This is a genomic window from Massilia sp. BHUDP2 (assembly GCF_046236355.1).
Classification (GTDB): Bacteria; Pseudomonadota; Gammaproteobacteria; order Burkholderiales; family Burkholderiaceae_D; genus Telluria; species Telluria varians.
The window spans coordinates 112007-169677 of record NZ_JBJUVW010000004.1 but is presented as its reverse complement, the minus strand read 5'-3'; the positions used below and the strand labels follow the sequence as shown (position 1 = coordinate 169677).

General features: G+C 65.8%; 38 protein-coding genes (2 of these 38 running past the window's edge). 20 read left to right on the top strand and 18 right to left on the bottom strand.

From position 1 onward, the window contains the following. Positions 1-307, bottom strand: partial view of an electron transport complex subunit RsxB gene (gene rsxB, locus ACK6C6_RS22310; RefSeq protein ID WP_409269351.1) — the start only. The gene continues 386 nt to the left of window position 1, outside the view; only the first 307 of its 693 coding nucleotides appear in the window; it begins with the start codon at positions 305-307; its stop codon lies beyond the left edge, outside the window. 164 nt (positions 308-471) lie between these two features. Between rsxB and ACK6C6_RS22305 the strand changes: the two genes are divergently transcribed. Next, positions 472-804, top strand: coding sequence for an RcnB family protein (locus ACK6C6_RS22305; protein WP_285375283.1), 333 nt, complete (start codon positions 472-474; stop codon positions 802-804). Between the two features lie 57 nt (positions 805-861). On the opposite strand, the gene ACK6C6_RS22300 is transcribed toward ACK6C6_RS22305, so the two are convergent. From ACK6C6_RS22300 to ACK6C6_RS22280, 5 genes are all read right to left on the bottom strand, one after another. Continuing rightward, complete coding sequence (locus ACK6C6_RS22300) at positions 862-2097, bottom strand: polyhydroxyalkanoate depolymerase (RefSeq protein WP_409269349.1); 1236 nt, start codon at positions 2095-2097, stop codon at positions 862-864. Positions 2098-2386: 289 nt separating this feature from the next. Next, entirely contained in the window at positions 2387-3484 is a 1098-nt protein-coding gene (locus tag ACK6C6_RS22295) for an NAD(P)/FAD-dependent oxidoreductase (RefSeq protein WP_036211948.1), read from the bottom strand. Between the two features lie 121 nt (positions 3485-3605). Next, complete coding sequence (fdxA, locus tag ACK6C6_RS22290) at positions 3606-3929, bottom strand: ferredoxin FdxA (protein WP_027865906.1); 324 nt, start codon at positions 3927-3929, stop codon at positions 3606-3608. Positions 3930-4112: 183 nt separating this feature from the next. Further along, the gene (locus ACK6C6_RS22285; RefSeq protein ID WP_409269347.1) at positions 4113-4388 is read right to left on the bottom strand and encodes a protealysin inhibitor emfourin; all 276 of its coding nucleotides are present in this window, start codon (positions 4386-4388) and stop codon (positions 4113-4115) included. Beyond that, positions 4385-5884: a hypothetical protein gene (locus ACK6C6_RS22280; RefSeq protein ID WP_409269346.1), complete on the bottom strand. Its 1500-nt coding sequence runs from the start codon at positions 5882-5884 to the stop codon at positions 4385-4387. Before ACK6C6_RS22280 ends, ACK6C6_RS22285 begins: the two co-directional genes overlap by 4 nt. A gap of 183 nt (positions 5885-6067) precedes the next feature. Between ACK6C6_RS22280 and ACK6C6_RS22275 the strand changes: the two genes are divergently transcribed. After that, positions 6068-6349 carry a polyhydroxyalkanoic acid system family protein gene (locus ACK6C6_RS22275; RefSeq protein ID WP_027865904.1) on the top strand — a complete coding sequence of 94 codons (282 nt, stop codon included), beginning with the start codon at positions 6068-6070 and terminating at the stop codon, positions 6347-6349. 47 nt (positions 6350-6396) lie between these two features. Here ACK6C6_RS22275 and ACK6C6_RS22270 read toward each other — a convergent pair whose 3' ends face one another. Both ACK6C6_RS22270 and ACK6C6_RS22265 read right to left on the bottom strand, forming a co-directional pair. After that, positions 6397-6651, bottom strand: a complete 255-nt coding sequence (locus ACK6C6_RS22270; protein ID WP_036211942.1) for an acyl-CoA-binding protein — start codon at positions 6649-6651, stop codon at positions 6397-6399. 141 nt (positions 6652-6792) lie between these two features. Beyond that, positions 6793-7149 (bottom strand): FKBP-type peptidyl-prolyl cis-trans isomerase, encoded by a 357-nt coding sequence (locus ACK6C6_RS22265; protein ID WP_027865902.1) that lies wholly within the window; start codon positions 7147-7149, stop codon positions 6793-6795. A 181-nt stretch (positions 7150-7330) separates the two neighbouring features. Here ACK6C6_RS22265 and ACK6C6_RS22260 point away from each other — a divergent pair, with 181 nt between their 5' ends. From ACK6C6_RS22260 to ACK6C6_RS22240, 5 genes are all read left to right on the top strand, one after another. Next, positions 7331-8140 (top strand): EI24 domain-containing protein, encoded by an 810-nt coding sequence (locus ACK6C6_RS22260; RefSeq protein ID WP_409269343.1) that lies wholly within the window; start codon positions 7331-7333, stop codon positions 8138-8140. Positions 8141-8156: 16 nt separating this feature from the next. Next, on the top strand, positions 8157-8942 hold the full coding sequence (locus ACK6C6_RS22255) for a competence/damage-inducible protein A (RefSeq protein WP_409269342.1): 786 nt from the start codon (positions 8157-8159) through the stop codon (positions 8940-8942). A 338-nt stretch (positions 8943-9280) separates the two neighbouring features. Continuing rightward, positions 9281-12472 carry a transglycosylase domain-containing protein gene (locus ACK6C6_RS22250; RefSeq protein ID WP_409269700.1) on the top strand — a complete coding sequence of 1064 codons (3192 nt, stop codon included), beginning with the start codon at positions 9281-9283 and terminating at the stop codon, positions 12470-12472. A gap of 53 nt (positions 12473-12525) precedes the next feature. Next, positions 12526-13887 (top strand): TAXI family TRAP transporter solute-binding subunit, encoded by a 1362-nt coding sequence (locus ACK6C6_RS22245; RefSeq protein ID WP_409269340.1) that lies wholly within the window; start codon positions 12526-12528, stop codon positions 13885-13887. A gap of 69 nt (positions 13888-13956) precedes the next feature. Then, a complete protein-coding gene (locus tag ACK6C6_RS22240; RefSeq protein WP_409269338.1) occupies positions 13957-15912 on the top strand; it encodes a CocE/NonD family hydrolase in 1956 nt (651 codons plus the stop codon). A 140-nt stretch (positions 15913-16052) separates the two neighbouring features. Here the strand turns inward: ACK6C6_RS22240 and ACK6C6_RS22235 are convergent, their stop codons facing one another. Next, entirely contained in the window at positions 16053-16511 is a 459-nt protein-coding gene (locus ACK6C6_RS22235) for a rhodanese-like domain-containing protein (protein WP_036211930.1), read from the bottom strand. A 286-nt stretch (positions 16512-16797) separates the two neighbouring features. Between ACK6C6_RS22235 and glnA the strand changes: the two genes are divergently transcribed. From glnA to corA, 5 genes are all read left to right on the top strand, one after another. Then, positions 16798-18213: a type I glutamate--ammonia ligase gene (gene glnA, locus ACK6C6_RS22230; protein WP_209588008.1), complete on the top strand. Its 1416-nt coding sequence runs from the start codon at positions 16798-16800 to the stop codon at positions 18211-18213. A gap of 158 nt (positions 18214-18371) precedes the next feature. Next, positions 18372-18890, top strand: coding sequence for a DUF4124 domain-containing protein (locus ACK6C6_RS22225; protein ID WP_409269337.1), 519 nt, complete (start codon positions 18372-18374; stop codon positions 18888-18890). Continuing rightward, entirely contained in the window at positions 18887-19960 is a 1074-nt protein-coding gene (gene glnL, locus ACK6C6_RS22220) for a nitrogen regulation protein NR(II) (protein WP_409269336.1), read from the top strand. Before ACK6C6_RS22225 ends, glnL begins: the two co-directional genes overlap by 4 nt. 61 nt (positions 19961-20021) lie before the next feature. Then, positions 20022-21503, top strand: coding sequence for a nitrogen regulation protein NR(I) (gene ntrC, locus ACK6C6_RS22215; protein WP_409269335.1), 1482 nt, complete (start codon positions 20022-20024; stop codon positions 21501-21503). 53 nt (positions 21504-21556) lie between these two features. Next, positions 21557-22525 carry a magnesium/cobalt transporter CorA gene (corA, locus tag ACK6C6_RS22210; protein ID WP_209588011.1) on the top strand — a complete coding sequence of 323 codons (969 nt, stop codon included), beginning with the start codon at positions 21557-21559 and terminating at the stop codon, positions 22523-22525. Here the strand turns inward: corA and ACK6C6_RS22205 are convergent. Next, the gene (locus ACK6C6_RS22205) at positions 22522-23325 is read right to left on the bottom strand and encodes an EamA family transporter (RefSeq protein WP_209588294.1); all 804 of its coding nucleotides are present in this window, start codon (positions 23323-23325) and stop codon (positions 22522-22524) included. The two genes, corA and ACK6C6_RS22205, sit on opposite strands and share 4 nt — an antisense overlap. A 65-nt stretch (positions 23326-23390) precedes the next feature. Then, complete coding sequence (locus ACK6C6_RS22200; protein WP_409269334.1) at positions 23391-25007, bottom strand: NAD(P)/FAD-dependent oxidoreductase; 1617 nt, start codon at positions 25005-25007, stop codon at positions 23391-23393. Positions 25008-25427: 420 nt separating this feature from the next. On the opposite strand from ACK6C6_RS22200, the gene ACK6C6_RS22195 reads away from it, so the two are divergent. From ACK6C6_RS22195 to ACK6C6_RS22185, 3 genes are all read left to right on the top strand, one after another. Then, positions 25428-28373, top strand: coding sequence for a carboxypeptidase regulatory-like domain-containing protein (locus tag ACK6C6_RS22195; protein WP_409269333.1), 2946 nt, complete (start codon positions 25428-25430; stop codon positions 28371-28373). Between the two features lie 745 nt (positions 28374-29118). Continuing rightward, complete coding sequence (locus ACK6C6_RS22190) at positions 29119-32103, top strand: carboxypeptidase regulatory-like domain-containing protein (RefSeq protein ID WP_209588014.1); 2985 nt, start codon at positions 29119-29121, stop codon at positions 32101-32103. 152 nt (positions 32104-32255) lie between these two features. After that, positions 32256-33224, top strand: coding sequence for an IS1595 family transposase (locus ACK6C6_RS22185; protein WP_409269698.1), 969 nt, complete (start codon positions 32256-32258; stop codon positions 33222-33224). A gap of 55 nt (positions 33225-33279) precedes the next feature. Here the strand turns inward: ACK6C6_RS22185 and ACK6C6_RS22180 are convergent, their stop codons facing one another. Then, on the bottom strand, positions 33280-34005 hold the full coding sequence (locus tag ACK6C6_RS22180; protein ID WP_409269332.1) for a 16S rRNA (uracil(1498)-N(3))-methyltransferase: 726 nt from the start codon (positions 34003-34005) through the stop codon (positions 33280-33282). Positions 34006-34125: 120 nt separating this feature from the next. On the opposite strand from ACK6C6_RS22180, the gene tkt reads away from it, so the two are divergent. Together tkt and gap are read left to right on the top strand one after the other, a co-directional pair. Continuing rightward, positions 34126-36123, top strand: coding sequence for a transketolase (tkt, locus tag ACK6C6_RS22175; protein WP_409269330.1), 1998 nt, complete (start codon positions 34126-34128; stop codon positions 36121-36123). Positions 36124-36215: 92 nt separating this feature from the next. Continuing rightward, on the top strand, positions 36216-37226 hold the full coding sequence (gene gap / locus ACK6C6_RS22170; protein ID WP_027866900.1) for a type I glyceraldehyde-3-phosphate dehydrogenase: 1011 nt from the start codon (positions 36216-36218) through the stop codon (positions 37224-37226). A 148-nt stretch (positions 37227-37374) separates the two neighbouring features. On the opposite strand, the gene map is transcribed toward gap, so the two are convergent. The 4 genes from map to glnE all read right to left on the bottom strand — a co-directional run bounded on the left by map (position 37375) and on the right by glnE (position 47428). Then, positions 37375-38139, bottom strand: a complete 765-nt coding sequence (gene map, locus ACK6C6_RS22165; protein ID WP_209588017.1) for a type I methionyl aminopeptidase — start codon at positions 38137-38139, stop codon at positions 37375-37377. Between the two features lie 121 nt (positions 38140-38260). Next, positions 38261-41182 carry a TonB-dependent receptor domain-containing protein gene (locus tag ACK6C6_RS22160; RefSeq protein ID WP_409269329.1) on the bottom strand — a complete coding sequence of 974 codons (2922 nt, stop codon included), beginning with the start codon at positions 41180-41182 and terminating at the stop codon, positions 38261-38263. Positions 41183-41504: 322 nt separating this feature from the next. Then, positions 41505-44405: a TonB-dependent receptor domain-containing protein gene (locus ACK6C6_RS22155; protein WP_409269328.1), complete on the bottom strand. Its 2901-nt coding sequence runs from the start codon at positions 44403-44405 to the stop codon at positions 41505-41507. Between the two features lie 308 nt (positions 44406-44713). Continuing rightward, positions 44714-47428, bottom strand: a complete 2715-nt coding sequence (gene glnE / locus ACK6C6_RS22150; RefSeq protein WP_409269326.1) for a bifunctional [glutamate--ammonia ligase]-adenylyl-L-tyrosine phosphorylase/[glutamate--ammonia-ligase] adenylyltransferase — start codon at positions 47426-47428, stop codon at positions 44714-44716. A gap of 172 nt (positions 47429-47600) precedes the next feature. On the opposite strand from glnE, the gene ACK6C6_RS22145 reads away from it, so the two are divergent. The 3 genes from ACK6C6_RS22145 (at position 47601) to tldD (ending at position 54186) form a co-directional block, all read left to right on the top strand. Then, positions 47601-51812 carry a YhdP family protein gene (locus ACK6C6_RS22145; protein ID WP_409269325.1) on the top strand — a complete coding sequence of 1404 codons (4212 nt, stop codon included), beginning with the start codon at positions 47601-47603 and terminating at the stop codon, positions 51810-51812. 7 nt (positions 51813-51819) lie between these two features. Beyond that, positions 51820-52617 carry a carbon-nitrogen hydrolase family protein gene (locus tag ACK6C6_RS22140; RefSeq protein ID WP_409269324.1) on the top strand — a complete coding sequence of 266 codons (798 nt, stop codon included), beginning with the start codon at positions 51820-51822 and terminating at the stop codon, positions 52615-52617. Between the two features lie 108 nt (positions 52618-52725). Continuing rightward, the gene (gene tldD / locus ACK6C6_RS22135) at positions 52726-54186 is read left to right on the top strand and encodes a metalloprotease TldD (RefSeq protein WP_409269322.1); all 1461 of its coding nucleotides are present in this window, start codon (positions 52726-52728) and stop codon (positions 54184-54186) included. A 74-nt stretch (positions 54187-54260) separates the two neighbouring features. On the opposite strand, the gene ACK6C6_RS22130 is transcribed toward tldD, so the two are convergent. Together ACK6C6_RS22130 and ACK6C6_RS22125 are read right to left on the bottom strand one after the other, a co-directional pair. Next, positions 54261-56942 (bottom strand): TonB-dependent receptor, encoded by a 2682-nt coding sequence (locus ACK6C6_RS22130; protein ID WP_409269320.1) that lies wholly within the window; start codon positions 56940-56942, stop codon positions 54261-54263. Between the two features lie 105 nt (positions 56943-57047). Then, on the bottom strand, positions 57048-57671 hold the 3' portion of the coding sequence (locus ACK6C6_RS22125; RefSeq protein ID WP_409269696.1) for a TonB-dependent receptor domain-containing protein. The gene runs 1011 nt beyond the window's last position; only the last 624 of its 1635 coding nucleotides appear in the window; its start codon lies beyond the right edge, outside the window; it ends in the stop codon at positions 57048-57050.

The window sequence follows — 57671 nt, the reverse complement described above, 5'->3', positions numbered from 1 at the left end:
CACCCATGATGGCGTCGACCGGGCAGGCCTGGATGCACAGGGTGCAGCCGATGCAGAGCGATTCGTCGATGAAGGCAACCGGGCGCGGGCGCTCGATACCGTTGGCGGGGTTGATCGGGATGACCGGCCGGCCCGTGACGCTGGAGAGGCGCCGGACGCCCTCGATGCCGCCGGGCGGGCACTGGTTGATCTCGGCTTCGCCGCGCGCGATCGCTTCCGCATACGGACGGCATGCGGGATAGCCGCACTTGGTGCATTGCGTCTGCGGCAAAGCGTCTTCGATCAGGTCGGCGAGGGTTTTGGTCACGGCGCGAAGGTGAGGCGTTCAAAGCCGACATTATCCGCCAAAATCGGAGGGGGTGCGAAGTTGCGTGGGATGCCACTGGCATCCCACGCTCTCCGTGCTGGAGCGAACAGACTGCCGGGTTCGTGCATGATGTACTGGAGCCTCGACGCTGAAGAGGAGCTCACATGAACAAACTCATCGTACCGGCGCTCGTCGCCGCGGTGCTGGCCGGTGGCGCCGCGGCCCAGGCGCACCAGCGCGGCGAACAGGAAGCCCGCGCGCAAGCGAAGCAGGCCGCCAGGCCGGGGCCGTACCGCAGCGTGGAGGCCAGCGGCCAGCTCAAGCGCGGCGAGCAGCTGCCGCCACGCTACCGGACGCATCATTTCGTGGTGGAGAACTGGAAGGCGCACCGCCTCACCGAACCGCCGCCGGGGCACCAGTGGGTGCAGGCGGGGAATGATTATGCGCTGGTGGCGATCGCCACCGGGGTGGTGCAGGAGGTGCTGGTGGGACGCTGAAACGCGCCGCCAGCCCCAAGGAAAAAGCCGGAGCGAGCTCCGGCTTTTTCACGTCGATCAGGCGTGCGCCCGAATGAACTCCCCGATCTTCGGGCAGATGATCTCGCGCCAGCGGCGGCCCGAGAAGATGCCGTAGTGGCCGCACTTGGGCGCCACGAACTCCTGGTGCATCTCCTTCGGGATGCCGGTGCACAGGTCGTGCGCCGCGCGGGTCTGGCCCAGGCCTGAGATGTCGTCCAGCTCGCCTTCGACGGTGAACAGGGCCACCGTCTTGATGTCCTGCGGGCGCACCAGCTGGCCGCCGACTTCCCAGGTGCCCTTCGGCAGGCGGTGTTCCTGGAACACGGTCTTGATGGTCTCAAGGTAGTACTCGGCCGGCATGTCGAGCACGGCGTTGTATTCGTCGTAGAACTGGCGGTGCGCCTCGGCCGAGTCGTCGTCGCCGCGCACCAGGTGCTGGTAGAACTCGCGGTGGCTCTGGGCGTGGCGGCCCGGGTTCATCGCGATGAAGCCGGCGTGCTGCAGGAAGCCCGGATAGACCTTGCGGCCGAAGCCCGGGTAGTTGCCCGGCACCGAGTAGATCACGGTGTTCTCGAACCAGGAGAAGGGCTTCTCCACCGCCAGGTCGTTGACCGCGGTCGGCGACTTGCGCGGGTCGATCGGGCCGCCCATCATGGTCATGGTCTTGGGCAGCTTCGGGTCCTTGTTGGTGGCCATCAGCGAGATCGCGGCCAGCACCGGCACGGTCGGCTGGCACACCGAGATCACGTGCACGTCCGGGCCGAGGTGGCGGATGAAGTCCTGGACGTAGTAGATGTAGTCGTCGAGGTGGAAGGGGCCGCTCGACAAGGGCACCATGCGCGCGTCGATCCAGTCGGTGATGTAGACGTCATGCTCGACCAGCAGGGCGCGCACGGTGTCGCGCAGCAGGGTGGCGTGGTGACCCGACAGGGGCGCGACGACCAGCACGGTGGGCTGCTCCAGCGCGGCGAATTCCTTGTCGCTCAGGTCTTTCTTGAAATGGATGAGCTTGCAGAACGGCTTCTCGACCACGGTGCGCTCGATGATGCCGACGTCGGCACCCTTGATGGGTACGGTCTTGATGCCGAATGCCGGCTTTTCGTAATCCTTCCCGAGGCGGTACATCAGCTCGTAGCCGGCAGCGATACGCTGCGAGAACGGGGTGTGCGCGAAGGGGGAAACGGGGTTCGAGAACAGTTTGGAGGACGCATCTGCCCACTGCATCAGCGGGGTCAGGAAGGAGCGTTGCATCTCGTGCAGTTGGTAAAGCATAAATAATTCCTTCGGATGGACTAGGCGTCGCAATCGTTTGCGCATGCTCTCAGTCAATTATAGGGGATAGTGATTTACTTGTGGAAACAGTCGTTTTCACATCCCTTGTGCATAGTCCAGTTGTAGCATATTTGCGCAATACTACTCGGTGAAGCGCCCCACATAAGCAGGTAGGCCCTGTCCGACAAGGTCCTTCCGTTGTTTGACCCTAACTGAACGCAGCCTCGAGCGGCAATAAAAAATGCCGCCGGGCTTGCGCCGGGCGGCTTTTTTTGAGGCTGGCTTACGCTCAGTCGAAGACCGGGGTTTCCACGCCGAGGATCTTGTGCAGCTTCGGCGAGGTCGTCGTGTACTGCATGTGGATCTTCTTGTCCGGGAAGATGTAGGGCGCGGCGCCGAAGGCGGCCAGCGCGGCTTCGTGGAAGCCCGACAGGATCAGCTTCTTCTTGCCCGGATAGGTGTTGATGTCGCCCACGGCGAAGATGCCCGGCACGTTGGTCTCGAACTTCTCGGTGTCCATGACCTTGAGCTGTTTGCGCTCGATGTCCAGGCCCCATTCGGCGATCGGGCCCAGCTTCGGCGACAGGCCGAAGAACACCAGCAGCATGTCCAGCGGGACGCGGCGGGTGACGCCGTCGGCGCCGGTGACCTTCACTTCGCTCAGCTTGCCGTCCGTTTCATCGAAGCCGGTGACCTGGCCGATGATCAGCTGCATCTCGTACTCGTCGCACAGGGCCTTCATCTTGGCCACCGATGCGGGAGCGGCGCGGAAGTCTTCGCGACGGTGCAGCAGCACGACCGACTCGGCCTTGCCAACGAAGTTCAGAGCCCAGTCCAGCGCCGAGTCGCCGCCGCCGCAGATGACCAGGTTCTTGCCTTCGAACAGAGCCGGATCCTTGACGCGGTAGAACAGCTGGCTGTTCTCGAACTTCTCGATGCCGTCGACCTTCATGGTGCGCGCCTGGAACGAGCCCACGCCGGCAGCGATGAAGATGGTCTTGGTGATGAAGCGGGTGCCGGTCGAGGTCTCGACGTTGAAGCGGCTGTCTTCGCGGCGCTGGACGGTGGTGACTTCCTGGCCCAGATGGAAGGTCGGCTCGAACGGCTCGATCTGCTTGAGCAGATTGTCGGTCAGTTCCTGGCCGGTGCACACCGGCACGGCCGGGATGTCGTAGATCGGCTTGTCCGGGTACAGTTCCACGCACTGGCCGCCGACGGCCGGCAGCGAATCGATGACGTGGGCCTTGATTTCGAGGAGGCCGAGTTCGAAGACCTGGAACAGGCCGACCGGACCGGCGCCGATGATCACGGCATCGGCTTCGATCGCGCCGGCGAACGAGCTGTTGGGAGCGATGGCGCCCGCTTCGTGGGAGGCACTGATAGTCATGCTGGAACTTTCTGTGAATTTAGCTGAAATGCGTGGGTGTGGACAGGACGTGGCCGCTAGTGTGCCATGATTGACGAACCGGTGCAGACGGCGGCCCCGGGCGGGGCCGCGTCGGTCATGGTCAGCGGGCCAGCTGGTCCAGCTTGTCCTTGACGTCTTTCCACTCTTCCGCGTCTGGCAGGGCCGGCTTGGTCTTGGTGATCGACGGCCAGAAACGCGCCAGGTCCGCGTTCAGCTTGATGAATTGCTGCTGATCCGACGGCACGTCTTCTTCCGCGTAGATCGCGTTCACCGGGCACTCGGCCACGCAGACGGCGCAGTCGATGCATTCGTCAGGATCGATGGCGAGGAAATTCGGGCCTTCCCGGAAACAATCTACCGGGCATACATCGACGCAGTCGGTATAGCGACAACGGATGCACGATTCGGTGACAACGTGGGTCATAACAGTCCTATTAGTTGGTCTAGTGTCGCGGCGCCGGGCGCTGAATCGGCCGGCGGGACTTGCAAAGCACTGTATTTTAGGGCAATTCGGGTTTTCCTACAAATCAGGCTTATACACAATATATATAAGCAAATGTAGCCGGTGATGGCGCACCCGAGGACGCCACCACCGGCCGCTCACGCGTCAGGCGCTGGTCCGCAGGCGGTCGAGCAGGGCCTGCCAGTCGCCGCCGCTGCCGTCCTCGCGCAGGAACACGGTGTGGCAGCGCGGGCCGTCCTCGACCGTGATCTCCCAGCGCGGCAGGTCGGCCCCGAGCGGGCAGCTCGGCGACGCCGAGAAGAAGTCGAGCCGCTGCAGGAGGTCTTCGAACTCGCCGCCGACCGGATGAAAGGCGGTGTCGAGGTCGTAGGCTTCGGCCAGCCCGGTGAAGCCGCCGCAGGCGCGGGCACTGATCTTCATGCCGACACCGGCACCACCGCCGCGTTCGGAACGACGCATTCGCCGAGCCGGCCGTTGGAGGCGCACCAGCGCGCCAGCGCCTGGGCTTCGCTGTCGAGCACCCGGTCCACCCGGTAGTACTCGGGCAGGTTCATGGTGCCGCAGCAGGAACGGCGGTCCTGGCGCGCCCCCGGCTTGTCGCAGACCTTGGGCGCCAGTGGCGTGCACATCGGCTGGACCATGGCGGCTTCGTCGGGCTGCTCGACCACGTCGCGGCGCGCGAACTGGTTGCGGATGAAGCCCGCGTAGGCGGCCGGCTTGCCGTCTTCGTCCACCAGGCGCAGCATCCCGTTGACCACGTCGACATAGGTGGCGGCGCTGTCGGGCGCGGCGATCAGGGCGCGCAGCAGCAGACCGCGCAGGTAGGCCGCGACCCGGTGCAGCACGGCGGCGCAGTCGTCGTGCGTGGGATTGCGCTCGTAGGCGAACATGTCGGCCAGCACGTCGTACATGGCGCCGGTGAAGACCTGCGAGATCGCGTGCACCTGGGTGCCGGCCTGCCCCAGCGTCAGGTTGTTGTCGGCATTGCGCAGGCCGGTGCTGCCGCCCAGCGCCATCCCGAACTGTTCGGCGATGTCGGACAGATAGGTCTTGTCGTGCAGGTGGGCCTTGGTCTGGGCCACCACCGCCTCGCACTGGTCGAGCTGGGACAGGGCCAGGAAGATCGCGGTGAGGTCGCCGAAGGCTTCGTGCAGTCCGCCGGTCTGGGGCGGGGCGTCGGCCTGCAGCCATTGCGGCTTGAGGCCGTCGAGCACCGCGTGCGCGGTCTCGTGGGCCACGATGTCGAAGGAGCGGCAGGTGTACACGCGCGCAGACTCATCCGGCTGCGCGCCGCCTTCGCCGGGAGGAATGAAGTCGCCGAACTTCAGGCAGCCCTGGGTGCGGCTGTAGAAGGCATTCATCACGTTCGGCAGGCCGTAGGGATAGACCGTCAGCGGACGCGTGTCCATGCTGGTGTTCCACTGCCAGGGCAGGGGCATGTCGAGGCCGGCGGCGAGCATCGAGCGCTGGTACATGGTCAGGGTCTGGCGCACCACGGCAAAGGTGTGCACGGCGTCGAACTGCGGGGTGTCGGGCTGGGTGACGAAGTCGCCGAAGGCATTCGGTTCGACCGGGTCGATGCCGGGCGCGCCTGGAGCGATGCGGGCGTCGCGCGGGCCGGCCAGCACCGGGCCGGGTAGGTAGGCGCGGCGGGTGCCGATCTCGCCCACCGAGGGGTCCTGCTTCCACATCAGCACGCGCGCGCCGAAGGCGTGCGGCAGCGGCGGCACCTCGAGCTCTTCTTCCTCGCGGGAGGACTCCATCTTCTGGTCGCCGGATGGCTCGGCGGGCTGCTCGAGCAGCTTGGCGAGGCGGTGCTGTTGCTGGTAGGGGGCGCTGGGCGTGGGGATGAAGCGGACCGGCGGCTGGTCACGGGGCGTGTCCAGTTCGTCCGGCAAGAGGGCACCTGGTTCCATGACGGCTCCTTGCGAAATGTCGGGCGGCATATCCATGGTCGCGCGCCGGGCGGCGCGGATATTGACAAGAGTCAATTGATTTGGATCGGGGCCCGAAACGCTCGCCAGACTGGCCGACTCGGCCGTCTGCTGGCATCATGGCGGACTTTTCTTGCAACGAATTCAGTAGAAGGATGAACCAGCATGTCGGAAATTAGCATCGTCCAGGAACATAACCTGAGCCCGCAAGAGGCGCGCGAGGCCGCCCAGCAGGTGGCGCAGCGGATCGCCACCGAGTATGGCCTGGCGTGCAAGTGGGATGGCGACGTGCTGCGCTTCGAGCGCAGTGGCGTGGAAGGCGCGCTCAGCCTGGAAGGCCAGCGGGCGGCGATGCGGATCCGCCTGGGATTCTTCATGGGCGCATTCGCCCCGGCCATCGAGGCCAAGGTGACGGAAAAGATGCGCAAGGTGTTCGTGCCTGCCTGACCCATGGGGCAGGCAGCGGCCGCCGTCCGGGCGGCCGTGGGAGCTGGTCAGCCCTTCAGTTCTTCGATCAGGTCGATGTACTGCTGCATCGCGTCGTCCTGCGAGGTGCCCTTCAGGGCGGCCCAGGCGTCGTACTTGGCGCGATTGACGAAATCGGTCATGCCCGGGCGCTCGCCGCTGACGTCGCCGTTCGCGCCCTGCTTGTACAGCGCGTAAATCTTCAGCAAGGTCATGTTGTCCGGGCGTTCCGGCAGATTCTTGGATTCGGCCTGGGCCTGGGCGAACTGTTCCTGCAAGCTCATGAGTACTCCTGTATTGGTTGCGTTGGCAATGTGCTAAATGCGAGGGCATCTTAGCGCAGGAGGAGGGTGCACGCCGGGAATCCGGGCGCATTTTAGAGGGGATGCTCAGGCGGCGCCCGGGGAGGGCGCCGCCCGATGGTCTTACACAGCCAGCAGTTCGACGTCGAAGATCAGCGTCGCATTCGGCGGAATCACCCCGCCGGCGCCGCGCGCGCCGTAGCCCAGGCTGGCCGGGATGGTCAGGCGGCGCTGGCCGCCGACCTTCATGCCCTGCACGCCTTCGTCCCAGCCGCGGATCACGTGGCCGGCGCCCAGCGCGAACTGGAACGGGTCGTTGCGGTCCTTGCTCGAATCGAACTTGGCGCCCTGGCTGCCGTCGTCGTTGCGCAGCCAGCCGGTGTAGTGGACGGTGACGTACTGGCCGGCTTTCGCCTCGTCGCCGCTGCCGACGACGGTGTCTTCGTATTGCAGGCCGGAATCAGTGGTATTGGTGGACATGGTTTTCCCTGTTGTTCAAGTTGAACGGCGATTGTAGTGCATCGCCCCTGGCCGCGCCAAACGCCAGCCCACCGGTCTCCTGCGCGCATTTGCGTAGAATGGCGATATTGAACTCAGAACAAGGAGCCACGATGCCGCTTCGCTGCCCGCCCGTTGTCCATCCGACCTGCAAGGCCCGGCCATGAAGGGCGTCGGCACCGCCTACCGGCGCGCGCTGCGCGCCCAGTTCTCGCGTCGCATGCTGATGCTGTCCGGCGCCCCGCTGGTGCTGTCGCTGCTGTTGTGGGGCGCGCTGCTGTGGACCGGCCTGCAGCCGCTGCTGGACTGGCTGCAGGGGACCTTTGCGGACTACGGCTGGTTCCAGACCAGCGGCAACATGCTGGCCATGCTCGGCCTGGGCATGCTCAAGGTGATGGTGGTGCCGCTGCTGGCGATCGCGCTGCTGCTGCCCCTCATGATCGGATCGGCGCTGCTGTTCATGGGCGTGATCGCGATGCCGGCGATCGAGCGCCACGTCGGCAAGCACCAGTACCCCAAGCTGGAACGCAAGGAGGGCGGTTCCTTCGTCGGCAGCATCGCCATCAACGTCGGCAGCACCGCGGTGTTCGCGGTGCTGTGGCTGTTCACGCTGCCGCTGTATGCGGTGCCGCCGCTGGCCTGGCTGGTGCAGGCCTGCCTGTGGGCCTGGGTGACCTCGCGCGTGATGAGCTACGACGCGCTGGCCGCGCATGCCAGCCCCGAGGAACGGCAGGAACTGATGCGGCGCCACCGCGGCGCGCTGTGGGGCATCGGCTTCGCCTCCGGCCTGGCCGGCGCCTTGCCCGGCATCGCCTGGATGGGCGGGGCGCTGCTCTCGATCGTGCTGTTTCCCTTCCTGGCCATGCTGTCGCTATGGCTGTACATCATGATCTTCCTGTTCGCCGGGCTGTGGTTCCAGTATTTCTGCCTGGGGGCCTTGGAGGAACTGCGCGCCGGTACGGCCCAGGCTTGAACGAAAGGAGAGGCACATGGCATTCGGCCTGATCGTCATCGGTGACGAGATCCTGTCCGGCAGGCGCCAGGACAAGCATTTTTCGAAAGTGGTGGAGCTGCTCGGGGCGCGCGGCCTGCAGCTGGCCTGGGCGGAGTTCGTGGGCGACGACCCGGACCGCCTGACCGACCTGCTGCGGCGCAGTTTTGCCGGCGGGGACATCGTGTTTTCCTGCGGCGGCATCGGCGCCACGCCCGACGATCACACGCGCCAGTGCGCGGCCGCGGCGCTCGGCCTGCCCCTGGTGCTGCATCCCGAAGGGCGCCTGAACATCGAGGAGCGCATCCGCGAGACCGCGCGCGAGGCGGGCCTGGAAGCGGACCTGGGGGCCCCGGAAAACCTGCAGCGCCTGAAGATGGCCGAGTTCCCGCAGGGCGCAGACCTGATTCCGAATCCCTACAACCGCATCGCCGGGTTCAGCGTGCGTGAGCACCACTTCGTCCCGGGCTTCCCGGTCATGGCCTGGCCCATGATCGAATGGGTGCTCGACACCCATTATTCGCATTTATTTCACGCCAGTGTCCACCTGGAACGCTCGCTGATCGTTTATGAACAGGCGGAGGCCTCGCTGACCCCGCTGATGGAAGCGCTGGAGCGCGATTATCCCGGCCTGCGGGTGTTCAGCCTGCCGAGCGTGGGCGACGCGCACACCCGGCGCCACATCGAGCTGGGCGTGAAGGGCGCGCCTGCGCAAGTGGAGCCCGCCTTCCTTGCCATGCAGGCCGAACTGCAGAGCCGCGGGGCCGAATTCCAGTGTTTGTAGAACTGCATGCCGTCCTGATAACTCAGCCGTTGTTTTTTTGCGAAAATACATCGCGCGCATCAAAATTGTTAAACGGCGTCTCGCGCGGGTCGTGTTGATGTGGTGGAATGATACCTGTGGAGGTGCAATCCTGAGTGAGTTTGCACCGCGCATTTTTGCAGACTGACGAGGACCCAATCACTCGAACACAACAGGGCAAGGATGGCGGGCAGGTTGCAGGGATTGAGCACGAATTGATTCGAACCAGTTGAGCCATCATGGAAAGTATTCGCCGCATCGAGCGGCCCAGTAATGTCATACGCGCGCTAGGCGAGTGGTTGCGGCGAACTGCCCAGGCCATGTCCGGCGGCGCCCCCGTGCTTGCGTCCGCGGGCGGCAACGATGTTCCCCTGTACGAAGCCTATCCGCACCTGGCGGCGGGCAGCGGCGCGCCCGGCAGTGCGCCCTTGCCTCCGCCCGAAGGCCCCGAAGGCGCTCCCGAAGGATCGCCCGAGCCGGCGCCGCGCAAGCGCCGCTGGAAGCCCTGGTTCTACCTTGCCCTCCTGATCCTGCTGGTGCTGCTGGGCGGCTGGGGCGCGCTCGAAATACGCACTTCGCGCCTGCAGGCGAAGATCTTCGCCGAGATGGCCGACGACCTGAGCTTCCGCATGGAAAAGGGGGCCAGCCCCGCGATCCGCTTCCCGGCCGCCAGCCCCTACGACACCCGCCTGGGCTATGCCGGCATGCCGGCCTACCTGGAAAAGCTGCAGTCGCGCGGCTACCACATCGACGCCCAGGCCCGCATGTCGCCCAAGATGGTGGAATTCGCCGACCGCGGCCTGTACGCCACCTACCACGAGAAGACCAAGGTCGGCCTCGAGATCCTCGACTGCCGCGCGCAGCCGCTGTTCGCCTCGCGCTTCCCCGAGCGCTTCTACCACAAGTTCGAGGACGCGCCTTCGCTGCTGGTGCAAAGCCTGCTGTTCATCGAGAACCGCGAGCTGCTCGACCCGGCCTACCCGCACCGCAACCCGGCGGTCGAATGGGACCGCTTCTCGAAAGCGGTGTTCGACAAGACCCTGAGCAGCGTCGGCCTGGGCGGCGGCGGGCGCGTCGCCGGCGGCTCCACGCTCGCGACCCAGATCGAGAAGTACCGCCACTCGCCGGAAGGACGCACCGGTTCGCTGCAGGACAAGATGATCCAGATGGCCTCGGCCACGCTGCGCGCCTACCAGGACGGCGAAGACACCACCAAGGCGCGCCGCCAGATCGTGCTCGACTACCTGAACACGGTGCCGCTGTCGGCCAAGCCGGGCTACGGCGAAGTCAACGGCATCGGCGACGGCATGTGGGTCTGGTACGGACGCGACTTCGACAAGACCAGCGCCATGCTGCGCGGCCCGATGAACAGCCAGGATGCCGTCACCGCCTACAAGGAAGCGCTGTCGCTGATGATCGCGCAGCGCCGTCCGGCCTACTACCTGGGCGCCGGCGAGCATGACCTCGAAACCCTCACCAACAGCCACCTGCGCGTGCTGGCGCAGGCCGGCGTGATCTCGCCGCAGCTGCGCGACGCCGCGCTGAAAGTGGCGCTGCATCCGGCCCAGGGCTCGGGCGTGGCCCCGCCGGGCGCCGACGCCTTCGTCTCGCGCAAGGCCGCCAACGCGGTGCGCAACCATCTCGGCTACCTGGTGGGCGATTCGCGCCTGTACAACCTCGACCGCCTCGACCTGTCGGTGGTCTCCACCCTCGATGCGGGGGTGCAGCAGGCCGTCACCGACGTGCTGCGCAAGCTGTCCGACGCCGAACACGCGAAAGAAGCCGGCCTGACCGGCAAGGGCATGCTCGGCAACGGCGACCCGGCCCAGGTGGTGTACAGCTTCACCCTGATGGAACGCGGCGAGCACGTGAACTACCTGCGGGTCCAGACCGACAACTACGACCAGCCGCTCGACATCAACGAAGGCGCCAAGCTCGACCTCGGCTCCACCGCCAAGCTGCGCACCCTGGTGACCTACCTCGACATCGTCGACCAGCTGCACAAGCGTTTCGAGCCGATGGACGAGATCGGCCTGATGGGCGTGGAAGTCGATGCCAAGGACCGCATGTCGCAATGGGCGCTGGAATACTTCCGCACGCTGCCGCGCGGCGCCGACCGCGGCCTCAAGCCGATGCTGGCGGCGGCGATGGAGCGCAAGTACTCGGCCAATCCGGGCGAAGCCTTCTTCACCGGCGGCGGCCTGCACACCTTCGGCAACTTCAGCAAGCTGGACAACAGCAAGATCATGACGGTCACCGAAGCGCTGCGCAGTTCGACCAACCTGGTCTTCGTGCGCATGATGCGCGACGTGGTGCGCTACTACATGTTCCAGCTGCCGGGCTCCTCGGCCCAGCTGCTGGCCGATGCCGACGACCCGCGCCGCCAGATGTACCTGGCGCGCTTCGCGGACAACGAGGGCAAGGTGTTCCTGGCCAAGTTCTGGAACAAGTACAAGGGCAAGACCCCGCAAGAGGTCGAAGCGCTGCTGTTCTCGGGCGTGCGTCCGCTGGCCTCGAAACTGGCCGCGGCCCACCGCACCGTGTTCCCGGGCGCCACGATGGCGCAGTTCGGTAACTTCATCGATAAATCGCTGCCGGATTCGCACGACATGGATCCGGACCGCATTCCGAAGATGTACGAGATGTACGACCCGAAGAACATGACGCTGGCCGACCGCGGCTACGTGGCTTCGGTGCATCCGCTCGAGCTGTGGCTGGCGGGCTACCTGATCACCCACCCGAAGGCCGGCTGGACCGAAGTGACCAACGCCAGCGTCAAGGAACGCCAGGAAGTCTATTCCTGGCTGTTCAAGACCCACCGCAAGCATGCCCAGGACAAGCGCATCGCCGGCCTGATCGAGGTCGAGGCCTTCCTGAAGATCCATGCGCAGTGGAAGAAGATGGGCTACCCGTTCGATTCGCTGGTGCCGTCCTACGCGACCACGCTGGGCGCCTCGGCCGACCGTCCGGCCGCGCTGGCCGAACTGATGGGCATCATCGTCAACGGCGGCGTGCGCAAGCCGGTCGAGCGCATCGACTCGCTGCACTTCGCCAAGGACACCCCGTACGAGACCCTGGTCAAGCGCACCAAGGGCGGCGGCAAGGAACAGGTCCTGGCGCCGGAAGTGGCGCGCGTGGTCGCGGATGCGATCCAGGGCGTGGTCACCGACGGCACCGCCAAGCGCGTCAAGACCTCCTTCGTCCAGTCCGACGGCAGCGTGATCGCCGTGGGTGGCAAGACCGGCACCGGCGACCAGCGCTTCGAGACCTATGCCAGGGGCGGGCGCGTGATCGAGTCGCGCTTCGTGAACCGCTCGGCGACCTTTGTCTTCAACATCGGCGAGCGCTACTTCGGCAGCATGACCGCCTACGTGCACGGCCCGCAGTCCGGCAACTACGACTTCACCAGCGCGCTGCCGGTGCAGCTGCTGTCGAACCTGGCGCCGAGCCTGATGCCGATGATCGAGCCGCCCGCGGGCAGCATCGCCGCGCAGCGCCAGTGCGTCCGTTGAACGGGCAGCCTGGCACATCCGGTGAGGTAAAGCGTGGCGCGCTCAAACGCGCCATGACGCGCGTGCGGCAGTTCAGCATCGTGTCCCTGCGCGACCTGCTGGTCGCCAGCGGGCCGACCCTGCTGGCGGTGATCGCGGTCGCCGTGCTGGCCTATATCTGGGTCGACCCGGCGCCGCCGCGCCAATTCTCAATGGCCACCGGCCAGTTCAACAGCGCCTACCAGGAATTCGGCCGCCAGTACGCCGCCCGGCTGGCGCGCGACGAGATCAAGCTGAGCCTCCAGCCTTCGCTGGGCTCCTACGAGAACCTGCAGCGCCTCATCGAGGGCAAGGTGGACGTGGCCTTCGTGCAGAGCGGCTCGACCGAGAACGGACAGGCCGAGCCTCAGGTGGACACGACAGGCCTGGTGTCGCTGGGCAGCCTGTTCACCGAACCGGTGTGGCTGTTCCTGCGCGAAGGCGCCAAGGTCACCCACCTGACCGACCTGAAGGGAAAACGCATCAACCTGGGGCCGGAAGGCACCGGCGTGCCGCGCCTGTTCCGCCAGGTGCTGGACGCGAACGGGATCGCACCGGGCGAGCTGCAGATCGGCGCGCTGGAGAACACGCCGGCCACGGTGGAGCTGCTGGCCGGGAAGATCGACGGCCTGGTGTTCAGCTCCGCACCGGAAGCGCCCTTGATCCAGATGCTGCTGCAGACCCCGGGCATCCGGCTGTTCAACTTCAGCCAGGCCGATGCCTACACGCGCCGCCTGCCTTTCCTCACGCACGTGGTGCTGCCGCGCGGGATCGTCGACCTCGGGCGCGACATCCCGGCCCAGGACTACCACATGATCGCCCCCACCGCCACCCTGGTGGCGAGGGAGGACCTGCACCCGGCCCTGGTGGGGCTGCTGGTGAAGTCGGCCGGCGAGATCCACGGCAAGGCGGGCTGGTTCCAGCAGCAGGGCCAGTTCCCCTCGCCGAAGTACACCGAGATTCCGGTGGCGCGCGAAGCGGAGCGCTACTACCGCGATGGCCCGCCTTTCCTGCAGCGCTACCTGCGCTTCTGGCTCGCCAACCTGTTCGAACGCCTGTGGGTGGTCGCGGTGGCGCTGGCGGCGCTCCTGATTCCGCTGTCGAAGATCGTCCCGCCGATCTATGTGTGGCGCGTGCGTTCGCGCGTGTACCGCTGGTACGGCGAGCTGCGCAAGGTGGAACAGGAGCTGGAAGCGATCGCGCCTGACGACCGGGAGGCCGCGCGCGAAGGCTTGCTGCTGCGCCTCGACGACATCGAGGAGCGCGTCAACCACATCTCGATCCCGCTCGCCTACGCGGAAGAGCTGTACCGCCTGCGCAGCCACATCAACTTCGTACGCGAGCGGGTGCGCGGCACCATCGACCAGCACGGCATCGCAGTCCCCCAGAAGACCTAGCGGAAATAGCAATTTTTCTCTTGGAAACGGATTACACTGGCGGCCTTTGTCCCGATTTCGAAAGAAGCCATGATCCGTCGTCCCTTGTCCGCCCTCGCATTGGGCGTGATGCTGGCCTGCAGCGCAGGCGCGCAGGCCACCAGCCAGGCCGTAGCACATGCCGATGCGCCGGCACAAAAGCGCAACCCGCGCGAGGCCTACACCAAGTACGAATACCGCATCCCGATGCGCGACGGCGTCAAGCTGTTCACCACCGTGTACGTGCCGAAGGACAGCTCGAAACCCTATCCCTTTCTGATGCAGCGCACGCCCTACAGCGCGGGCGTCTACGCGCAGGGCGAGCAGCGCTACGGCGTGGACTGGTTCCCCGAGGCGCTCAGCCCCTCGCGCGAGCTGGAGGACTCCGGCTACATCTTCGTGACCCAGGACGTGCGCGGCCGCTACATGTCGGAAGGCAGCTGGCAGGAGATGACGCCGCATGCCAAGGCCAAGCGATTGAAAGGGGAGGGGCAGGAAAGCGAGGACATGCACGACACCGTCGAATGGCTGCTCAAGCACGTCCCCAACAACAACGGACGGGTCGGCATCTGGGGCATCAGCTACCCGGGCTTCTACACGGCGGCCAGCATCATCGACTCGCACCCGGCCATCAAGGCCGCTTCGCCGCAGGCGCCGATCGCCGACCTGTACATGGGCGACGACTCCTACCACGGCGGCGCCTTCATGCTGTCGGCGAACTTCGATTTCTACTCGTCCTTCCTGCCGCAGCAGAATCCGACCACGGGCAACAAGGAGCGTTCGCGCTTCGCCTACGGCGAGGCCGATGCCTACGACTTCTTCCTGAAGCGCCTGACGATGGAGAACATCCTCGCCAGCATGAGCGCCGAGCAGCGCGAGCTGCTCGAGCCGACCATCGTGCACGACACCTACGACGAATTCTGGCGTTCGCGCGCCATCACCCCGCACATGAAGAACGTCAAGGCGGCGGTGCTGACGGTGGGCGGCTGGTTCGATGCGGAGGATCCGGCCGGGCCGTTCGCGATCTACAAGGCGGTCGGCAAATACAATCCCGGCACGCCGAACGCACTGGTGATGGGACCCTGGGTGCACGGCGGCTGGGCGCGCAGCGACGGCGCGCGCCTCGGCCACGTGAATTTCGACGCCAAGACCAGCGAATACTTCCGCCGCGAGATCCAGTTCCCCTTCTTCGAGCAGCACCTGAAGGGCGTGAAGCCGGCGCGCGCCTTGCCCGCCGTGACGGCCTTCGAGACCGGCACCAACGTCTGGCGCAGCTACGCCGCCTGGCCGCCGGCGCCCGCCAGGGCGCGCACCCTGTACTTCGGCCCGAACGGCACGCTGGGCTGGCAGCAGCCGGCCGCTTCAAGCGCCGGCTACGACGAATACGTGGCCGACCCGAAGAAGCCGGTTCCCTTCATCGGCTACCCGGCCACCGGCGTGCCGCGCGAGTACATGGTGTCGGACCAGCGCTTCGCCGCCACCCGTCCCGACGTGCTGGTGTACCAGAGCGAGGTGCTGGAAGAAGACGTGACGGTGGTCGGTTCTGTGGTGCCGAAGCTGTTCGTGTCGACCACCGGCACGGACGCCGACTGGGTGGTCAAGCTGATCGACGTCTACCCGAGCGAATACCCGACCCCGGCCGTCGAGCGCAAGGGCAACGACGTCGCGCCGCCGAGCCTGAACCTGGGCGGCTACCAGCAGCTGGTGCGCGGCAATCCGCTGCGCGGCAAGTTCCGCAACAGCTTCGAGAAGCCCGAGCCTTTCACCCCGGGCAAGCAGGAAGCGCTCAGCTTCGACATCGGCGAGGTGAACCACACCTTCCGGCGCGGCCACCGCATCATGGTGCAGGTGCAGAGCTCGTGGTTCCCGCTGGTCGACCTGAACCCGCAGACCTTCACCCACATCCCGAAGGCCAAGCCGGAAGATTTCAAGAAGGCGACCCAGCGCGTGTACCGCGCACCGGGGGCAGCGTCGGGCCTGCAGCTGATGGTGATGCCGGCGCAGTGATTTACGTAGGGGTGATCTGGTCCAGTGGACCAGATCACGCTTCGCCGTCCGCGCGTTCAGCTCGCGATAGAACAGCCGCACAGTCTATTCATACTTGGTTTGAACGCGTGGACGGCATAGCCGTCCACCCTACAAAAGCGTCAAGCGCCAACCCAGGGCAAGCCGGCCTTGCACCAGCCGCCAATCGTCTTGCGGTGCCCCTCCGCATCGCGGTCGCCCTCGAAACCTTCCAGGATGTCGTAGGACTCGGCAAACCCGTGTTCGGTCGCCACGCGCGCGCTGTGGCGCGAGCGCACGCCCGAGCGGCACAGGAACAGCAGCACCTCGTCCTTGCGCGCGACCTGCTCGAGTTGCGCACCGAAGGCGGGATTCGGCGCCCCGCCCGGATAGGTGGCCCATTCCACCGCGACATGCTGGGTGTCCGGAATCGCCACCCGGCCGACCCAGTCGCGCTCGGCGTTGGTGCGTACGTCGACCAGCTTCACGCGCGGATCGCTGCGCAGGAGCGCGAAGGCTTCTTCGGGAGTGACCGCGCCGGCGTAGGGCTGGCCGCCGGCGCGCTGGCGGGCTTGGGCAAGGATGGTCTCGGTAGTCGTCATGATGTGATCCGTTTTGAACAAGAAAAGTCGATGCACCAACTTGGTTCGGTGTATCCTGCGCTGCGATGGTGCATCGGCGCCACTCTCGCACCAAGATGGTGCGGAGGTGCACTGCCAGGCGATGCCCCGGCCGGACGATTTTAGGCCGGATACGAGCGATTTCCAACGAAGCATTGTGCATTTGTTCATGACGGCAGCTTGGCACGGTTCATGCTTTGATGTATGGCAAGTTGCCCCGCTGCGAGGTTTTCCAGCGCGGCACCCCCTTTTCAATCAGGAGATACGAATGGCAAAGACGGCTGCAGACGTAATTCAACTCATCAAAGACAACGAAGTGAAGTTCGTTGACCTGCGCTTTGCAGATACCCGCGGCAAGGAGCACCACGTGACCGTGCCGGTCTCGCACTTCGACGAAGACAAGTTCGAGTCGGGCCACGCCTTCGACGGTTCGTCGATCGCCGGCTGGAAGGGCATCGAAGCGTCCGACATGCTGCTGCTGCCGGACCCGGCCACCGCCAACATCGACCCGTTCATGGAAGAGACCACCCTGTTCCTGCAGTGCGACGTGATCGAACCGTCGGACGGCAAGGGCTACGACCGTGACCCGCGCTCGATCGCCAAGCGCGCCGAAGCCTACCTGAAGTCGTCGGGTATCGGCGATACCGCCTTCTTCGGCCCGGAACCCGAATTCTTCATCTTCGATTCGATCAAATGGCGCGTCGACATGTCGGGCTGCTTCGTCAAGATCGACTCGGACGAAGCATCCTGGTCGACCGACAAGGACATCGAAGGCGGCAACAGCGGCCACCGCCCGACCGTCAAGGGCGGCTACTTCCCGGTCCCGCCGGTCGACAGCTTCCAGGACATGCGCTCGGAAATGTGCCTGATCCTGGAATCGATGGGCATCCCGGTCGAAGTGCACCACCACGAAGTGGCCGGCGCCGGCCAGAACGAAATCGGCACCAAGTTCTCGACCCTGGTCGAGCGCGCCGACTGGACCCAGAACATGAAGTACGTGATCTGGAACGTCGCCCACAGCTACGGCAAGACCGCGACCTTCATGCCGAAGCCGATCAACGGCGACAACGGCTCGGGCATGCACGTGCACCAGTCGATCTGGAAAGACGGCAAGAACCTGTTCGCCGGCGACGGCTATGCCGGCCTGTCGGAAACCGCGCTGTTCTACATCGGCGGCATCATCAAGCACGCGCGCGCCCTGAACGCGATCACCAACCCGGGCACCAACTCGTACAAGCGCCTGGTGCCCGGCTACGAAGCGCCGGTCAAGCTGGCCTACTCGGCCCGCAACCGCTCGGCCTCGATCCGCATCCCGCACGTGGCGAACCCGAAGGGCCGCCGCATCGAGACCCGTTTCCCGGATCCGCTGGCCAACGTCTACCTGTGCTTTGCCGCGCTGCTGATGGCCGGCCTGGACGGCATCCAGAACAAGATCCACCCGGGCGAAGCCGCGACCAAGGACCTGTACCACCTGCCGCCGGAAGAAGACAAGCTGATCCCGACCGTGTGCTCCTCTCTGGAAGAAGCGCTGGAAGCCCTGGACAAGGACCGGGAGTTCCTGACCCGCGGCGGCGTGTTCTCGGACGCCATGATCGATGCCTACATCGAGCTGAAGATGAACGAAGTGCAGCGCATGCGCATGACCCCGCACCCGGTCGAATTCGACATGTACTACTCGGCGTAATCGATTGGTCAACAGAACCGTTGTGCTCATGCATCACCGGGCGTAAGGGTCTGTAACAAAGGCGGGGAAAGCGAGGGCTTTCCCCGCCTTTTTTCATCCTTCCTGTACACTCGCCGGGTCTACAATGCGTGCACGTTTATTGTGCAGACTGATTTCTGATGGGAAAGACAATTAGCCTCTTCCGCCTCATGGCGATGGTGCTCGCCGCCATGGTGCTCCACAACGGGGCGCACGCGCAGGGCACCGTCTACAAGTGCGTGGACGACCAGGGACGCGTCGAATTCACCGATACCAGTCGCAAGGGCTGCAAGGCCCTCGACCTGCCGGGCTATGCGCCGCCGCCGGCGCCGCGTGCCTCCGCCCCGATCCCGGCCGTGCGCCCGATGAGCCCGGGGCCGGCCGCCGCCGTCAGTCCGGCCAGCTTCCCGCGCGTCGACACGGCCCAGCAACGGGCGCGCGACGACGACCGCCGCGAGATCCTCAACGACGAGCTGCGCATCGAGCAAAAAAAGCTGGCCGACCTGCGTCGCGACTTCAACAACGGCGAGCCGGAACGCCAGGGCAACGAGCGCAACTACGCCAAGTACCAGGAGCGGGTGGCCTCGATGCGCGCCGAGATCGGCCGTACCGAGCGCAACATCGAAGCGCTGCAGCGCGAGATCAGCAATATCCGATGAGCGATCCGGCATCCGCGTCGCGTTTCGCCGGCCTCGACCTGCTGGCATCGAGCGTCCTGCTGCTGGGACCCGTGGGCGAGGTGCGTTACGCCAACCCGGCCGCCGAGAACCTGCTCGAACTCTCGTTGAAATCCCTGCAGCGCGCGCCGCTGCCCGAACTCTTCACCAACGGCCAGGAGCTGGCCGCGCTGTGCGCGCAGGCGCTGGCGCACCAGTACGCCGACCTGCGCCAGGACCTGGTCTTGCAGCGGAACGGGCGCGAGCCCCTGCACGTCAACAGCATCGTCAGCGCACTGGGCGAAGACGAACTCCTGATCGAGCTGCGCGAGAACGTCCAGCAGCTCAAGCTAGACCGCGAGGAGCGCATCCTCGACCAGAGCCAGGCCAACAAGGAGCTGATCCGCAACCTGGCGCACGAGATCAAGAACCCGCTGGGCGGCATCCGCGGCGCGGCCCAGCTGCTCGAGCTCGAGCTGCCGCCGCAGCACCCGGCCGACCTGACCGAGTATACCCAGGTGATCATCAAGGAAGCTGACCGCCTCCAGACCCTGGTCGACCGCCTGCTGGCGCCGCACCGCAAGCCGCACATCGTCGGCGACGTCAACATCCACGAGGTGTGCGAGCGCGTGCGCAGCCTGATCCTGGCCGAGTTCCCCACCGGCCTGAGCATCCGGCGCGACTACGACGCCTCGATCCCCGAGTTCAGGGGCGACATGGAGCAGCTGATCCAGGTGGTGCTGAACATCGCCCACAACGCCGCCCAGGCATTGAGGGGGCGCATCGCGGCGGGCGACGCCGAGATCGTGCTGCGCACCCGGGTGGCGCGCCAGGTCACCCTGGCCAAGGTCCGTTATGGGCTGGCATTAGATTTGCATATCATCGACAATGGACCGGGCATCGCGCCCGAGATCCGCGACCGCATCTTCTACCCGCTCGTCTCCGGGCGCGAAGGCGGCAGCGGCCTCGGGCTGACGCTGGCGCAGACCTTCGTGCAGCAGCACCTGGGTGTGATCGAGTGCGAAAGCCGGCCTGGACTGACGGATTTCCGGATCCTGCTGCCCCTGCCATAAGCGGGGCAATGGCATCCCCCGTGAGTCCCCGAATTATCCATATTGCGGGAACCACGAACACATGAAACCAATCTGGATTGTCGACGACGACGCATCGATCCGCTGGGTGCTGGAAAAAGCCCTGGCGCGCGAAAGCCTGGAGACCCGCAGCTTCGCCAACGCGCAGGATGCGCTGGCCGCTTTCGAGACCGATACGCCGCAGGTGCTGGTGTCGGACATCCGCATGCCGGGCGAATCCGGCATCGAACTGCTCGGCGCCGTCAAGGCGCGCCACCCCGGCCTGCCGGTCATCATCATCACCGCCTTCTCCGACCTCGATTCGGCGGTCGCCTCGTTCCAGGGCGGCGCCTTCGATTATCTGGCCAAGCCCTTCGACATCGACAAGGCGGTGGCCCTGATCCGGCGCGCGCTGGAAGAGAGCCTGCGCGAAGCCAGCGTGGAAGCGGCGCCCGCCGAGACCCCCGAGATCCTCGGCCACGCGCCGGCCATGCAGGAAGTGTTCCGCGCCATCGGCCGCCTGTCGCAATCCAACGTGACGGTCCTGATCACGGGGGAGAGCGGCACCGGCAAGGAGCTGGTGGCGCGCGCCCTGCACAAGCACAGTCCGCGCGCCTCGCAGCCCTTCATCGCGCTGAACACCGCCGCGATCCCCAAGGACCTGCTGGAATCGGAACTGTTCGGCCACGAGCGCGGCGCCTTCACCGGGGCCCAGGCGATGCGGCGCGGCCGCTTCGAGCAGGCCGAGAACGGCACCCTGTTCCTGGACGAGATCGGCGACATGCCCTTCGATCTGCAGACGCGGCTCCTGCGGGTGCTGTCCGACGGTCACTTCTACCGCGTCGGCGGCCACCAGCCGGTCAAGGCCAATGTGCGCGTGATCGCCGCCACCCACCAGAACCTTGAACAGCGCGTGCGCGACGGCCTGTTCCGCGAAGACTTGTATCACCGCCTCAACGTGATCCGCCTGCGCCTGCCTTCGCTGCGCGAGCGCAGCGAGGACATTCCGATCCTGGCGCGCCACTTCCTGGTGCAGAGTGCACGACAATTGGGCGTCGAGCCGAAGCGCCTGTCCGAACAGGCGATGCGCTTCCTGGCCGGACTGGAGTTGCCCGGCAACGTGCGCCAGCTGGAAAACCTGTGCAACTGGATCACCGTGATGGCCCCGGGCCAGACCGTCGAGGTCAAGGACCTGCCGCGCGACCTGACGCAAGTGGCGCCGCTCGTGTCGCCCCTGCAGGAGTCGGGGCCGGCCGGGGCCGCGCAGGCGCCGGCGCCGGCCGCGGCGCCAGTCGCACCGGGCGCGCCGATGTCGCCCGAAGGCTGGATCGCGCTGCTCGAACAGCAGGCCGCCGGCATGCTCAGCGCCGGCCAGACCGACGTGATGGACACGCTCGGGCGCCAGTTCGAGTCGGCCCTGATCAAGACCGCCCTCAAGCACACGCACGGGCGCAAGAACGACGCCGCGATGCGGCTCGGGATCGGGCGCAATACCATCACGCGCAAGATCGTCGAGCTTGGGATAGATGGCGCACGTGACGAATGATTGCAATGGTGTAAGCTGGCGAATCATGTGCCGATTTGCCGCTTACACCATTCATGCTGATTAACTGTGTCGCCTACCAGGAAGGCAAGAAACTGTCCGATATCCCGGTCGTGGATATCAGTGAACACCTGAAAGAGCCCGGCACCTTCGTCTGGGTCGCCTTGCGCGACCCGGATGCCGCGGAAATCGCCACCATGCAGGAAGAGTTCAACCTGCACGAACTGGCAGTGGAAGACGCCGCCCGTGGCCACCAGCGCCCCAAGATGGAAGAGTACGGCGACAGCCTCTTCATGACCGTGCACATCGTGGAGCTCGACGGCGACGAGATCGGCACCGGCGAGCTGGCCATCTTCGCGGGACCGAACTATGTCCTGTCGGTGCGGCGCGACGCCAACCGCGGCTTCCTGGGCGTGCGCGCCCGTGCCGAGCGCGAGCCGCACCAGCTGAAGAAGGGCGCCGGCTTCGTGCTGTATGCGCTGGTCGACGCGGTCGTGGACCGCTACTTCCCGGTGGTCGACATGCTCGAATCCGAACTCGAATCGATCGAGGACCACATCTTTGGCCAGCAGGGCGGGCAGCGCGGCAACGTCGAGCGCCTGTATGCGCTCAAGCGCAAGTCGCAGATACTGCGCCATGCCGTGGTGCCCTTGATGGATGCAATCGGACGCCTGCACGGCGGCCGGGTGCCGGGGCTGGTGGTCGAGACCCAGGACTACCTGCGCGACGTCCACGACCACCTGCTGCGCATCCTTGGACGGCTGGACGCGGTGCGCGACACCATCAATACAGCGATCCAGGTGACGCTGTCGATGGTGGCGATCGAAGAGAACGACATCAGCAAGAAGCTGGCCTCGTACGCGGCGATCTTCGCCGTGTTCACGGCCTTTGCCGGCATCTGGGGCATGAACTTCGAATTCATGCCGGAGCTGAAGTGGAAGTACGGCTACCCGGCGGCGCTGTGCGTGATGGCCGGAGTGTGCTTCTATCTGTACCGGCGCTTCAAGAAAGCCGGCTGGCTTTAAACCTTTTTGCCCGCCGTGGCCGCCGCGCCGCCGCAAGCCAGGATCACCAGCAGGATCGCCAGCCACTGCATGCCCGTGAGGCGCTCGCCCAGCACCACCCAGCCGGCCAGCGCCGCGAAGGCCGGCCCGGCGCTGACCAGGATGCCGAATACGCGCTGCGGCAGGCGCGCCAGCGCCGCCATCTCGAGGGAATAGGGCAGGGCGCTCGACAGCACCGCCACCGCCAGGCCGCCGGCCAGCACGGTGGGCAGCAGCAGGCTCCCTCCCGCATGGGCGGCGCCCACCGGCACCGTGAACAGCGCCGCCGCCAGCATGCCCCAGGCTACCGCCTGTCCTCCATTGAGATGGGAAACGCGCTTGCCGAACACGATGTACATCGCCCAGCAGAAGGCCGCGCCCAGCGCATACGCCACCCCGGCGGGATCGAGCGGGGCGACGCCTTCGTGCACCGGCGCCAGCAGCCACAGGCCGAACGCGGCCAGCAGCACCCAGGCAAAATCGCGCGCGCGGCGCGAGGACAGCACGACCACGCCCAGCGGGCCGACCACTTCGATGGCCACCGCGATGCCGATCGGGATGCGCGCGAAGGCGCCGTAGATCAAGAGGTTCATACAGCCCAGCATCAGGCCGTACACGAGCAGGTTGAGCGCGTCGCGGCGCGCGGGCAGGCTGCGCCAGGGACGCACGATGGCCAGCATGATGACGGCGGCCAGGCCGACGCGCACCGCGGTCACGCCCTGGCTGCCGACCAGCGGGAACAGGTGCTTGGCCCAGGCGGCGCCGGCGTTCACCGATACCATCGAGGCCAGGATCGCCAGGCCGGGCCCGAGCGTCCCGCTGCCCGCTTGCGCGCCGGCGCTTCCGCTCACGCGGCCATCGCCAGCGCCACGGCTTCCGCCACGCGGATGCCGTCCACCGCCGCCGACATGATGCCCCCGGCGTAGCCTGCGCCTTCGCCGGCCGGGAACAGGCCGCGCGTGTTCAGGCTTTGCAGGTCATCGTCGTTGCGCTTGATGCGGATCGGCGACGAGGTGCGGGTCTCGACGCCGGTCAGCACCGCGTCTTCCTTGTAGTAGCCCTTGATCTGCTTGTCGAAGGCGACGAAGGCTTCGCGCAAGGCGACAATCGCGTACTCCGGCAGCGAAGGCGCCAGGTCGGTCAGGTGCACCGCCGGCCTGAACGAGGGGACCACCGAACCGAATTCCTTCGACGGCCTGCCTTTCACGAAGTCGCCCATCAACTGGCCCGGCGCGTCGTAGTTGCTGCCGCCCAGCACGTAGGCGCGCGATTCCAGCTCGCGCTGGAAGGCGATGCCGGCCAGCGGGTGGCCCGGGTAGTCCTCGGGCGTGATGCCGACCACGATGGCGCTGTTGGCGTTGCGCTCGTTGCGCGAATACTGGCTCATGCCGTTGGTGACCACGCGGCCTTCTTCGCTCGATGCCGCCACCACCGTGCCGCCCGGGCACATGCAGAAGCTGTAGACGGAACGGCCGTTGGAGGCGTGGTGCACGATCTTGTAGTCGGCCGCGCCCAGCAGCTTGTTGCCGGCGTTCGGGCCGAAGCGGCAGACGTCGATCAGCGATTGCGGGTGCTCGACGCGGAAACCGATCGAGAAGGGCTTGGCCTCGACGTAGACGCCGCGCTCGTAGAGCAGTTCGAAGGTGTCGCGCGCGCTGTGGCCGATCGCCATCACCAGGTGGCGGGTGGGGATCTCTTCGCCGTTCGACAGGCGCACGCCCTGGACCTGGCGCACACCGTTTTCTTCACTCACGTAGATGTCGTCCACGCGCGTCTCGAAGCGGATCTCGCCGCCCAGGGCAATGATCTCGGCGCGGATCTGCTCGACCATCTTCACCAGGCGGAAGGTGCCGATATGCGGCTTGCTGACGTACATGATCTCTTCCGGCGCGCCGGCCTTGACGAACTCGGTCAGCACCTTGCGGCCGTAGTGCTTCGGGTCCTTGATCTGGCTGTACAGCTTGCCGTCCGAGAAGGTGCCGGCGCCGCCTTCGCCGAACTGCACGTTCGACTCGGTATTGAGCTTGCGCTTGCGCCAGAAGCCGAAGGTATCCACGGTGCGTTCACGCACGACTTTCCCGCGCTCGAGCACCAGCGGGTTCAGGCCCATCTGGGCCAGGATCAGGGCCACGAACATGCCGCAGGGCCCCATCCCGACCACGACCGGGCGCGGCGTGCCGGGCGCCGGCTTGGCGGCGGGGACGAATTTGTAGCCGGTATCGGGCGAGGGAAAGACCTGCTGGTCCTTGGCGAGGCGCGCCAGCACGACGGCCTCGTCGCGCACGTCGACGTCGATCTGGTAGATCAGTACGATCGCCGCTTTCTTGCGCGCGTCGTAGCTGCGTTTGAAGACCGTGAAATCGACCAGGTCGGCGGCCTGGATGCCGAGGCGCGCAAGGATGGCGTCGCGCAGGGCGGGTTCGGGATGGTTGAGGGGAAGCTTGAGTTCGCTGATTCGGAGCATAGGAGTCGAAAACCTGGTTGCTGGCAATGCAACAATGAAAGGGAAGGGCCGGGGCCAGGCCGGCCAATCCGCTATTTTACCCAAGAGCCGCTCCGCATGGAGGGGCGGAGGCAGGGTGTTCGATGTTGCGTAAAACAAACACTTGAACTCCCCCATCGGTGGGGGAAGCGCGATCGCCGGCCATCGTCCAGGATCTCCGGTCCGTCCGCGGAAAATAGCTGACTAGCGGGTAATTATCGATAAAAGCGCTAAAATCGCATAAAACGCCGCCAACATCTTGTATGTATATGTATTTTCTCTCTTCTTTCTTGGATAGTTGACCTCCTGATGAGCCAGGTGCTGTCATGGAGTGGTTCAAGAATGTCACCTGGCAGGCATTCTGAATTTACCCAGTCGACAACATTCAAAGGAAGACACACCATGTTGAGAAAGACAGTGCTGGCGCATGCGTTGAGCATCGCATTTGCCGCATCGCTCGCTAGCCTCGCCGTCAGCGGCAGCGCCCAGGCCGCCTCGAACTCGGCCGGCGACATCGTCGGCCGCGCCGCGGCCGGTACCGTGATCACGATCGAGAACAAGTCGATCGGCCTCTCGCGTACCCTGACCGTCAACCAGAGCGGCGACTACCAGCTGACCATGCTGCCGCCGGGCACCTATACCGTGCGCGCCAAGCGTCCCGACGGCACGCTCGAGGAACGCCAGGTGGCAGTCAGCGCCGGCGAGGGGACCTCGGCCAACTTCGAGGCCAGCGGCACCAGCACCGTCGTCGTCACCGGCCGCCTGCAGCGCATCGACGTCAAGTCGCCGGAATCCTCGACCATCCTGACCGAAGCAGCCATCGACCGCATTCCCGTGACCCGCGACGTGACCGCGGTGGCACTGCTGGCGCCGGGCGCGACCCGCGGCGACAGCCGGATCGGCGGGACCGCGCTGCGCACCGGTAACGTGGCCTCGCTGGGCGGCGCATCGCCGGCCGAGAACGTCTACTACATCAACGGCTTCAACGTCACCAACAACCTGAACGGCGTGGCATTCAACCAGGTGCCTTTCGAGGGCATCGCGCAGCAGCAGGTCAAGACCGGCGGCTACGGCCCCGAGTACGGGCGCTCGCTGGGCGGCGTGCTGAGCGTGACCACCAAGCGCGGCACCAACGAATGGCATGGCGGCGCGAATGCGATCTGGACCCCGGAATCGCTGCGCGGCACCAGCCTGCACCCGGAGCGCAGCCCGACCACCGGCCAGTGGTACATGGCCCCGAACGCGGGCGGCACCGACGAGCTGCTCGCCAACGTCTGGGTCGGCGGTCCGGTGATCAAGGACAAGCTGTTCGTGTTCGGCCTGGTGCAGGGCGCCGACATCGAGCGCGAGACCTTCAACAGCAGCCGCCAGGAGGTGATGAAGAGCTCGACGCCACGCTACCTGCTGAAGGTCGACTGGAACATCAACGACGACAACCGCCTCGAGTTCACGGGCTTCAGCGACAAGGCGAAGGACAAGGCCTATAACTACGTCTCGCCGGTCCCCTACGGCACCCAGCGCGGCGCCGACCTGGGCGTGGACACCTATACCACCGGCGGCGAAAACTACATTGCCAAGTACACCTCCTGGGTCACGGACGACCTGACGGTGTCGGCGCTGGCCGGCCTGGGCCGCTACAACCGCAAGTCGGACATCACCTCGGCCGCCTGCCCGTACGTGCGTGACGACCGCACCGATGCGCTGACCCGCTACGGCTGCGCATCGACCAGCCAGATCACGGACCCGAAGGCGAACGACGAACGGCGCGCATGGCGCATCGACGCCGAGTGGAACCTGGGCGACCACGGCCTGCGCTTCGGCGTGGACAACGAGAAGTACAAGGTGGTCGACGGCACCTTCTACTCGGGCGGCCTGGTCGAGCGCATCTTCACCCTGAACCCGGGCAGCGCGCTGGCCAACGGCTACGTCAACAACACCGGCGCCCCGATCGACTACATCTCGGCGCGCCACTTCGAGAACGGCGGCGCGTTCACCACCAAGAACTCGGCCTGGTACCTGGAAGACAACTGGCAGGTCACCAAGAACGTGGTGGCCAACATCGGCGTGCGCAACGAGTCCTTCGAGAACTTGAACGCCGAGGACAAGACCTTCATCAAGGTGAAGAACACCTGGGCCCCGCGCCTGGGCGTGTCGTGGGACGTGCAGGGCAATCAGCAGACCAAGGTCTACGCCAACGCCGGCCGCTACTACATCCCGGTCATGTCGAACACCAACGTGCGCCTGTCCGGCGCCGAGCTCGACTACTACGACTACTACGCGTTCAACGGCAGCTTCAGCGGCGACAAGTTCCAGCGTCCGGGCCGCGGCGCCCAGCTGGGCCAGCGCCTGGTGTCCTCGAACGGCAGCGCGGGCGATCCGCGTTCGGTGGTGGACCCGAACATCAAGCCGATGTACCAGGACGAATTCATCGTCGGCGTGCAGCAGGCGCTGGCGAATCGCTGGACCGTCGGCGCCAAGCTCACCCATCGCAAGCTCAAGAGCGTGATGGACGACATGTGCAACAACGAGGGCGCCTACGACTGGGCGCTCGCGAACGGCTTCAATTCCGCCAGGGCCGACATCCTGGCCGAGGCGATCGGCCACTGCTTCCTGTACAACCCGGGCAAGGACCTGACCGCCAACATCGACTTCGAAGACGGCAAGGGCCTGACCGCGGTCACGATCCCGTCGGCGGCGCTGAAGTTCCCGAAGCCGGAGCGTGTCTTCAACTCGCTCGAGCTGAGCTTCGAGCGTGCCTGGGACGGCGTCTGGAACCTGCAGGGCTCCTACGTGCTGGCCTATAACAAGGGCAATACCGAAGGCTACGTCAAGTCGGACATCGGCCAGGACGACGCCGGCATCAGCCAGGACTGGGATTACCCGGGCCTGATGGAGGGCGCCTATGGCTACCTGCCGAACGACCGCCGCCACACCCTGAAGCTGTTCGGCGCCTACCAGGTGCATCCGGAGTGGCGCGTCGGCGCCAACCTGCTGCTGCAGAGCGGCCGTCCGCTGAACTGCCTGGGCTACTACACGGGCAACCTGGACACCATCTCCCAGGAGTACGGCGCGGCCTCGTTCTACTGCGGCGGCAAACCGGCCCCGCGCGGCAGCCGCGGCCGCCTCGGCTGGACCAAGGAGCTAGGCCTGCAGCTGGCCTACGAGCCGAAGGCATGGAAGGGCACGACCTTCCAGATCGACGTCATGAACGTGTTTAACGAGCGTGAAGTCTCGGGTGTCGAGGAGGCCGGCGAAACCGCTGCCGGCACCCCGAGCCCGAACTACCTGCGTCCGTTCAACGTCCAGGGTGGCCGCACGGTCCGCATCATGGCGCAGTACGAGTTCTGATCGCAGCACATCAACGACAAGGCCGTGTCCTGCAATGCAGGCGCGGCCTTTGTGCTTTTTATATCCCCAAAAATGCACCATGACGGGGCCCGCTTGCAGGGCATCGAGCTGGAAGTGCTTTCATTATCGCAGTGGGCGGTTTTATTCCCTGTGAATTGAATGCACCATGGTAGAGCATAGATGAATTTTTCGTCAGTAAGCGATTGCCGGAAAAATCCATTTCGGCGTTACGAGCCATAAATCGATCAAGTTTGCGAATATTTCTCACGTGCATAATTGCTGCGCCCAAAGTTTATAAAATTCGGCGTGGCTGTGTTGTCATGTAGTAAATTCTGTAATGACGCAAAAAGCCGTGTTTTTATCCGGATTTCCATGATTTCGTCGCACAATCTATGCTGCAACGCCGCAAAAACGGCACTTTCATGCGACAGCCATAAGCCGAAAGCCAAGAGTGTTGTAAGTATGCATATTTCCAACAGATATTATTGACGGCACAACTTTGCCTGTGATTCTATGTGGAAGTTGAGCTGGCACAACCAGTGAAACGAGGAATGAATATTCCTTTTTTTGCCAGTCGGGAGAGAGGTTGGATCCCCGGGGCAGGCAAGCGCCGGACCGTGAATGCAATAACGCGGCCGGTGCGTCGGGGCTCTGCGCTTGCAATGCTCTGATCTTAAAAAAAATTAGTTTCTATAGGAATGGGAGAGTTATGTTGCATACGGTAAAACAAACGTCGAAGGCGACCATGCTGCGTCGTTCGGCGATTTCGGTGGCAATCGGCATGTGCTTCATGGGCGCAGCCCTGGCCGCTGAAACCGGTGGCCTGCGTATCGCCATCACCGGCGCAGGGGGCAAGCCGGTCGCTGGCGCAACAGTGCGCGTCAGCTCGCCGAGCAGCCTGGTCACCAAGACCGGCACGACCGAAGCCGACGGTACCGTCCGTATCGCCGGCCTCGACCCGGCTACCGACTACAAGGTCGAAGTGGTCGCACCTGGCTATTCGAACTTCGCCGCCACCAACGTTGCCGTGGTATCGAACACCAACCCGCTGGTGGCCTACTCGATCGGCGACGCCGCCGGCACGCCGGGCGCACAGCAGGTCGTGGTGACCGGCTCGCGCCTGGTGCAGGTCGACACCACCTCGGCTACCGTGGGCACCATCCTCAACCTGGGCGTGGTGGAATCGCTGCCGACCGGCCGTAACTACCAGAGCTATCTGCAGCTGGTCCCGGGCGTCAAGCCTTCGGCTGGCGGCAACCCGTCGTCGAAATCGGGCGTGAACTACTCCGACATCGGCGGCGCCACCGGCTCCTCGTCGGACAACGTCTACATCCTGGACGGCGTCGACGTCACCGACCCGAGCACCGGCACCTTCGGTTCCAACATCAACTCGGAAATCATCCAGGAACAGCAGATCCTGACCGGCGGCATCCCGGCGGAATACGCGGGCGGCTCGGGCCTGGTCTCGAAGGTGATCACCAAGTCGGGCGGTAACGAATACCACGGCTCGATCAACTACTACTTCCAGAACGACAACCTGGTCGCCGACTACAAGAACTCCGTCTCCTCGGGCTTCTCGACCTACGACGCGGCGGTGACCCTGGGCGGTCCGATCATCAAGGACAAGCTGTGGTTCTTCGGTTCCTACCAGAAGAAGGCGCGCGAGACCGACGTGGTCAATTCGGACACCAACGAATTCATGCGTACCGTCGACCGCGACGACCGCCTCGGCTTCCTGAAAGTGACCTGGCAGGCGACCGAGAACGATCGTCTGGTGGCGTCCTTCTTCAACGACCCGACCGAGACCACCGGCACGACCACCGCGACCACCCTGAACAACCGCGACACCCGTCGCAAGCAGGGCGGCAACAACTACAACATTCAGTACTCGCGCGACATGGATAACCTGCGCGTGACCGCGTATGCGTTCCGCCACGAGGGTGAAGTGTCGGACTTCGCAGCCAATACCGCGACCCGCAATACCGTTACCTTCCGCAATACCCCGAACGTGCCGCTGACCTCGGTGCAGCTGGGTGGCTCCGGCACCGACTTCATCTCGGAGCGTAATCGCGACGAGATCGGCCTGACCGCCGAGTACTTCTGGGAAACTGCGAACGCCGGCACCCATACCATCAAGGGCGGCTTCCTGACCTCGAAGAACGAGTACTACGAGGATTCGCGCTACACCGGCACTGAGAAGGCCCAGTACACCTCGATGAACGCCGGCCAGGGCGCCGTGTCATTTGCCGACGCTGTCGCCACCGGCTGGTCCAGCCGTCCGGTCGTCGCCGCCGACGTGCCACGTATCATCAGCGCAATCAATGGTTCTTCGGCAACGAACCGTGCTTACTTCTACAGCCTGCTCGACGCCAACCGCGACGGCGTCATCAGCGATCCTGAAGTGCGCGCGCTGCGCTTCGGCAGCACTGCCGGCAACCCGGGCGGACAGGTCAACCTGTACCGCGCCATCGAAACCGTGACTTCCCCGTACACCGTGGAAGCGACCGGCAAGGCCGCCTACCTGCAGGACACCTGGACCAAGGGCAACCTGACCATCGGCGCCGGCGTGCGTGCCGAAGAGTGGACCCACAAGGATTCGAAGGGCAACCAGTCGGCCAAGTTCAAGTGGAAGCTGGCTCCGCGCCTGAACGTGGTGTACGACCCGACCGGCGAAGGCCGCAGCAAGGTCTGGGGCTTCCTGGGCCGCTACTACGACCCGATCCGCACCAACATGTCCGACTTCGCCGGCAACCTGACCGGTCCGGTGCAGGAAGAGCAGGTCTTCGTGGGCGACCGCTGGCTGACCTTCCGTACCCGCGGCGGCGAGAAGCAGCCGGATGCCGTGTTCGCGCCGACCACCAAGACGCCGTACACCGACGAGTTCATGCTCGGTTACGCGACCAACATCGGCCGCGACTGGACCGCGTCGATCGCCTACACCAAGCGCCGCACCCGCGACATCCTGGAAGACTACGACCTGGAGCTGTACTCGGATCCGAACAACACGGTCGCCAGCCATGCCGGTCCGGGATCGCCGTTCTACCTGCCGTACTCGTACTTCGGTTACTCCTCGAAGCCGAACTCGAACTACGTGCTGGGCACGCTGGCCGGCGGCAAGCGTGACTACCAGGGCGTCGAGGTCAGCCTGACCAAGGCCAAGCGCAACAACTGGATGGGTTCGGTGTCCTACACCTGGAACGAAGCCAAGGGCAATACCAACTCGGATAGTAACGCCGACTTCCAAGGTGACTGGGTCGCGCTGGATCCGCGCGCGCCGAACGCCTACGGTCCGCAGCCTGGCAACATCAAGCACCAGTTCAAGGGCTACGGTACCTATTACTTCGACAACGGCCTCGAGATCAGCGGCGTGTTCAACTGGAACAGCGGCCTGCTGTACACCCGTTCGCAGCTGGTGTCCGGCCGCTACCTGCCGGAGATGGACGACGAGTACACCTTCGGCGGCGTGACCGATTCCTGGATCAAGGCCGGTTCGATCGGCAGCCAGACTGGCCCGTCGTACTACACCTTCGACATGCGCCTGAAGTACACCTACAAGCTGGCCGGCAGCCAGAAGGTCGAATTCTTCGTCGACCTGTTCAACGTGCTGGACAAGCAGTCGGGTACCGCGGCCCAGGCCCTGGTCAACTCGACCGGCAAGTACAAGTTCGGCCAGGCGAACGCCTTCCTCGACCCGCGCCGCCTGTACCTGGGCGCACGCTACTCGTTCTGATCCAGCGAGTATCCGCGCTGAACTGCAGCGCATGAAGCCGGCCCCGCGAGGGGCCGGTTTTTTTATGGCGCTGTCAACTTTAACTATGGATGAGCGCGGAACTGCTGAGCTGCTTCATGGTCGAACGCCTGTCACCACAGACGGGAACGACCATGCGCGCGCCGCATTTCAAGAAGTGGTTTGCCAGACTCCCTGCACTGAACCTGCCCCAGCGCCTGCAGACGCTGGCGGCCCTGCATCCCGCTGCCGGGCTCGACCAAGTCATCGCCCTCATCGGCCAGATCGGCGGAGCGTCGCGCCGTTGCCCCAGCTGCGCATGTGAACGTTACTACCGGCATGGGCAACCGAACGGCCTGCAGCGCTACCGCTGCCGCGCCTGCGGCCGCACTTATAACGACCTGAGCGGCACACCGCTGGCGCGACTGCGGCTCCGTGAAAAATGGCTCGATTACCTGGGCACCGTGCTCGACTCGAAGTCGGTGCGCGTTGCCGCCAGTGACGTCGGCGTGCACCGCAACACCGCCTTCCGCTGGCGTCACCGCTTCCTGGAACGACCCAGGCATGCCCAGCCGACGCGCCTGGGCGGCATTGCCGAGGCTGACGAAATGTTCATGCTGGAGTCGCAAAAAGGCGCGCGCAAGCTGGACCGGCCAGCACGCCGGCGTGGCGGCCGCGCCAGCAAGCGCGGCATTTCACGCGAGCTCGACTGTATTCTGGTGGCGCGCGACCGCAGTGGCCAGACCGTCGATGCCGTGGTCGGCCGTGGCGCCTTGACGGCGGCGCAGCTGGAGCGCCACCTGCTGCCCAGGCTCGACCGGCAGGTGCTGCTGGTCAGCGACGCCCATGCGGCCTACCGCAGTTTCGCCCGCAAGCATGGCATTGCGCACGAGGCGGTGAACCTGCGTGTGGGTGTACGGGTACGCCGCGGTGTTGCCGGGGTCATCCATGTCCAGAATGTGAACGCCTACCACCAGCGCTTCCGGCAATGGTTGAGCCGCTTCCGCGGCGTCGCTTCGCGCTACCTGCCGAACTACCTGGGCTGGCGCCGCGCGCTCGATGGTGGACGGATCACGACGGTAGAGCAATTGCTGCGCATCGCGATCGGAGTCATCCATAGATAACGCTGACAGCGCCAGCCTATATATATAGGTTGGATTTTTTACCGGATGGTAAAAATCACATGCCGTTCCAGAGCCCGTTCAGCATCGCCACCGCCGCCAGCGCCGCGGTTTCGGTGCGCAGCACGCGCGGGCCGACCGACAGGGCGATCGCCCCCGCCTCGATGGCCGTATCTTCCTCCTCGCCCGTGAACCCGCCTTCCGGACCGACCATCAGGCTCGCGGCCTGCGGGCCTGCGGCGCGCGCCCACTCGGCCAGCGAGGTGGTGGCGCGCGGGCTGAGCAGGATGCGCGGCGCGGAGGAGGGCGTGGCAATCCAGCGCCCGAAGTCGATGACCGGGGCCAGCTGCGCCAGCCGGTTGCGCCCGCACTGCTCGGAAGCGGACACGATCACGCCTTCCCAGTGCAGGTGGCGCTTTTCCGCACGCTCGCCCGACAGGCGCACCACGCTGCGGCGCGCCGCCAGCGGTTCGATGCGCGCCACGCCCAGCTCCACCGCCTTCTCGATGATCCAGTCCATCTTCGCGCCTTCCGGCAGGCCCTGCGCCAGGGTGATCGGGTAGGGCAGTTCCACGTCGAGCGGGTCGTGGGCGCCCAGCAGCGCGCTGGCGCGCCGCTTGCCGATGTCGGCCAGGGTGGCGGCATACTGGCCGCCGCTGCCGTCGAACAGGGTGAGGGCGTCGCCCGGCTGCATGCGCAACACGTGCAGGTGGTGGGCGACGGTCTCGGGCAGGTCGACGGTGGCGCCGCTCACGAGCGGGGCGGGGCAATAAAAGCGGGGCATGCGGCTCTTTATGGAGAGGGAAAACCTGCATTTTAATTCGGCAGCACCTTGGTCTGCTAAAATACCGGGTTACGGCCTAGCTGCACGCCACCGCTTTCCAATCCAGACCACCGTACGCTCATGAAATCTACGCAAACCACCACCCTGATGGCCAACGCGATCCGCGCGCTGGCGATGGACGCTGTCCAGAAAGCCAACTCGGGCCACCCGGGCATGCCAATGGGCATGGCCGAGATCGGCGTCGCGCTGTGGGACAAGCACTACCGCCACAATCCGGCCAATCCGGGCTGGTTCAACCGCGACCGTTTCCTGCTCTCGAACGGCCACGGCTCGATGCTCCACTACGCGATGCTGCACCTGGCCGGCTACGACCTGACGATGGACGACCTGCGCGATTTCCGCCAGCTGCACTCGAAGACCGCCGGCCACCCGGAAGTGGGCATCACCCCGGGCGTGGAAACCACCACCGGCCCGCTGGGCCAGGGCATCGCCAACTCGGTCGGCATGGCGCTGGCCGAATGGCTGCTGGGCTATGAATTCAACCGCCCGGGCTACGACGTGGTCGACCACTATACCTACGCCTTCCTGGGCGACGGCTGCCTGATGGAAGGCATCTCGCACGAAGTGGCCTCGCTGGCCGGCACCCTGCGCCTGAATAAACTCATCTGGCTGTACGACGACAACGGCATCTCGATCGACGGCCGCGTGGAAGGCTGGTTCACCGACGACACCCGCAAGCGCTTCGAAGCCTACGGCTGGAACGTGATCGGCCAGATCGACGGCCACAGCGTCGCCGACGTGTCGGCCGCCATCGAGCAGGCCAAGACCTCGGACCGTCCGACCCTGATCATGTGCAAGACCATCATCGGCAAGGGCGCCCCGAACCTGGAAGGCGGCGACAAGGTCCACGGCGCCCCGCTGGGCGACAAGGAAATCGCGGCCGTGCGCCAGCACCTGCTGTGGGATCCGATCCCGTTCGACATCCCGGGCGAGATCTACGAAGCCTGGGACGCGAAAGAGCGCGGCGCGCAGATGGAAGCCGAATGGAACGCCAAGTTCGAACAATACCGCGGCGCACACCCGGAACTGGCCGCCGAATTCGAGCGCCGCATGAAGGGCGAGCTGCCGGGCAACTTCAATGAAGTGCTGGACGCCGCCATCGCCACCTGCGTGGAAAAGAAGGAAACCATCGCCACCCGCAAGGCCTCGCAGAACGCGATCCAGGCCCTGGCGCCAAGCATGCCGGAATTCCTGGGCGGCTCGGCCGACCTGACCGGCTCGAACCTGACCAACTGGAAGGAATCGGTGGCGGTGCGCTCGGGCATCCCGGGCAACCACATCAACTACGGCGTGCGCGAATTCGGCATGGCCGCGATCCAGAATGGCGTCGCCCTGCACGGCGGCTTCATCCCGTTCGGCGCGACCTTCCTGACCTTCTCGGACTACAGCCGCAACGCCCTGCGCATGGCTGCGCTGATGAAGATCCGTTCGCTGTTCGTGTTCACCCACGACTCGATCGGCCTGGGCGAAGACGGCCCGACCCACCAGTCGATCGAGCACGTCTCGTCGCTGCGCCTGATCCCGAACCTGGACAACTGGCGTCCGTGCGACACCGTCGAATCGCAAGTGGCCTGGGGCGCGGCAGTGCAGCGCAAGGACGGCCCGTCGACCCTGATCTTCTCGCGCCAGAACCTGCCGTTCATGGAGCGTGACGCGGCCGCCATCGCCAATGTGGCCAAGGGCGGCTACGTGCTGCGCGACGCCGCCGACGCGAAAGTGGTGCTGATCGCCACCGGTTCGGAAGTCGAGCTGGCCATGAAGGCCGCCGATGCGCTGGCGGGCGAGGGCATCAATGCCCGCGTGGTCTCGATGCCGTCGACCGACGTGTTCGAGCGCCAGGACGCCGCCTACAAGGCGCAAGTGCTCCCGCGCGGCGTCCCGCGCGTGGCGATCGAAGCCGGCGTGACCGACTTCTGGTACAAGTACGTGGGCCTGGAAGGCGCGGTGGTCGGCATCGACACCTTCGGCGAATCGGCGCCGGCGCCGGTGCTGTTCAAGCACTTCGGCTTCACCGTCGAGAACGTCGTGGCCAAGGCCAAGGGCGTCATCGCGGCGTAAAGTGTTTCAGCGGGCTGCCTTCGGGCGGCCCGCTTGCTATCTGCCCTATCTGCGGTACGAAAAGTTTTTTTTCTATAATCAGGAGCTAAGCAATGACGATCAAAGTTGCAATCAACGGTTATGGCCGCATCGGCCGCAACATCCTGCGCGCCTTCTATGAAGGCGGCAAGAAGCAAGACATCCAGATCGTGGCGATCAACGACCTCGGCAACGCCGAATCGAATGCCCACCTGACCCGCTACGACACCGCGCACGGCAAGTTCCCGGGCACCGTCACCGTCGAAGGCGACAACATGATCGTCAACGGCGACAAGATCCGCGTGTTCGCGCAGCGTAACCCGGCCGAGATCCCATGGGGCGAGCTGGGCGTGGACGTGGTGCTCGAGTGCACCGGCTTCTTCACCACCAAGGAAAAGGCCTCGGCCCACCTGAAGGGCGGCGCCAAGAAGGTCATCATCTCGGCGCCGGGCGGCAAGGATGTCGACGCCACCATCGTCTTCGGTGTGAACCAGGACGTGCTGAAGTCGACCGACACCGTGATCTCGAACGCTTCCTGCACCACCAACTGCCTGGCCCCGCTGGTCAAGCCGCTGCACGACGCCATCGGCCTGGAAACCGGCCTGATGACCACCGTGCACGCCTACACCAACGACCAGGTGCTGACCGACGTGATGCACGAAGACCTGCGCCGCGCCCGTTCGGCCACCCAGTCGATGATCCCGACCAAGACCGGCGCCGCCGCCGCGGTCGGCCTGGTGTTGCCGGAACTGAACGGCAAGCTGGACGGCTTCGCGATCCGCGTGCCGACCATCAACGTGTCGATCGTCGACCTGTCCTTCATCGCCAAGCGCGACACCACCGTCGATGAAGTCAACCAGATCATGAAGTCGGCGTCGGAAGGCGCCCTGAAGGGCATCCTGACCTACAACACCGACCCGCTGGTCTCGGTGGACTTCAACCACAACCCGGCATCGTCGAACTTCGACGCCACGCTCACCAAAGTGTCGGGCCGCCTGGTGAAGGTCTCGTCCTGGTACGACAACGAGTGGGGCTTCTCGAACCGCATGCTGGACACCACCGTCGCCCTGATGAACGCCAAGTAATTCCTGGCGCAGCAGCACGAAAAAAAACCGGCCTCGGCCGGTTTTTTTCATGGGGGTCAGGTCTGACATTCGGACACGAACTCGAGTGTTACGCGATCGTACTGCTCAGCCCGTGTCCAGATGTCAGACCTGACCCCGGTCGTGGTGTTCAGGCGTCCGGCCAGGGCGTCAGGATCTCGAAGCCGTTCTTCGTCACCACCACCATGTGTTCCCACTGCGCCGACAGCGAGCCGTCCGCCGTGACCACGGTCCAGCCGTCCTCGAGCTGGTCGACGTCGGCGCCGCCCAGGTTGATCATCGGCTCGACGGTGAAGGTCATGCCTTCCTTGAGCAAGAGGCCGGTGTTCGGGCGGCCGTAGTGCAGCACCTGCGGCTCCTCGTGGTAGACGCGGCCGATGCCGTGGCCGCAGTATTCGCGCACTACCGAGAAGCCCGCGCCTTCGGCCAGCTTCTGGATCGCATGGCCGACGTCGCCCAGGCGCGCGCCCGGAGCCACCTTGCGGATGCCGGCCATCATGGCCTGGTAGGTGGTGTCGACCAGCTTCTTCGCCTGCGGGGCGGGCTCGCCCACGAAGTACATGCGGCTGGTGTCGCCGTGCCAGCCGTCCTTGATCACGGTGACGTCGATGTTGACGATGTCGCCGTCCTTCAATACTTCCTTCTCGCTCGGGATGCCGTGGCAGACCACGCCATTCACCGAGGTGCACAGGGTCTTGGGAAAGCCGTGGTAGCCGACGTTGGCCGGGGTCGCCTTCTGCACCTTGCGGATGTACTCGTGGCAGCGGCGGTCGAGCTCCTCGGTGGAGACGCCGGGCACCACGTATTCCTTGATCATCGCCAGCACCTCGGCGGCGAGGCGGCCGGACACGCGCATCTTGGCGATGTCCTTGTCGTTCTTGAGTTTGATTGCCATGGGGGTCTTCGTTTTCTGCGCAATCCGCCATGATACCTGCGGCGAATGAAAAATGCCCGCCAGGCTAGCCTGGCGGGCATTGTCGTCACAGGAACCCTTGCGGGTTCCGCGCGCTACACCATTAGAAGTTCTGGGTGTAACGGACGTAGATGAAGCGGTCCAGCAGCTGGTCGACGTCGACCGAAGCGCCGCTAGCCTGGGTGCTGTAGGCGATGCGCGGCTTCTTGTCGAAGACGTTGTTCGCGCCCAGCAGGATGCGGCCGTTCCATGCGGTCTTGTAGCCGATGCTCAGGTCATGGATGGTGACCGAGCCCAGCTTGTTGGCGCCGGTGCCGAACGAAGCGGTTTCGACGTTAGGCATGTTGCACTCGACGGTCGGGGTGAAGCACTGGTCCTTGACCGGGCTGAAGTAACGGAAGCCCCAGGTGGCGCTCCAGTTGCCCATTGCCCAGTCGATCGAGTTGTTCGACTTCACGCGGTTGTAGAAGTAGTCGCCGGCGTATTCGTTCCACTCGTTGGCCGAGCTGCTGCGGGTGCGGAACTTGTCGGTGTACGAGGTTTCGCTGCGCAGGCCGAACTGGCCGTAGGCGGTACGCGGGAAGCGATAGTTGATCGCCAGGTCCAGGCCTTCGGTTTCCATCTGGCCCAAGTTGGCGTTGCCGCGCGACAGCTGGTTGATCTGGCCGGTGACCGGGTCACGCTGGATCACGCTGCAGTAGTTGGCGTCGCCCTGGATGTAGCACTGGTTGGCCACGTAGGAAGCGCCGATCGCGGTGATGCGGTTGGCGACCTTGATGTTGTACCAGTCCAGGCCCACGCTGAAGCCGCTCAGGAACGACGGGCTGTACACGAAGCCGGCGGTCTTGGTGACGGCGGTTTCCGGGGTCAGGAACGCGTTGCCTGCGCCCGAAGCGAATGCGACCAGCGACTGATCGCCACCCGAGCTGGTGATCGGGGTGCCTGCCTGGCGCAGCTGACGGAAGCCGGCCGGGGTGGCGCGCACGCCGGCGAAGCCGCTGGTGCAACGCGCTGCCACTGCCGAGTTACGCGCGGCTTCGCCGAAGCTGGTGTCGCACGGATCCAGGAAGGTGTCGAAGGACTGCGAACCGCCGCCCGACAGGTCGTCCAGGGTCGGTGCACGGAAGCCTTCCGCCCAGGTACCGCGGAACAGCAGGTCCTTGACCGGCTTGTACATGAAGCTGGCCTTGCTGTTGTTGGTCACGCCGAAGTTGCTGTAGTCCGAGTGGCGGGTGGCCAGGTTGAAGCTCAGCAGATCAGCGAAAGGCTGGGCCTTGAACACCGGGATGTTCACTTCAGCATAGGCTTCGCGCACGGTGTAACGGCCGTAGGTCGGCAGGCCCGACAGGTTGGTCGAGTAGCCCGACTGCGAGAACTGGTCAGGCACGTCCGAGCCCTTGACTTCGCGGTGCTCGACGCCGACTGCCACGCCCAGGGCGCCGGCCGGCAGCTGCCAGATTTCGCCGCCGATGTTGGCGGTGGCGCTGTTGATGGTCGAGCCGTAGGTCTTGGCGCCCGAGGTGTTCACGTAGGCCAGAGCCTGCGGGGTCGATGCCGACGGGCCGCCCAGGATATCCCAAGGCACGCAGTCAGCCAGCGGGACCGGCGAGGTCGGGGTGCCGCACTGGACCACGCCCGAGGCGTTCATGAACGACGGGCCGAGGGCGCGCTTCAGGGTCAGCAGGTTGATGTTGCCGCTGTCGCGCGAGGTGCCCGAGACCTTGTTGTGGTTGTAGCCGATGTCCCAGTTCCAGGCGGTGTCACGGAAGTTGAATTCGCCTTCCAGGGTCGCGTCGATGTGCAGGGTGCGGTTTTCGTTCTCGGTCAGGCGCGGCAGCTCGATGGTGCGGCGGGCGAAGAACAGGTCCTGGCCACGGCCGGCGCCTTGTACCTGGTTGCCGTACGGGTTGTAGTAGCTGTCCTTGTCGATGTAGACCGGGTACTTGGCCTGGCTGGTCGACTGCAGCGGGTAGCCGGCGATCTGGCGGGTCGATTCGCGCTGCGAGTACATCGCGGTGGTCTTGAAGCGCATGTCTTTCGGCAGCGCGATCTCGCCCTTGATGAACAGGGTGTCGAGCTTGTTCGGCGACAGCAGGTCCATGTCCTGCGTCGAGTTGTACTTGTCCTCGTTGACGCCGGTGTAGGCGTGGTAGCTGTTCGGGTCGCGCGAGTTGGCGCCGACACCCTTGCCGTCCCAGTTGCCGGTATGGTTCAGGATGCGGTTGAAGCCGCCGTTGGCCGCGCTGGTGTTCGAGCCGCCCGATGCGCTGACCGGGGTGATACGGCCCCATGGCGAAGCGCCGAAGCCGTCGCCGAAGTGGCCCGGGCCGTAGGAACTCGAGGTGATCTCGCGGGTCATCGGGTTGACGCGGCCCTGCTCGGTGTGCGACAGGCCGAACATCAGCGACGCCTTGTCGCTGCCGGCGCCGTAGGTCAGCGAGAAGTCCTTGTTACGGCCGTCGCCTTCATCGTAGGCGCCGGTGTACAGGTTCAGCTGGCCGCCTTCCATGTTCTTCTTCAGGATGATGTTCACCACGCCTGCGATCGCGTCCGAGCCGTAGATCGACGAAGCGCCATCCTTCAGGATTTCCATGCGCTCGATCATGGCCGACGGGATGGTCGACAGGTCGGTGTAGCCGGCAACGGTCTGGGTCCAGCGCTTGCCGTCTACCAGCACCAGCAGGCGGTTCGAGCCCAGGTTGCGCAGGCTGACGTACTGGCCGCCCTGTTCCGTGTTCGAGGTCAGCGAGGCGCTGCGGCTGAAGTCAGGCGCGCCGGCCGACGACAGGTTGTTCAGGATGTCGCCGACGGTGACCAGGCCGGTTTTCTGAATCTGTTCCTGGTTCAGGATCTGGACCGGCTGTGCCGTTTCCAGGTCAACCTGGCGGATGCGGGAACCAGTCACTTCAACGCGCGCTGGGGCTTGCGTCTGCGCAGTTTCCTGTGCGATCGCAGCGGTCATGCCGAGGGTCATGCCGCCCAGGCAGATCGCGCGGATCGACTGGGACAAGATTTTTTCCATCATGTTGCCAAACTCCTTGGGTGAAAACGCAGCCATGCCGTTTTGCAGCAAAGCCACCGGGAAGGTCTATCGACCACCTGAAAGTAGTCAATGTTTTAACTGGAATTACTTTCAAGTCAGCAATCAAAGCATTCGATATGCATCACTGTCAACGGAATCCGGGTTGTTAAACCCTCAATTGTTGCTAAATTGTGTACTTACGCACACGATTGACTTAACTATTGACATGGGCATATCGCTTGTTCAAATGCAAAAAAGCCCGCCCGGCTTGCGCCGGGCGGGCTTGCTGCGCAATTAAATTGCGCTGGTACCGCTAACTATGCGATCAGAATGCCTGGTTGTAGCGCACGTAGAAGAAGCGGTCGATCGGCAGGTCGGCATCGACGAAGGTCGACGATGCAGCACCCAACACGGTGAAGCGTGGCTTCTTGTCGAAGGCGTTGTTCACGCCGACGCGGACGTCGCCGTTCCATGCGAACTTGTAACCGACACTGATGTCATTGAACACCAGCGAGCTCAGACGGTTCGCGCCAGGCGAGGTTGCGCCCGGACGGAAGGTGCCCGGCTCGTTGCACTGCCAGCCGCGCGGGATGTTCAGGCACTGGTCCAGCACCGAGCTCATGTAGCGAACACCCCAGGTAGCGCTCCAGCTGCCCAGCGACCAGTCGGCGGTGAAGTTCGACTTCCAGCGGTGCAGGTCATACTCGCCCGAGAAGTCGATCCATTGCGCCGTTGCCGAGCTCTTGGTCGAGTATTCGTCCAGGTAGGTGGTTTCGCTGCGCAGGTTGACCTGACCCCACGAGAAGCGCGGCAGGCGGTAGCGCAGTTCGACGTCGACGCCTTCGGTCTTGATCTGGCCCAGGTTGGCATTGCCGCGCGACAGGTCGATAATCGAGCCGGTGGCCGGGTCCCGCTTGATGCTGGAGCAGAAGTCAGCCAGGCCACGGGTGTAGCACTCGCCCAGGATGAAGTTCGCGGACACGCCCGTGATACGGTTGTCGATCTTGATGCTGTACCAGTCAACCGATGCCGAGAAGCCCGGCAGGAAAGCTGGATTGAACACGGTACCCAGCGTGCGGGTCGTTGCGGTTTCCGGCTGCAGGAAGGCATTGCCGCCGCCTGCGTTGAACGGGTAGGCGGTCTGCACACCGCCGCTCGACGTGATCGGCGTGCCGGTCTGGCCGCGCTGGCGGAAGCCCGCTGCGGTGCCGATGATGCCGCCGAAGCCGCTGTTGCAGCGTGCCAGAACGGCCGGGGTGCGTGCGGCTTCGCCGTACACGGTGTCGCACGGATCCAGGTAGGTGTCGAAGGCTTGCTGGCCGCCGCCGAAGGTATCGCCCACGGTCGGGGCGCGGAAGCCCTCGGCCCAGGTGCCGCGGAACAGCAGGTCCTTGGTCGGACGGTAGGTGAAGCTGGCCTTGCTGTTGTTGGCCGAGCCGAAGTTGCTGTAGTCCGAATAGCGGGTCGCCAGGTTGGCCGACAGGGATTCGACGAGTGGCAGGTTCTTCAGGATCGGGATGTTCAGCTCGGCGTAGGCCTCGCGTACGGTGTAGCGGCCGGTGGTCGGATTGCCGGCCAGGTCGGTCGAATAGCCCGAGCGCTGGAACTGGCTCGGCAGGTCTTTGCCGCGCACGGTCCGGTATTCGATACCGCCTGCGATGCCAAGAGCACCGGCCGGCAGCTGGAACAGCTCGCCGCTCAGGTCGGCGGTGGCGCTTTCGACCGTGCTGCCGAACTCATAGCCGCCGGTCGACATCACGTAGTTCAACACCTGCGGGTTGGAGGCCGTCGGGCCACCCAGGATGTCCCATGGGACGCAGTCGGCCAGCGGAACCGGTGAGGTCGGCGTGCCGCACTGGACCACGCCGGAGGCGTTGCGGAAGGATGGGCCAAGGGCGCGCTTCAGGTTCAGCAGGTTGAGGTTGCCGGTTGCCACCGAGTTGCCGTCGACCTTGCTGTAGTTGTAGCCCGTGCTCCAGTTCCATGGCAGGCTGCGCAGTTCGAAGCTGCCTTCGAGGGTGGCATCGATGTGCAGGGTACGGTTGTTGTTCTCGGTCACGCGCGGCACTTCGATGGTGCGGCGGAAGAAGAACAGGTCCTGGCCCTTGCCGGCGCCAGCCACTTGGTTGCCGTACGGATTGTAGTAGCTGTCCTTGTCGATGTAGACCGGATATTTGCTCTGCGAGGTCGTCGACAGCGGATAGCCGGCGGTGGTCGATACGCCCTTGCGCTGGGCGTACATGGCCGTGGTCGTCAGACGCATGTCGTACGGCAGCGCCATCTCACCTTTGGTGAAGATGGTGGTGAGCTTCGACGGCATCGCGAACACCATCTGCTGGGTAGTGTTGTACAGGTCGGCCGGGACCGGGCTGCCGGCCACGACGTCGTGGTAGTTGGCCGGGTTGCGCGAATCCTGGCCAAGGCCCGGGTTCTGCTGGTCGCCGGTGTGGTTCAGGACTTTGTCGAAGCCGGTGGCGCCGCCGCTGGCGCTGACCTGGCGGATACGGCCCCAGGGGCCCGAACCGAGGTTTTCGAGCGGGAACTCGGAGGTGCGCGAATAGGAAGTGAATTCACGATCGCGCGACCAGACCGCGCCGGCTTCCGTGTGCGACAGGCCGAACATCAGCGAAGCTTTCTCGTTGCCCGCGCCGTAGCTCAGCGAGAAGTCCTTGTTGCGGCCATCGGCGACGCTTTCGTTGCGGCCGGTGTACAGGCTCAGCTGGCCGCCTTCCATCGACTTCTTCAGGATGATGTTGATCACGCCTGCGATCGCGTCGGAACCATAGATCGAGGAAGCGCCATCCTTCAGGATTTCCATGCGCTCGATCATCGAGGATGGAATGGTCGACAGGTCGGTGAAGCCCGCCACCGACTGGCTCCAGCGCTTGCCGTTGACCAGCACCAGCAGACGCTGGCCGCCCAGGTTGCGCAGGTTGGCATACTGGCCGCCGTTCTCGCGGTTCGAGGTCAGGGCGCCGCCCTTGCTGAACGCAGGGGAGCCGGCCGACGACATGTTGTTGATGACGTCGCCGACGGTGACCAGGCCGGTCTTCTGAATCTGTTCCTGAGTCATCACTTGGACCGGCTGTGCGGTTTCCAGGTCCACCTGGCGAATGCGCGAGCCAGTGACTTCCACGCGCTGCAGGACCTCTTGAGCCTGCGCTACGGAAACCATGGACTGGAGGGCGACGGCGACTGCCAGCGCGATCTTGGTTCGTTGTTGCATGTGTTCTCCATCTTTGCGTTTTGGACGAAACGCGATTTATGTTTTCAAAAGTTGCAACTTGTGCGGCCCGGCATACCACGGGTAAGCAGCAATGCCTCTGTGCATACACATCTGTATCAGAGCATTGCATGTTGATCAATGTCAATATACGAGGAGGTCAAAACTGGACAAAAAACAACAATTACTCCATGTAAATTTCTGACCCGAAAGTCAATAGAAAAACGGCGCACAAAGTCTGTGCGCCGCGGGTAAATTTGCATGGGAATGGAGCGCCCGCACCAGTCTGGCGCAGGCATGCGAGAGGGTAATTATTCGCCGAAACAGATCTGCCATAGGCGCCGCACCGCATCGGGGTGGCCGCCCAGCAGTTGCGGATCGACACGGGCCTTTTCCTGGCCCTGCAGGCGCACCTGGTGCTGCAGGCGCCGCATCGCGCGGTAGGCGTCGGCCACGGACTGCGCCAGGCCGGCGTCGATCAGGCCGAGCTCGGCAGATAAGCGCAACAGTGCGATGTTGCCGGCATTCGCCGTCAATTGCGGATACTGGGAGGCATGACGCAGCACCAGGTACTGGACGATGAACTCGATGTCGATCATCCCCCCTTCGTCCTGCTTGAGGTCGAACAGGGCGCCTGGATTGACGTTGGCGTCGCGCATGCGCCTGCGCATCGCGCGCACCTCGTCCTTGAGCTGCTGCTCCTGGCCGCTGCGGTCCTTGCGCAGCACCGCGTCGCGGATGCGTTCGAAGCGGGCGCCGATGGCGGCGTCGCCGGCGCAGAAGCGGGCCCGGGTCAGGGCCTGGTGTTCCCAGATCCAGGCCGATTCGTGCTGGTAGCGCTCGAAGGCGGCCACGGTGGACACCAGCATGCCGCTGGCGCCGTCCGGGCGCAGCGCGGTGTCGATGTCGAACAGGATGCCGGCGGCCGTATGGGCCGTGTTCCAGGTGATGAAGCGCTGCGCCAGCTTGGCGTAGTTGGACGGCGCCATGTCGTCCTCGTCGTCGAACAGGAAGATGACGTCGAGGTCGGACACGTAGCCGAGCTCCTTGCCGCCCAGCTTGCCGTAGGCGATGACGGCGAAGCGCGGCTCCTCGCGGTGGCGGCTGGCGATCGCGCGCCAGGCGTGGCGGATGGTGGCGCCGACGATGGTGTCGGCCAGCAGGGACAGGTGGTCGGCCAGGCGCTCGACCGAGAGCTCGCCGGCCAGGTCCAGGGCCAGCAGCCGGAACAGCTGGGCATGGTGGGCTTCGCGCAGGATGTCGAGCTGGCGCTCGGTGTCGCCGGCGGCGGCGTTCAACTGCTCGTCGAGGCTGGCCGCCAGCTGGCCCATGTCGCCGGCGCCCTCGTTGCGGTCGTCCAGCAGTTCGTCGAGCAGGATCGGGTGCTGGGTCAGGAAGGTGGCGGCCCAGCCGCTGGCATTCATCATCCGGATCACGCGCTCGAGCGTGTGCGGGTATTCGGTCAGCAGCGCCAGGTAGGCCGAACGGCGTGCGATGGCTTCGAAAAAGTCGAGCAGGCGCCCGAGCGTGGCGGCGTGGCTGCCGACCCCGGCCTCGCGCACCACGGTGGCGATCTGGCCGAGGGCGGCGTCGCCCAGCGCCAGCAGCCTGGCGCGGCTCGCTTCCGGCAGGCTGCTCAGGCGCGGCCCCTGCAGCGTGGCGACCAGGCGCGCCGCCGCACCGGGCGGGTCGTCGTAGCCGAGCTCGAGCAGGCGGGACGCGATCGCGTCGCGGTTTTCCGGGTCGTCGGCGAGAAGCGTGGTCTCGGAATCGGCGGGCTCGGCCTTGTCTGCGAAGATCGCGTCGAACTGGGCGGCCACGTACGTACGCTGCTCCTCCATCCGCGCCAGCAGGGTCGCCACGTCGGGCAGGCCCATCATCTGCGCCACCGTCAGGCGGTCTTCCTCGTTGGCCGGCAGGGTGTGGGTCTGGGCGTCGTCCAGGTACTGCAGGCGGTGTTCCAGGTTGCGCAGAAAAGCATAGGCCTCGAGCAGGCGCGTCACCGTGTCCTGGGGCAGCAGCTCGCGCTCGGCCAGCAGGCGCAAGGTAGCGCGGGTGGAGCGCTCGCGCAGCGCCGGGTCGCGCCCGCCGCGGATCAGCTGGAAGACCTGGGCCAGGAACTCGATCTCGCGGATTCCGCCGCGGCCCAGCTTGACGTTGTGGCTGCGCTCGGGGTGCAGGCGCTCCTGGCGCTTGACCTCGGCGCGGATCTGGGCGTGCATGTTGCGGATCGCATCGATCACGCCGAAGTCGAGGTAGCGCCGGAACACGAAGGGACGCACGATCGCGTCCAGCGCCGCGATGTCCTCCGCGTCGCCGGTGACCGCGCGCGCCTTGACCCAGGCATAACGCTCCCATTCCCGGCCCTGCACAATGAGGTATTCCTCGACCATCGCCAGGCTGGCCGCCAGCGGGCCCGAATTGCCGTTGGGCCGCAGCGCCATGTCGACGCGGAAGGTGAAACCGTCCTCGATGATTTCCGACAGGGCGGCAATCAGGCGGCGGCCGAGGCGCACGAAGAATTCGTGGTTGGACAGCTGGCGCTGGCCGGGGCCGGCAGCGGTCTCGCCGTCCTCGGGGTACACGAAGATCAGGTCGATGTCGGAAGAAACGTTCAGCTCGCCGCCGCCGCCCTTGCCCATGGACAGCACCATGAGCTGCTGGGGGCGGCCGGATTCCTCCCCTAGCGGCATGCCGTGGGCCGCGACCAGTTCCGCGCCCAGGGCCTCGGTGTGGGTGCGGATGGCGAAGTCCGCAAAGCGGGTCATGGCGGTGACCACCTCGTCCAGGTCGGCCAGGCCATCCAGGTCGCGCCGGATGAGGCCGCATACGAGCAGGTTGCGCAGGCGCCGCATGGCCCGCGGCAGGGGCAGGCCAGCGTCGAGCTCGCGCGCCAACAAGGCGCCCAAGTCGACGCTGGACAGGGATAATCGGCAGGCCTCGTCGAGCAGGGCGGGGCGGGCGGGGTCGGCGCCGAGCCAGCGCTGGAGGAAGCGGGAAGGTACGGACGGCGAAGCTGGGTGCATGGTGTCGTTCCGGTGTGGGTTTTTGCCGTCCGGCAGGCATTCGTGCGGTAGAATTGCCCGCCGTGCTGCTGGGAGCCTAGAGGTCAGCACGATGGTAAGGTAGACGCCGCGGCTGTTGCAACTATCTGTTATTAGAGAATTACATTTACGGCGAGCCTTTTTGAGTACCTTGATGGACAACCAGGACCCGCAGGCGACGGCCGTTCACCGGCCAGCGATCGAGGGAGCACGCGTGCGCTGGCATCGGCTGCGCGCGTGCTACCGCTATGCGAACCTGGCCTCGCACCATTTCCTCGGGTTTGCCATCAAGCTGGTGCTGCTGCTGTATTTCGGCCTGGCGCTGCTGTTCCTGGCGCTGCGCTACGCCATCCTGCCCAACATCGACCTGTATAAAGCCGACATCGAAACGGCCGCCGGGCGCGCGCTCGGCAACCGCGTCAGCATCGCGCACCTGGAAGCCGGGTGGCAGGGCATTCATCCCGTATTGACGCTCGGCGACGTGCGCCTGAGCGACCGCGGCGGACGCCAGCTGCTGGCCCTGCCGAAGGTTACGGCGGCCCTGTCCTGGTGGAGCCTGGCCGCGCTGGAGCCGCGCCTGCATGCGCTCGAAGTAAACGGTCCCCAGCTGGACGTGCGGCGCGGCCGCGACGGCATCATCAGCGTGGCCGGCGTGCGGCTCGACCCCAATAAAAAGGACGACGGGCGCGGCGCCGACTGGCTGCTGCGCCAGCGCGAGATCGTGATCCGCGGCGGCCGGGTCGACTGGACCGACGAGCTGCGCGGCAGGCCGACCCTGGCCCTCTCCGACGTGACCCTGGCGCTGCTGAACCGCTTCGGCGGCGGCCACCGCTTCGCGCTGCGCGCCACTCCGCCGCGCGCGCTCGGCCAGCCGCTCGACGTGCGCGCGCGCTTCCGCCACCGTTTCGGCGCCCGTCCCTCGGACATCGCGCGCTGGAAGGGCGAGCTGTATGCCGACCTGCGCGGCGCCGACCTGGTGGCCTGGAAGCAGCACATTGACCTGCCGTTCCAGATGGCCAGCGGACGCGGTTCGGTGCGCGCCTGGCTGAACGTCGACCAGGCCAGGGTGGCCGGCTTCACCGCCGACCTGGCCCTGGCCGACGTCAACGCGCGCCTGGGCCCGACCCTGGCGCCGCTCGAGCTGGCGCGCATCTCCGGACGCCTGGCCGCGCGCGAGGAGATGTTGCCGGGAAAGGACGAAGGCAAGCCGACCTTCGGCGCCCACGGCCACACCATCAGCCTGACCGATTTCTCCGTCACCACCCGCGACGGCCACGCGCTGCCGCCCGCCACGCTCGAACAGACCTGGCGCCCGGCCCGTCAGGGCAAGCCGGAATACGGCGAGCTGAGCGCGCGCCAGCTCGACATCGGCGCGCTCGCCGCCCTGGCCGGCTACCTGCCGCTGCCGCCCCAGCAGCGCCAGATGCTGCTCGACTACGCCCCGCGCGGCCGCCTGCTCGACGTAGCGGCCGAATGGGAAGGGCGCTATCCGGCGCTGCGCAGCTATCGCCTGCGCGGCATTGTTGCCGCCCTGGCCATCAATGCGCAGGCGGCGCGCCCGGCCCAGCCGGCACGGGACGGCCAGCCGGCCATGCCGCCGCGTCCGGCCACCCCCGGCTTCCAGAACCTGAGCGGCAGCATCGACGCCAGCCAGAACGGCGGCAGCGTGACGGTCGACTCGACCGCGCTGGTCCTGCACATGCCGGCCTGGTTCGCGCAGAGCGCGATGCCGCTCGACCGGCTCGCCCTGAAGGCGCGCTGGAATTTCGACCCGGGCAAGCAGCTGCTGGTCGAGCTCGAGAACCTGTCCTTCGCGCAGGGGGCGCTGTCCGGCTCGCTGTCCGGACGCCATAGCCTGCCCCTGCTGCCGGACGGCAGCCGGGCCGGGCCGGGCACGGCCGACATCAGCGCCACGCTCGACGGCTTCGCGATCGGCTCGGTCGGGCGCTTCCTGCCGCTGGCCACCCCCGAGCACCTGGGCCACTGGCTGAGCGACGCGCTGCAGGGCGGCACCCTGCGCGATGCGCGCCTGCGCCTGCGCGGCGACCTGGCCGGCTTCCCCTTCCGCGCCAATAATGTGCTGGAGCGCGCCCGCGGCGAATTCCACGTCGCCGGCCGCCTCGAGAATGCGCGCCTCGAGTACGCCCCTGGCCACCGCCACCCCGACGGCACCCCGCAGTGGCCGGTGGCCGAGAACATCAACGGCCGCATCGAATTCGACCGCGCGCGCATGGAAATCCGCGGCGACACCCTGCGCACCATGGGCGTGACGCTGTCCAACGTGAAAGCGGTGATCCCCGACCTGGGCGCGCACGAGAAGATGATGCTCGAGATCGACGGCAACGCCGCCGCGCCGCTGCAGGAATTCCTGCGCTACGTGGCGGCCAGCCCGGTGCCGGAATGGATCGGCCACTTTACCGACGAAACCCGCGCCGGCGGCAACGCGCGCCTGGGCCTGCGGCTGCGCATGCCGCTGGCACACCTGCCCGAGACGAAGGTGCAGGGCAGCCTGCAACTGCTGGGCAACGACATCAGCCTGTTCCCGGAACTGCCGGCATTGCAGGCCGCGGAAGGGAAGATCGAATTCTGGGAACGCGGCGTCGCCCTGAACGGCGTGGGCGCCAGCTTCCTGGGCGGGCCGCTGGGCCTGTCCGGCGGCACCCAGAAGGACGGCAGCATCGCGATCCGCCTGCACGGCACGCTGAACGCCGAAGGCATGCGCCGCACCGCGCCGGCGCCGGCGCTGGGACGGCTGGCGCAGCGCCTCTCGGGCAGCACGCCGTATACCGGCAGCGTGGTGGTGCGCGAAGGACGACGCACCGTCACCCTCGAATCGAACCTGGCTGGCCTGGGCCTGGAACTGCCGGCGCCGCTCAACAAGCCGGAGGCCGACAGCCTGCCGCTGCGCTTCGTGCTCGCCGGCGAGCCGACCGTGGGCGGCGTGGCGCGCGACGAGATCCGCGTCGCGCTGGGCGAGGGCGTGGCGGCGCGCTACCTGCGCGAGAAGACGGGACGCGCGCCCTGGACCGTGCTGCGCGGCGGCATCGGCGTCAACGTGCCGGCGCCGGTGCCGGACAGCGGCATGATGATCCACGTGAACATGCGCGCGCTGAACGCGGACGGCTGGATCGCGGCCGGCAAGGCGATCGCGGGCGAGGGCGGGGAGACCGCCGGAGAAGGAAGCAGCGGCGCCGGGTTTTCCCAGTACGTGATGCCGACCCTGATCGGCGGCCGGGTGGGCGAACTGACCATCGGCGAGCGCCGCATGGCCGACGTGGTGCTGGGCGCCACACACCTGGCCAATACCTGGCAGGCCAACCTGCATTCGCGCCATGCGAGCGGCTACGTGACATGGGCCGAGACCGGCGGAGGGCAGGGTGTCGGCAAGGTGACCGCGCGCCTGGCCTCGCTGGTGATTCCGGAGTCAAGCGAAGCCGAGGTCAAGCACCTGCTGGAATCGAACCGCGGCGCCAGCGCCACCATTCCCTCGCTCGACATCGTGGCCGAACAGTTCCAGCTCGCAAACAAGCGCCTCGGCCGTCTCGAACTGCAGGCCAGCAATGTGCAGGCGCTGGCCGGGCGCGAATGGCGCATCAACCGCCTCAGCCTCGACAACCCGGACGGCCAGCTGAAGGCTAACGGGCGCTGGCTGTACAAAGATGGGCGCAGCAACACCAGCCTGAACTTCATGCTCGACATCATTGATGCCGGCAAGCTGCTCGACCGCCTCGGCTTCCCCGAGACCCTGCGCCGCGGCAAGGGCAAAATGTCGGGCGATATCTCCTGGAGCGGGCTGCCCTACGACCTGGACATTCCGAGCCTGTCGGGCCAGATCGAGATGAACGTCGAATCGGGCCAGTTCCTGAAGCAGGACCCGGGCGCGGCCAAGCTGCTCGGGGTGCTCAGCCTGCAGGCCCTGCCGCGCCTGCTCAAGCTCGACTTCCACGACGTGTTCTCGGAAGGCCTGGCCTTCGACGGCATCAGCGCCAATGCCCTGATCCAGCGCGGCGTGCTGCGTACCGACAACCTCAAGATGCACGGGGTGGCGGCGACCATCCTGATGGACGGGACTGCCGACATCGCCCACGAGACCACCAACCTGCGGGTAGTCGTGATCCCCGAGTTCAACCTCGGCACCGGTCCGCTGGTGTACGGCCTGGCGGTCAACCCGATCGTCGGCATCGGCAGCTACCTGGCGCAGCTGTTCCTGCGCGCGCCGGTGATGAAGGCGCTCACTTACCAGATGCAGATTTCCGGACCGTGGCGGTCCCCGACCATCACCAAGATCGACAATCCCGCGCCAAGCCAGGCCAAGGCCCAGGCCCAGGCCCAGGCTGGCGGGCGCCCCAATGCCAAAAAGGAGTGACAAGGACATGAGCAAGGTAGCCGCAGTGCAGATGGTGTCCACCCCGCGGGTGGAAGACAACCTGGCGACCGCGCGCCGGCTGGTGGCGCAGGCGGCGAGCGAAGGCGCCCAGCTGGTGGCGTTGCCGGAATACTGGCCGATCATGGGCATGAGCGACAGCGACAAGGTAGCGCAGGCCGAACCGGAAGGCGCCAGCCCGATCCAGGACTGCATGGCGCAGCTGGCGCGCGAGCACGGCATCTGGCTGGTGGGCGGCACGCTGCCGCTGGTATCGAAGGTGGACGGCAAGGTGCTCAACACCACCCTGGTCTACGACCCGCAGGGCAAGCCGGTCAGCCGCTACGACAAGATCCACCTGTTCGGCTTCAACAAGGGCAGCGAGTCCTACGACGAGGCGCGCACCATCGTGCCGGGGGAAAGCGTGGGCAGCTTCCAGGCGCCGTTCGGCCGGGTCGGCCTGTCGGTCTGCTACGACCTGCGCTTTCCGGAGCTGTTCCGGGCGATGGGCGAGTGCGCCCTGATCATCGTGCCGGCCGCCTTCACCCACACCACGGGTCTCGCGCACTGGGAAGTGCTGCTGCGCGCACGGGCGATCGAGAACCAGTGCTACGTGCTGGCCTCGGCCCAAGGAGGCCTGCACGCGAACGGCCGCCGCACCTTCGGGCACAGCATGCTGGTCGACCCCTGGGGCGAAGTGAAGGCGGTGCTGCGCGAGGGCGAGGGCGTGATCAGCGGTACGCTCGACGAGGATTTCTTGACCAGCGTGCGCGAGAGCCTGCCGGCGCTGAAGCACCGCAAGCTGTAAACGCCGGTTCGCGTCTGGCGGCCGGCTCGGCCGAACCGTGTCTCGTGTCGGGTACGAAGTGTCCGGATATGGCAAAATGGACTTTCCAAACGAACGACCGACCGCAAAATGAAACCATTCGAACCGAACCTTTCCTCCCTGGCTGTCGCACGCGACGTGCTGCTGACACCATTCGGCCTCGACGAGGGCAAGCTGCTCAATGCGCTGGGCTCGATGTTCACGCACAAGGTCGACTACGCCGACCTGTATTTCCAGTTCACCAAGAGCGAAGGCTGGAGCCTGGAAGAGGGCATCGTCAAGACCGGCAGCTTCTCGATCGACCAGGGCGTCGGCGTGCGCGCCGTGTCGGGTGACCGGACGGCCTTTTCGTATTCCGACGACATTTCCGAAGCGGCGTTGCTGGACGCGGCGGCCGCCACCCGCACCATTGCCCGCGCAGGCGCTGGCCGGGTGAAGATCGCCACCGCGGCGCGCCCGACCGGCGGCCGTTCGCTCTACCTGCCGCACGATCCGCTCGCCTCGCTCGACGCGACGGCCAAAGTCAAACTGCTGGAGCGCGTGGAAAAGATGGCGCGCGCCAAGGACCCGCGCGTGGTGCAGGTGATGGCCGGCCTGGCCGGCGAATACGACGTGGTGCTGGTGGTGCGCAGCGACGGCGTGCTGGCGGCCGACATCCGTCCGCTGGTGCGCGTGTCCGTCACCGTCATTGCCGAACAGAACGGTCGCCGCGAAGTCGGCTCCTCGGGCGGCGGCGGGCGTTACGACTACGGCTACTTCAGCGACGAACTGCTCGACAAGTACGCGACCGAAGCGGTGAAGTCGGCCTGCGTCAACCTGGAAGCGCGTCCGGCCCCGGCCGGCCCGATGACCATCGTGCTCGGCCCGGGCTGGCCCGGCGTGCTGCTGCACGAGGCAGTGGGCCATGGCCTGGAAGGCGACTTCAACCGCAAGGGTTCTTCGGCCTACGCCGGCCGCATCGGCGAACGCGTCGCGGCCAAGGGCGTGACCGTGGTCGACGACGGCACCCTGCAGGACCGCCGCGGCTCGCTCAACATGGACGACGAAGGCAATCCGACCCAGTGCACCACCCTGATCGAGGACGGCATCCTGAAGGGCTATATCCAGGACACGATGAACGCGCGCCTGATGAAGATGCCGGTCACCGGCAATGCGCGCCGCGAGTCCTTCGCCCACCTGCCGATGCCGCGCATGACCAATACCTACATGCTGGCGGGCGACAAGGATCCGGAAGAAATCCTGGCTTCGGTGAAGAACGGCCTGTATGCGGTCAATTTCGGCGGCGGCCAGGTCGACATCACCAACGGCAAGTTCGTGTTCTCGGCCAGCGAAGCCTACATGATCGAGAACGGCAAGATCAGCTATCCGGTGAAGGGCGCGACCCTGATCGGCAACGGCCCGGAAGTGATGAACAATATCTCGATGATCGGCAATGACATGCGCCTGGATTCGGGCGTGGGCGTGTGCGGCAAGGAAGGCCAGAGCGTGCCGGTCGGCGTCGGGCAGCCGACCCTGCGCATCGACGGCGTGACCGTGGGCGGCACCGCCTGACGCGCACCGCCGGCAAGAGAAAGCCGACCCGCGCTTGACGCGGGCCGGCTTTTTTTTCGTCCCTACATGTGCCCTCAGAAGCGGTAGGTCACGCGCGCATAGATCGTGAAGCCGAGCGGGTCGGTGTAGCGTGGATCGTAGCCCAGCTGGAAGTTGGTGACCTGGTTGGTGAAAGGCGGTTCCTCGTCGAACAGGTTCTTGATGCCCGCCGTCAGCTCGGCCTTCTTGTTGCCGGTGTAGGTGGCCGAGAGCGACCAGGTCGAGTAATGTCCGACCTTGTTGAAGAATTCCGGCGCCACCGCCGTGTTCTGGTCGGTGTAGTGCGACATGAAGCGGTTGGTCAGGTTGAAGCTCCAGTCGCCCCGCGCCAGGGTGAACAGCAGGTTGTGGCGCCAGCGGAAGACCGGGGTGGCGTCGGCATAGCGCCCGGCGTTCTCGGTAAACGGTCCGCCCGGCTCGTTCTGGTAGTCGTACTTGTTGACGTAGGTGCCATCGAGATTGACGCTGAAGTTGCCGAAGCGCGTGCGCGGCATGCGGTAGGCCACCGACAGGTCGAGGCCGCGGGTCTTCACCTCGCCGAGGTTGTCGGTGATGGCCAGCACGTACAGCAGGCTGGTGCCAGCCGCGTCGTAGACGAACAGGTCGCGGTATTTCTCGTAATTGCCGAAGATGGTCTGTTCGGCCAGCGAACTGATCTGGTCCTTCAGGCGGATGTTCCAGTAGTCGAGCGAGAACGTGAGGTTTTTTACCGGCTCGACCACGATGCCGGCGCTGTAGGTGCGCGAACGTTCCGGCGACAGATCGGGATTGCCGCCGCCGCGTACGTACTGCTGCTGGCCGCAGGCGATGTTCGGGTTGGCGCCGGGCGCGGGCACGCCGTTCGGGCAGAGTACCGGATCGTCGTAGGTGTCCGAGCTGTTGGTGGTGGTCTGGGGGCCGTAGAGGTCGAACAGCGTCGGCGCGCGGAAGCCCTTGTTGAAGGAGCCGCGCAGCAGCAGTTGCGGGGTCGGCTGCCAGCGCAGCGCCACCTTGGGGTTGAAGCTGCCGCCGACGTCGCTGTAGTGGTCGTAGCGGGCGGCGACGTTGAGTTCGAGGTCCTTGACGATCGGTACGTTCACCTCGCTGAACAGGGCCCAGATGCTGCGCGCGCCGGACTGATCCTGCGCGTCGGCCGAGCCCGAGCTGGAAGCCTGCGAGGCCAGTTCGCGGTTGACGAAATACTTGGCGCGGTCGCGCCGGAATTCGGCGCCGATGGCGAAGCCGAGCGGGCCGCCGGGGAGCGTCATCAGCTCGCGGCTGGCGCGTGCGTCCACCGCCGCGCTGTGGATGCGCGCATGCAGGTATTCGCCGGACAGGATCGAGTTGCGCAGGTAGTCGGCCCCTTGCGCGTTCTGCGGGCCGAAGGGATTCAGGATGCCGGCGGCGACGCCGTCGATGATGCGCTGGTCGATGACGTAGCCGCCGTTGAAGATGCTCTTCGCCTTGCCCAGCGAGTAGGAGATCGCCGTGTTGTAGTCCCAGCCGGCCAGCGAGCCCTCGAGGCTGGCCAGCAGGCGGTCGGTGATGCTGGAATCGAAGTTGTTGCGCCGGCCGGTCTCGAGCGGCCGCCAGGAGATGTCGAGCGGCTCGCCGCTCAGGCCGGGAAAGGCCGGCACGATGCCGTTGCCCGGATAGAAGGGACTGTCGCCGGTCATGATCACGCCGATGCCCGACAGCGGCGGCGGCGCGACCTGGGCCTCGTTGGTGCTGCGGCCGTGCACGAATTCCAGGCCGGCCGTGTGCGCGCCGAATTTCTTGTTGAGCCGCGCCATGGCGCTGAACTGGCGCGTCTTGGGGATGTTGTCGACGAAGCGGGTGTAGTCGAAGGCGCACAGGGGCTCGCCCGGCAGCGCCACCGAGTCGGGCGGCTGGCAGGCCGGGGCATAGGGATTGCCGGTCACGCCGTTGTCGGAAAAGAAGTTGGCGGGGAAGGTGGTGCCGCTGACCTCGAACATGCCGCGCTCGGGCCGGATGCCGGTGCTGGAGAAGCTGCGGTCGGTTGCGCGCAGCGCGCTTTGCTGGTGCCAGTCGATTACGCCCCACATGCTCAGGCCGTCGCGTTCGAGGTCGCCCCAGCCGCCGGACAGGTTCAGGCGCTGCTCGTGGCCGCCGCCCTGGGCATAGGGCTCATAGGCCTCGACCACCAGCGCCGCCCCTTCCACCGAGCGCTTGGTGATGAAGTTGATCACGCCGCCGATGGCGTCGGTGCCGTAGATCGCCGAGGCGCCGTCGCGCAGCACTTCGACCCGCTCCAGCGCGGCCACCGGGATGATGTTGAGGTCGACCGAATCGGCGAAATACGGGTGGTTCGCCAGCCGCCGTCCATTGAGGAGCACCAGGGTCTTGTCGCCGCCCAGGCCGCGCAGGTCGGCGGTGGCGCGGCCGCCGGTGCCGGAGCCGACCGCCGCCGTCGAGCCTTCCGACGACTGGTTCATGGGGATCGCGTTCAGCACTTCCTGCGCCGTGGCCAGGCCCTGCTTGGCGAAGTCGGACGCGCGGATCGTCGTGATCGGCAGCGAGGTCTCGGTGGCCAGGCGCCGGATCGAGGAGCCGGTGATCTCGACGCGCTGCATCGGCGCCGCCGTCGGGGTCGGGGGCGGCTGCAGGGCAGGGGGAGAGGTCTGGGCCAGCAGGGGCTGCGCACATAGCACGAGGCCGGCCGCCGAGCCGCAGGTGAACAGCCGGCGCAGGCTGCGGGACAGGATGGTTTCGGTCATCTTGGGCTCCGGATGGGTGAATGGCGCGCAGCAGCGCCCGGGCAGGGCGCGATTGCGTGCCCTGCCGCCGGCTGCCGCTTGCCGCGGGTTTAGAGCGCCTGGCTCTTAAAAGGTGTAGCGCGCTCCCAGGGTGAACAGACGGCCCACCGCGCCGGCATAGTCGAGCGGGTTATAGGAGACTGCGCCGTAGGTCAGCGGATCCAGTGGCGCGACCTTGTCGAACACGTTCTGGATCGAGCCGAACACCTCCCATTTCTGCTGCGGCTTCCAGCGGAACACCAGGTCCACGGTGGTGAACGAGGCCAGTTCGCAGTCGGTCGGCGCGTCGTTGCCGTTGGCGAAGTGGCTGGCGCAACCCTCCGGATCGTCCTTGAACAGGGTGTTGTCGATCTTGCCGCGGTAGTTCACGTTGGCCGACAGGCGGAAGTTGCTGCGCTCCCAGGTGGCGCGCAGGTTGGCGCGGTTGTCCGGCGTGCCGACGCAATTGGTCACGTCGCAGTTGCCGTGGGTGCCGGCGAAGTCCTGCGATGTGCCGTCGCGTTCGGTACGTAGCCACTTGAACAGGTGGGTCCACTTGGCGTCGAACACCAGGTTGCCGAACCCGTTCGGCAGGGGCATGCTGTGGCGCGCATCAAGGTCGAGGCCGCGCACCTTGGTCTGGGCCGAGTTGACGTAGCTGGCCAGCACCGCCGTGATGGCGCCGGGATCGCCCGGGATGCCGGCCTGGGC

What these genes read in the sequence shown, in the direction of transcription:
- ACK6C6_RS22305 (WP_285375283.1), top strand. Translation starts at nt 472, where the DNA reads ATGAACAAACTCATCGTACCGGCGCTCGTCGCCGCGGTGCTGGCCGGT.
- ACK6C6_RS22300 (WP_409269349.1), bottom strand. Translation starts at nt 2,097, where the DNA reads ATGCTTTACCAACTGCACGAGATGCAACGCTCCTTCCTGACCCCGCTG.
- ACK6C6_RS22295 (WP_036211948.1), bottom strand. Translation starts at nt 3,484, where the DNA reads ATGACTATCAGTGCCTCCCACGAAGCGGGCGCCATCGCTCCCAACAGC.
- fdxA (WP_027865906.1), bottom strand. Translation starts at nt 3,929, where the DNA reads ATGACCCACGTTGTCACCGAATCGTGCATCCGTTGTCGCTATACCGAC.
- ACK6C6_RS22285 (WP_409269347.1), bottom strand. Translation starts at nt 4,388, where the DNA reads ATGAAGATCAGTGCCCGCGCCTGCGGCGGCTTCACCGGGCTGGCCGAA.
- ACK6C6_RS22280 (WP_409269346.1), bottom strand. Translation starts at nt 5,884, where the DNA reads ATGGAACCAGGTGCCCTCTTGCCGGACGAACTGGACACGCCCCGTGAC.
- ACK6C6_RS22275 (WP_027865904.1), top strand. Translation starts at nt 6,068, where the DNA reads ATGTCGGAAATTAGCATCGTCCAGGAACATAACCTGAGCCCGCAAGAG.
- ACK6C6_RS22270 (WP_036211942.1), bottom strand. Translation starts at nt 6,651, where the DNA reads ATGAGCTTGCAGGAACAGTTCGCCCAGGCCCAGGCCGAATCCAAGAAT.
- ACK6C6_RS22265 (WP_027865902.1), bottom strand. Translation starts at nt 7,149, where the DNA reads ATGTCCACCAATACCACTGATTCCGGCCTGCAATACGAAGACACCGTC.
- ACK6C6_RS22260 (WP_409269343.1), top strand. Translation starts at nt 7,331, where the DNA reads ATGAAGGGCGTCGGCACCGCCTACCGGCGCGCGCTGCGCGCCCAGTTC.
- ACK6C6_RS22255 (WP_409269342.1), top strand. Translation starts at nt 8,157, where the DNA reads ATGGCATTCGGCCTGATCGTCATCGGTGACGAGATCCTGTCCGGCAGG.
- ACK6C6_RS22250 (WP_409269700.1), top strand. Translation starts at nt 9,281, where the DNA reads ATGTCCGGCGGCGCCCCCGTGCTTGCGTCCGCGGGCGGCAACGATGTT.
- ACK6C6_RS22245 (WP_409269340.1), top strand. Translation starts at nt 12,526, where the DNA reads ATGACGCGCGTGCGGCAGTTCAGCATCGTGTCCCTGCGCGACCTGCTG.
- ACK6C6_RS22240 (WP_409269338.1), top strand. Translation starts at nt 13,957, where the DNA reads ATGATCCGTCGTCCCTTGTCCGCCCTCGCATTGGGCGTGATGCTGGCC.
- ACK6C6_RS22235 (WP_036211930.1), bottom strand. Translation starts at nt 16,511, where the DNA reads ATGACGACTACCGAGACCATCCTTGCCCAAGCCCGCCAGCGCGCCGGC.
- glnA (WP_209588008.1), top strand. Translation starts at nt 16,798, where the DNA reads ATGGCAAAGACGGCTGCAGACGTAATTCAACTCATCAAAGACAACGAA.
- ACK6C6_RS22225 (WP_409269337.1), top strand. Translation starts at nt 18,372, where the DNA reads ATGGGAAAGACAATTAGCCTCTTCCGCCTCATGGCGATGGTGCTCGCC.
- glnL (WP_409269336.1), top strand. Translation starts at nt 18,887, where the DNA reads ATGAGCGATCCGGCATCCGCGTCGCGTTTCGCCGGCCTCGACCTGCTG.
- ntrC (WP_409269335.1), top strand. Translation starts at nt 20,022, where the DNA reads ATGAAACCAATCTGGATTGTCGACGACGACGCATCGATCCGCTGGGTG.
- corA (WP_209588011.1), top strand. Translation starts at nt 21,557, where the DNA reads ATGCTGATTAACTGTGTCGCCTACCAGGAAGGCAAGAAACTGTCCGAT.
- ACK6C6_RS22205 (WP_209588294.1), bottom strand. Translation starts at nt 23,325, where the DNA reads ATGGTATCGGTGAACGCCGGCGCCGCCTGGGCCAAGCACCTGTTCCCG.
- ACK6C6_RS22200 (WP_409269334.1), bottom strand. Translation starts at nt 25,007, where the DNA reads ATGCTCCGAATCAGCGAACTCAAGCTTCCCCTCAACCATCCCGAACCC.
- ACK6C6_RS22195 (WP_409269333.1), top strand. Translation starts at nt 25,428, where the DNA reads ATGTTGAGAAAGACAGTGCTGGCGCATGCGTTGAGCATCGCATTTGCC.
- ACK6C6_RS22190 (WP_209588014.1), top strand. Translation starts at nt 29,119, where the DNA reads ATGCTGCGTCGTTCGGCGATTTCGGTGGCAATCGGCATGTGCTTCATG.
- ACK6C6_RS22185 (WP_409269698.1), top strand. Translation starts at nt 32,256, where the DNA reads ATGCGCGCGCCGCATTTCAAGAAGTGGTTTGCCAGACTCCCTGCACTG.
- ACK6C6_RS22180 (WP_409269332.1), bottom strand. Translation starts at nt 34,005, where the DNA reads ATGCCCCGCTTTTATTGCCCCGCCCCGCTCGTGAGCGGCGCCACCGTC.
- tkt (WP_409269330.1), top strand. Translation starts at nt 34,126, where the DNA reads ATGAAATCTACGCAAACCACCACCCTGATGGCCAACGCGATCCGCGCG.
- gap (WP_027866900.1), top strand. Translation starts at nt 36,216, where the DNA reads ATGACGATCAAAGTTGCAATCAACGGTTATGGCCGCATCGGCCGCAAC.
- map (WP_209588017.1), bottom strand. Translation starts at nt 38,139, where the DNA reads ATGGCAATCAAACTCAAGAACGACAAGGACATCGCCAAGATGCGCGTG.
- ACK6C6_RS22160 (WP_409269329.1), bottom strand. Translation starts at nt 41,182, where the DNA reads ATGATGGAAAAAATCTTGTCCCAGTCGATCCGCGCGATCTGCCTGGGC.
- ACK6C6_RS22155 (WP_409269328.1), bottom strand. Translation starts at nt 44,405, where the DNA reads ATGCAACAACGAACCAAGATCGCGCTGGCAGTCGCCGTCGCCCTCCAG.
- glnE (WP_409269326.1), bottom strand. Translation starts at nt 47,428, where the DNA reads ATGCACCCAGCTTCGCCGTCCGTACCTTCCCGCTTCCTCCAGCGCTGG.
- ACK6C6_RS22145 (WP_409269325.1), top strand. Translation starts at nt 47,601, where the DNA reads ATGGACAACCAGGACCCGCAGGCGACGGCCGTTCACCGGCCAGCGATC.
- ACK6C6_RS22140 (WP_409269324.1), top strand. Translation starts at nt 51,820, where the DNA reads ATGAGCAAGGTAGCCGCAGTGCAGATGGTGTCCACCCCGCGGGTGGAA.
- tldD (WP_409269322.1), top strand. Translation starts at nt 52,726, where the DNA reads ATGAAACCATTCGAACCGAACCTTTCCTCCCTGGCTGTCGCACGCGAC.
- ACK6C6_RS22130 (WP_409269320.1), bottom strand. Translation starts at nt 56,942, where the DNA reads ATGACCGAAACCATCCTGTCCCGCAGCCTGCGCCGGCTGTTCACCTGC.